A 55,611-nucleotide genomic window follows, 5' to 3' on the forward strand; every position below is an offset into this window, starting at 1 on the left:
ACAGTTGTCATCTAGTCATTTCTAAAAAAATGGGGAAACTCTAATAAGAGAATAGGTTGACAGACAACTGATATTCTGGTATTCTTTATTTAAAACTAATATTAAATTTCTTATCGCGAGAGACTGAGGGACTGGCCCTATGATGTCCAGCAACCTAAATTGTATTTTAAGGTGCTAATTCCAGCAGGTGATACCTGGAAGATAAGATATATTGTATCGTAAGTATATAAATCTTCTTATAGTGTATCTGTAAGAAGATTTTTGATCATGTAGGTGTCATCTTCTTTAAGCCTGAGAATATTTGATAAAAAATTGGAGGAATTGAAGATGGGTGTAGAAAATGTAGTTAATTATTTTTTAGACAGGGGGATGGAAAATCCAGTATTTAAGCTTCCTCACAGCGGTGCCACTGTGCAGCAGGCTGCAGAAACAATACATACGGATCCCAAGTATATAGCGAAGACTTTGGCATTTAAACTCAAGGATGAGGATATACTTGTTGTTATGAGAGGAGATCTCAGAGTTAGCAATAAAAAGTTCAAAAAATTTTTTAAAACAAAAGCCAAAATGCTGGAACGTGATAAAGTACTTGAAGTTACAGGACATCCTGTAGGTGGACTTTGCCCCTTTGGGTTAAAAAATCCCATAAAAGTTTATCTGGATAAATCCATAAAGGATTTTGAATATGTATACCCTGCAGCGGGTTCTAAGGAATTCGCCCTCAAAATAAAACCGGGTACAATCAGTAATCTGGTCAACGGGCAGTGGATAGATGTTTGTGAAGATTGATCCTGACTGCAGTTTGCAGTATATGATATAATTCTGGTAGATTTTCGGATAAGACCGAAAACCTACCGATTTTTTCTAACCGAGTATCCAAAATAGCCGAGAGGTTTTGAGTTCAGACTGTAATATTCTCCGTGACTGTAGCATATAAGATTTGCTTTTTCAAAATGTATTTTGTTATTGGAATCCAATAGATTTTTATCTACTTTTGTATTTAAAACCTCAAACAGAAAAAGATCGTGAGTCCCCAGAGGTGTGTTTGAGATTAATTTACATTCTAAAGCTATCGGAGATTTTTCAAGAGAAGGAGTTGAAATGGATACACCTCTATTGAGCTTTAATTTAAAATGTCTTAATTTGTTTTCCCTTTTTCCGGAGACCACACCACAGTAGTCCACAATCTTGACCATATTTTTTGTAGGGAGGTTTACGGCACATTCGCCGCTTTCCAGGATATACTTGTAGGAAAGCCTTTCAGGTCTTATCCCCATGGCAATAATTGGTTTTTTAGTACAGACAGTGCTGATCCACCCTACTGTAAATATATTTAATTTGTTAAGTTTATTTTTTGAAGTAACAAGAACCACAGGTGTTGGATTCAGCATTGCACTGCCTTTAAAATTTAATTTACCCATAATACAGTTCACTCCAATTGATTAACGATTGGATTTTTTATTTTTTGCCAGTTCTACAGAAACTCTTCTGCCTTGAAACTTCTTACCATTGGACTTTTTTAATATGACATTTCCAACTCTTTCAGGAACGCTTATAAATGTGAACTTGTTTAGTATGTCTATATCGCCTATTTCATAAGCTTCTATTGAAGAAGTCTGGGTTATGAATTTCAGTAATTTTCTTGGAGTTACGTTATCCATTCTTCCTATTGAAAAAAACAATCTCATATTTTCTTCTTCGGCATTTATGGAATTTTCCTTGTAATTAAAACTCAGTTCCTTGTCAAAAGTTATTTTTATAAGTGCGGCAGCTACATCTACAAGATTATAATCTTCATCTAATTCCATTGCTATGGGAACAAAATTTTTATAGTCGTTTTCTGATATAACTTCTTTTATTTTTTTCTCTATATTTTTGTACTTTGCTTCAAATATATCATCTACAGTAGGAATTTCCTTTCTCTTTATCTTGCTTTTAGTAAATTTTTCTATTTGCTTCAGCATCATGTACTCTTTAGGAGTTACAAGGGAGTAGGCAATTCCATCCTTGTTTGCCCTTCCGGTTCTTCCTATTCTGTGAACGTAGGATTCAGTATCCTGGGGTAGATCATAGTTTATAACATGGGATACATTTTCTACATCTATCCCCCTGGCGGCTACATCTGTGGCAACCAGAAAATCAAGAGAACCATCCTTGAATTTTCTCAATGTATTCAATCTCTGATTCTGTCCCATGTCCCCATGCATGCCTTCCACATTATAACCTCTCAGCTGGAGGTTTTCCACTAATTCATCCACACCACGTTTTGTCCTGCAAAATATGATGGCACTGGAAGGTTCATCTACATCTAAAATCCTGCACAGAGATTCAAACCTGTCTCTGTTTTTTATTTCATAGTAATATTGTTTTGTTTTTTCGACAGTCAATGTGTTTTTGGCTATCTGTATATACTTTATATTATTTTTCATGTACTTTGAAGCCAGTTTCCTTACCTGATTCGGTATAGTGGCAGAAAAGAACAGTGTCTGTCTGTCTGAATTGCAGGCTTTTATTATATCTTCTATGTCTTCAATGAATCCCATATCCAGCATTTCGTCAGCTTCATCTATTATTAAAAATTGTATATTACTTAAATCCAGGGTATTTCTATGCAGATGGTCCAATATTCTTCCAGGTGTTCCCACTACTACATTGATACCTCTTCTTAGGGATTTAATCTGTCTTTCTATGGGCTGACCGCCGTATATTGGAAGCAATGATATTTTTCTAAATCTGGCAATCCTAGATAATTCATCATTTACCTGAATGGCAAGCTCCCGGGTAGGTGTGATTATTATAGATGAAATGTTTTTCTCGTTACAGTTGATTTTGCTCAACATTGGTGCCCCGAAGGCCAAAGTTTTTCCGGTACCTGTCTGAGCCTGACCTATCACATCGTTCCCCTCCAGTATAACGGGAATTGATTCTGCCTGAATTTGGGAAGGTTCCTCAAATCCCATTTTATCTATGGCCTGGAGAATTTTGGGATGTAAACCTAAGTTGTTAAAACCGATATTTTTCATTAAGATTCCTCTTTCTTTTTTATATTACAAAACAAAACCTATCATATCATAGTATATGTATATTATCAAATTTTAATTTGATCAAATACTTTTTATTTGCCATGAGATAAACTATAATAGTATGTACTGATAAATTAAAGGAGAAGAATTTTATATGTTTGATGCTAAAGAGAGCATTCTGCCTAATGGTATAAAACTTGTTGCCATAAAAAAAGATACCCGGATGATGGCCCTGCATGCCGGTATTAAAATTGGCTCCGTATATGAAAATGTTGATGAAAAAGGGATATCACATTTTATTGAACATATGCTTTTTAAAGGTACAAAATCTAGAAATAACGAGAAATTGAATAGGGATTTGGAAGCTCTGGGGGGAGAGTATAATGCCTATACGGATACTGGTTCTACAGTGTATAGCATTACAGCATTATGGGTAGAATTAGAAAGGTCTTTAGATATTGTCTCCGATATGCTTATGAATTCAATATTTCCCGGAGATGAAATCGAAAGGGAAAGAGAAGTAATACTTTCCGAAATAAGAGCTGGTGAAGACGATGTGGAGGAGTACAGCTTCAGGAAAACAAATGAGTTGGCATTTAGAAGGGGACCTCTGAGATATGATATAGCAGGAAATAAAGATACAATAAATGAATTTAAAAGAGATGATCTTATTGCATTTTACAGCAGGTATTATGTACCCAATAACTGCTTTATTTCTGTAGTTTCTCCCTGTGAGTACGACAGAGTCTATAGTTTGGTCTTAAAATATTTTGGAGCATGGAGATATGAAAAATTTAGTAGAAATAAAGTGATAGTTGAGAAGAATATTCCCTGTAAAAAGGTTTCTTATAAAAGAGATATTGGACAGAATACTATAATATATTTGTTTACTTTTTATGGATTGAGTAAAAGAGAAGAACTGGCTCTCAGAATATTAGATCATAAATTTGGAGAAAGCGGTAATTCTATTCTATTTAGAAAGTTGAGGGAAGAAAAGGGACTTGCTTATGATGTGTACAGCGATTTGGATCTGTCGGATTATGTGAAAACTTTGTATATTTACACCTCTGTAAGGGAAGAGGGTGTGGAAAGTGCTGTCGATGTTATTGAAAAATGTATAGACAAAATAAAAAATAGGGAAATAGTTTTTGGCGGCAGCACAATTGCCCTGATGAAAAAAGTGCTTAAGACTTCAGTTGCATTTACTTTGGAAAATCCCGTTGAGATAGGAAATTATATACTTTGCCAGTCTATGAAGGGAGACAGCATATACAGATTTATAAATGACATAAAAGAAATTGAGAATATAGGAGAAGAGGATATACATGAAGTGGCTAAAACTGTTTTTAAAAATCCAACCATTCATATACTGAAGAAAAAGTCCTAGGGAAATTTAAAAGTGTATTCAGAAACTGCAGTTTCTGAATTATGAATTGTGAAATGAAGGAGTGTTCAAGGAGAAAATTATGGCTGAGCATGTGATAACCAAGGTTGAAATTCAGAAAAAGAATAGGGAGAGAGTAAATGTTTATATAGATGGACATTTTGCCTTTCCCTGTAATCTGGAACTTGTATATACTTTTGATATAACTAAGGGAAAAATTGTAGATGTGGAGTATTTAAAGGGGATAGTGGATGAAAATAACTATATGAAATGCAAAAATTCGGCTCTTACGATACTGGATAGGACTTACAAAACAGAAAAACAAATGAGGGACAAATTGGCTGAAAAGCAGTATGATGATGGTACTATCTCAAAAGTTATTGATTTTTTGAAAAAATATAAGTTTATAGATGACAGTAAATTTGTCGAACTGTACATAAAGGAGAAAATTGATTTTCAGGGCAGGAATAAAATCAAATATTCTCTGCTGAAAAAGGGAATAGGAGAAAATATCTTAAATGAAAAACTAAATTCAATTGACAGTCACTTTGAGGAAAAAGCTGCTTTGAATATGGCACAAAAGAAATATGCCTCTATTCTAAAAAGTGAGAATAGTGTAAAAAAGATATATAAGAAGTTAGGTGATTATCTGATAAGAAAAGGGTATGATTTTAGCATGGTCAAAAGCGTACTTGGAAAGGTATTAAAAGAATGCGGCAATTTCAGTGAAAAGGGAGAAAATACCTATTTTAAGAAAAATAATGATTTAGATGAACTGTACGCTGTTGCAAAAAAAAGATATGAAATAATAATAAAATCGGAGAAAGACAGAAATAAGGTATATAGAAGATTGGGAGCATATCTGATGCGCCGGGGATACCCCTGGGAGAATATAAAAAAAGTCCTGAATAAAATCATTTAGAATATATTACCCTTTGACTGAACTTGATAAATAATTTAAAATTTATTATATATGATATATAAAATTAGTTGAAGTTTGTTATTGAGTTTTAAAACTTTTTGCCGTTTAGAGGTGATTATAATTATGACTGCGAAAATAAATCCTATAACGTTGATGATAGGATTAATATTTTTATATCCCCTTGTAAAGGGGTTTTTATTTAAATTTTCATCCAATGCATTAAAGTTGGATATAAGTGACGTAAGTAAGAGCATTTCATTTATAATATCTTTGATAATGGGAACGTATCTTGGCAAAAAAGTGTTTATACAACATGATAGGGGAATATATAGAAAAATATATAATCTTATACCTATAGATTTTTCACAGTATCTTGAAAATAATAATTTTATAATATATGCGGTTATAATTCCACTGATTGTATTTATATGTTATAAAATCATAAAATTATTTTTGAATTTGATCAATTGTTTTACTTTTTATCCTGTACTTGACAGCATAGATAGGTTTCTGAGATCCAAAAGCAGCGTCTTTAAGAGAATACTTGGAATGGTGTTTCAATTTCCCAAGGCAATATGCTATGTGCTTTTAGCTGCATTCATATTGAATATAATGTCCATGTTTAACATAAATGCAAGATTGAATAAGTATATGGAGAGTTCGAAGCCCTATAATTATATTTGCAGGGAAGTAATAATACCTGTTACGAATTCGACTATTGCAAAACAACTTCCCAATATACTGGATAATTCATTTAAGGTGGTTATAAGAGAACCGGATTCAGGTGAAGTAAAAAATGCGGATAACTTAAACAGGGTAAAGAATACCGGGAATACCGTAGTATATTATAATGGGGTTACTTTGGATGAGGGGGTTAGATCAAATTCTGAAATTGACAGTTTTGCAAAAGCCCTTGCTTCAGAGGGAAGCAATACCACCGAAAGGGCAGAAATGCTCTACAATTGGATAGGAACTAATATAAATTATGATAATGAAAAAGCTAACAGGGTGTTGAACAATGATTTTAATGTAAAATCAGGTGCTATTCCTACATTTTATTCCAGAAAGGGAATTTGTTTTGATTATGCATGCCTGTATGTAGCTATGGCGAGAGCCAACAACATGAAAGTGAGATTGATAACCGGGGAGGGATTTAATGGAATAAGCTGGGTGAGCCATGCCTGGAACCAGGTCTATATTCCGGAGCAGAATAAATGGATAAATGTAGATACTACTTTCTATAAAGGCGGGAATTATTTTAACAGCAGAAGATTTCAATTTGATCATAAAAATGCCCAGGTTATAGGAGAGTGGTAGTAGATCAAGATAAATACCACTCTTGTTTAAAGCAGAGTGGCATTTATCTAATTCGATTTATCTATGTAATTTTTGAGTATGTTATTTATTGCTTTTTCACAATCTGAGTCTTTGTTGTCTAAACACCAGGCATTATTGAAATATATGAGAGCTTTTTTATTATCTTTTAGCATTGAATAGCAATATCCAAGATTAAAAAAATATTTACTTTCTCTCTTTAATTTAATTGCACAATTTAGCAGTTCAATTGCTTTTCCGTACTCTTTGAGTTTTATAAAACATACGGCTGAATTATACAGTGAAGATGATTCATTGTCTTTTGTTTTTATTGCTTTTTCGTACATATCAATAGCTCTTTTATAATTTTTTGAATTATAGTACTCATTGGCTTTTTGAAAATAACTCATTTTATTCCTCCCCAGATTATATGTTATTTTATGCTAAACTTTTATAATCCTCTAATAAATTTATATCCATTTTTGAAAAAAATATTCTGAAATATTTTATAACACCGGTTTTGACAAAAAATTAAAATGCCGGACCGGCATTTTAACTAGATTTTTTAATGGAACATCCTTTTCCTCAAATTTTTTTCTACTATTGATACTGCTTCATACATACCATAGGCTAAAATTGAAAGGATTATTATACTTAACATAACTGTATCAAGCTGGGATATCTGTCCCCCGTATATTATTAAGAATCCAAGACCTTCTTTTGCTACGAGAAATTCTCCCATTATCACTCCTACCCAGGAAAGCCCTACATTTATTTTCAGGGAGGATACCAGGGTGGGTATGGAAGCCGGTATTATAAGATAATTTAGAATTTGGGATTTTGAGGCTCCGAAAGTTTGAAGAAGTTTGATCTTATCTTTGTCTACTTCTTTAAAACCATTTAATATGGTTAATATAGTTACAATTACAGATATCAGAACTGTTACTAAAATAATAGCAGGCATTCCGTTTCCAACCCAAAATATTATTATTGGAGCCAGGGCAACTTTTGGAAGGGCGTTTAATACTACTATATAGGGATCCAGCACGTCTGAAATGAAATCAGACCACCAGAGGAGTACGGCAATAAGGGTGCCTATAATTGTGCTGAGTAAAAAACCCAGTACTGTTTCAATACAAGTGATTCCGATATGTTTAAATAAGTTTCCTTCAACATAAAGCTTTATCAGGTTTTTAAACATTCTAGAAGGAGTGCTGGTCAGAAAAGGGTCTATCCACCCCAGGTCTCCGGCAATTTCCCATAACATAAAAAAAGCTATCAAAATGGCAATCCTGCTTATTGTGACTTTTTTCTTCCGAGTATTTACATTCTTTAAATACATTTTACGTTCTTTTACATAATCCATGATTAATTGTTCAACTCCTTCCAGATACTGTTGAAGTAAATCCTGAATTTTGGATCCTCCCTGCATTTTAGCGGAGAATCATGACTTTCTTCGAAATCTATATTGTATATTTTTTTTAGCCTTGCAGGTCTTTTGGAAAGAACGATGATTCTGTTTGACATTGATATGGCTTCTGAAATATCATGAGTTACCATTATGGCAGTTTTGCCCTCTTTTTTTATTATCTTGAATATTTCATCACTTATATTCAATCGGGTTTGATAATCCAGTGATGAAAAAGGTTCATCCAGCAGAAGAAATTCCGGCTCCATGGCAAGTGTTCTTATTAAAGCTACTTTTTGCCTCATGCCTCCGGATAATTCCTCGGGATAATGGTGTATGAAGTCCCATAAACCGTAATTTTTCAACATGTCGGTTATCTTATTCTTGTATTTTTCTACGGATTTGTGCTGTATTTTAATACTGAGGAATACATTATCCCATACATTCAGCCACTCGAAAAGCTGATCTTTTTGAAACATGTACCCCATTTTAGCTGAAAAAGAAGTTAATTTTTCACCATCTACATATATTTCACCCTGAGATGGTTTTATGAGACCTGATATTATATTTAAAAGAGTGGTTTTGCCACATCCAGAAGGACCTACTATACTTAAAAATTCACCTTTCTCTACAGTGAAATTTATGTTTTCCAAGGCTTTTGTAGAACTTTTTGGTGAGTGATAATTCATATAGATGTTATTGACAACTAATTTATTCAAGGTATCATCTCCCAATAATCGTGTTTTAAGATGTTAAAAATTGTTCTATACGGGTTAAAATTTAAGCAAAATTAAGTTATAATCTATTATATGAACCAGTGCAAATTGGTGTTAAAGATATATGTTCATATGTTATAATATATTTACATACATTGTAATTGTAAATGATGTGTCATTTTAAAGTCTATAAAATTAGTCTAAATTTATTAATTTTAGAAGGTGATTGATCATGGAAAATTTATTTCACGTAGGTCTTGATATAGGTTCAACTACAGTAAAAATAGTAGTGTCAGATATAAAAGACAGTATAATCTACCAAAAATATCAAAGACATTTTTCAGATATAAAAAAGACAATAACCAAGATTATTAAGGGTGCCTATGTAAAGTTGAAAAATTCAAATATCACTGTAATGGTCACGGGCTCAGGAGGATTGTCAGTGTCCAAATGGCTCAACATACCTTTTATACAGGAGGTTGTGGCATGTACTAACACTATAGAAAGGTTTATCCCTGATACCGATGTTGCAATAGAATTGGGCGGTGAGGATGCTAAAATAACCTTTTTTGACGGTGGAATTGATCAGAGGATGAATGGAACTTGTGCAGGAGGTACGGGAGCATTCATAGATCAGATGGCTTCCCTGCTTCAAACTGATGCCAGGGGATTAAATGAACTTGCTAAAAATTATAGGGTGATTTACCCCATAGCTGCAAGGTGCGGTGTATTTGCCAAGACTGACATACAGCCGCTTTTAAACGAGGGAGCTAAAAAAGAAGATATTGCAGTGTCCGTATTTCAATCAGTAGTAAATCAAACTATAAGCGGGCTTGCGTGCGGAAGATCCATAAAGGGCAATGTAGCATTTTTGGGGGGACCCTTATATTTTTTATCTGAACTTAGAAAGAGATTTATAGAAACTTTGAAACTTACGGATGAGCAGGTGATCTTCCCTAGAAACTCCCAATTGTTTGTAGCACTTGGTGCTGCTATTTCATCTAAAAATGAAAAACCCATTTCCTTTAAGAATTTAGTGGATAGACTTCCGAATCTGGATAAATGTTCGGGCGGAGATATGCAGACCCTGAGACCTCTCTTTAAAGATGAAGATGAACTGAGGGAGTTTAAAGAGAGACACAGCAGAAATTCAGTGAAGAAAGGGAGCCTGGAGGGATTTGCAGGAAACTGTTATTTGGGAATTGATGTAGGTTCCACCACCACCAAAGCGGTTTTGATTGATGAGGAGGGGAACTTGCTGTATTCTTCTTACGGAAGCAATAGGGGCAACCCGTTAAAATCCACAGTCAATATATTAGAGGATCTATATAGGAAATTGCCTCAGAATGCCAATATAGTGAGTTCAACGGTTACAGGATATGGAGAGGGACTTGTAAAGGCAGCTTTATCCGTAGACATAGGGGAAGTTGAAACCATTGCCCACTATAAGGCAGCAAAATTTTTTCAGCCTGAAGTAGATTTTATATTGGATATAGGCGGACAGGATATGAAATGTCTTAAGGTGAAAGATGGAGTAATTGACAAGATAATGTTAAATGAAGCTTGTTCTTCTGGTTGCGGTTCTTTTATAGAAACTTTTGCTAATTCTCTGAACATGGATGTAAGAGATTTTGCTAAGGCCGCGGAAACTTCCAAAAGGCCTGTAGATTTAGGTTCTAGGTGTACTGTATTTATGAATTCAAGAGTTAAGCAGGCTCAGAAAGAAGGGGCATCTGTAGGGGATATTTCGGCAGGACTGTCCTATTCAGTCATAAAAAACGCCTTATTTAAGGTTATAAAAATAAGAGATCCTGAAAAATTGGGCAAGAAAATCATAGTTCAAGGCGGAACTTTTTATAATGATGCCATATTGAGAGCTTTTGAAATCATATCAGGAAGAAAAGTTATAAGACCGGATATAGCGGGACTTATGGGGGCATTTGGGGCTGCTATTATTTCCAAGGAAAGATCCAAGCCCAATCATAAAACGACATTGTTGAATTCAGAGGGGTTGGATAAATTTTCAACAGAAATTTCCATGAGAAGATGTGGAAAATGCGTAAATAACTGTCTGCTGACTGTGAATAAATTTTCAGATGGAAGGGAATTTATATCCGGGAACAGGTGTGAAAGAGGAGCAGGTTTGGAAAGCAAAAAACTGGATATACCCAATATTTACGATTATAAGTATAAGAGAGTATTTGACTACAAACCCCTTGAAAAGGAAAAAGCCTACAGGGGTCGGGTAGGTATACCTAGAGTCTTGAACATATATGAAAATTATCCTTTCTGGTTTACTTTTTTTACTCAGCTGGGATTTAGAGTGGAGCTGTCAGCTCGTTCTTCAAAACGCATTTATGAGTTGGGAATAGAAACTATACCCTCGGAATCCGCTTGCTATCCTGCTAAAATAGTTCATGGTCATATAATGAATTTGATACGGAGAGGGATAAATTTTATATTCTATCCTTGTATACCTCATGAACAAAAGGAACAAAAAGAAGCAAACAATAACTATAATTGTCCAATGGTGACTTCCTATCCTGAAGTTATTAAAAATAATATGGATATAATCAAAGAAAAACACATTAATTTCAAGGATCCATTTTTACCTTTGGATAATAGTGAAAGGCTTAAAAAAAGACTTGTTGAGGAACTTCAGGAATTTGACATACCTGACGAGGATATATTCAATGCTGTGGATAAAGCCTATGAGGAAGATAAGAAAATGAAGAGAGATATCAGATCCAAAGGTAAGGAAGTACTGGGATACCTTAAAAAGACCGGCAGAAAGGGAATAGTGCTGGCGGGGAGACCTTATCATATTGATCCTGAAATAAATCACGGAATACCTAATATAATCACTTCCTACGGCATGGCGGTACTTACAGAGGATTCAGTGGCCAGTCTGGGTGTAGTAGAAAGGCCCCTTCGTGTATTGGATCAATGGGTATATCATTCCAGGCTGTATGCAGCAGCAAGTTTTGTAACTACCCAGGATAATTTGGAACTTGTACAGTTGAATTCTTTTGGATGCGGTTTGGACGCAGTTACTACAGATCAGACTCAGGAGATACTTAATAAGTACGGGAAGATATATACAGTGCTGAAAATTGATGAAGGAAGTAATCTTGGGGCGATTAGGATAAGAATACGTTCTTTGAAAGCGGCTATAAGAGAACGTGAAAAGGCGGGATTCAAGGCACATAGAATTGAAAACAGCTATAAGAGAGTGCCATTTACTAAAGATATGAGGAAAAATCATACCATATTATGTCCGCAAATGTCACCCATACATTTTCAATTTTTACAGGAGGCATTTAGAAAATCGGGTTATAATTTGGAAGTGCTTCCTTCCGTGGACAGGAAGGCTGTCGATGAGGGACTCAAATATGTAAACAACGATGCATGTTATCCTTCTATAATGGTTGTAGGACAGCTGATAGAAGCATTGAAATCCGGGAAATATGATTTAAATAACACTTCCATAATAATGTCTCAGACGGGTGGAGGATGCAGGGCAAGCAATTATATAGGATTTATACGAAAGGCTTTGAGAGAGGCTGGAATGGAAAATATACCAGTGATATCCTTCAATGTAGTTGGACTGGAAAAAAACCCCGGATTCAAGATTACTGCAAAGCTTGTAAACAAATCCATAATGGGGCTTCTATACGGAGATTTGCTTATGAAGGTGCTGTATAGAGTCAGACCTTATGAAAAGATACCGGGATCTGCAAATTTACTTTATAGAAACTGGGTTAAAAAATGTATGAAAAATGTAGCTAACGGCAATCACGGGGAATTCAAAAAAAATATATACAGCATAGTGAATGACTTTGATAATTTGGAAGTCACCGGTGTGAAAAAACCAAGAGTGGGAGTAGTGGGAGAAATACTAGTTAAATTTCACCCAACTGCTAACAATAGAATCGTAGATACATTGGAAAAAGAAGGAACTGAAGCGGTAGTACCTGATCTGACGGGATTTTTGTTGTATTCCACCTATAATGTCAAGTTCAGATACAGATATCTTTCTGACAGCCATTTAAGTGCAATTTTAAATGAAGGGGCAATAAAATTTATTGAACACTGCAGGCGACATATAGTAAAGGCTCTTGAAGACAGCAGGAGATTCTCGCCGCCATCTCGTATTGAACAATTGGCACATGATGCTTCCAAAGTGCTGTCCATCGGGAACCAAACAGGGGAAGGCTGGCTGCTGACAGCTGAAATGATAGAACTCATAAAAAGCGGAGTCAAAAATATTGTATGTATGCAGCCTTTTGCATGTCTTCCCAACCATGTAACAGGTAAGGGAATGATAAAGGAATTGAAAAGAATCTATCCTGGAAGCAATATTGCAACTATAGATTATGATCCTGGTGCCAGTGAGGTAAATCAGCTGAATAGATTAAAATTAATGTTATCGGCGGCATTTAAGTCAATGAACAGTGAAACTGCAGCAGAAAGTCAAAAGAAGAAGCTGGTTCCCAAAGCAGTGCTTGTAGGAGATGGAGATAAATAAAGAGCTCAAAATATTTTAACACAATTTTAATAAGAGTCATATTATGAATAGATATTAGAATTGCTTTTGGAGGATATGTAGTGAGAAAAAAATTCGGACTCTATTCTATTGTGTTGTGTTTTGTATTTGCAGTTACTATTTTTACGGCTTGCGGGAGCAATAAAAAAAATGCTGGTTCTGTAGCCAATGTAAGATTGAATGAAGTGGCAAGATCTGTTTTTTATGCACCTATGTACGTTGCAATAAACAAGGATATGTTTAAACAGCAGGGCATAAATATAGAACTTACTACAGGCCAGGGGGCGGATAAAACCATGCAGCAGGTATTGAGCGGCAGCTGTGACATAGGCTTTTGCGGCCCGGAACAGACAATCTATATATATAATCAAAAAAGAAAAGATTTTCCTGTGTTATTTGCCCAGCTGACTGCCACAGACGGTTCTTTTCTAGTAGGTAGAAATGAAGAAAAGAATTTCAAGTGGAAATCTGTAAAAGGAAAGACCATAATTGGTGGAAGACCAGGAGGGGTTCCAGAAATGGCTCTGGAATATGTACTTAAAAAGAATAATATACAACCTGGAAAAGATGTAAATTTAATAACTAATTTGGCCTACACGGCGACAGCTGGTGCATTTAAAGCAGGTACAGGAAACTATGTAGCTCTTTTTGAACCAACTGCCAGTATGCTGGAAAAAGATAAAGACGGTTATATTCAGGCCTCTGTAGGTGAATCTGCAGGTGTATTGCCTTATACCTGTTATTTTGCCACCAAATCATATATTTCAAAAAATCCTGAATTGATACAGAAATTTACAAATGCTATCTATAAAGGTCAGATATGGGTTCAAAGACATAGTGATGAAGAAGTGGCCGAAGCCATAAAGTCTTTCTTCCCGGGGACCGATGAAAATGTGCTGAAATCCGTTATAAAAAACTACAGGAGCATAAAAGCCTATGCTGGCACTCCAGTTATAAAGGAACAGGATTTAAACAGACTTATGGATGTAATACAGTCATATAAATCAAGTTTAATACCTGAAAGGCCTCCTTTTGACAAAATAGTGAATAATTCTTTTTCTGAAAAAGCCATTAAATAGATGGTGGTTATAGAGCTTGCCTATCTCTTGCTGTGAAGAGGAGGCCAGCTCTGAAATAGTTAGCTGTTTGATTTCAAGTATTTTTGTGTCCACGGGCAGATAGATATGCATTTTCCAATCCATCCTATTCCTGACCTTGTTGCTACAGTTTTATGGGGAAAAATTGTTTTTAAAGTTGTCTTATCTGTTTGAATGTTTTCTTTGATTTTTGGCAACGCATTGAATCCATGCTGTCTTATTATCTTTGCTGCATATCTATCGAGATCATCCAGAAGTTCATTCACTCTTGTGTATTCAGCATAATAATCCTTTGTAGGTCCATTTTTTATTTTGGCAATTATATGTGGATTCAGTGATACCGCAATTGAAATTCCATATCTATAGTTTTCCCTCTGATACTCCGGAATGTCTTTTAAATCTGCAAAGCCAACAATTGAAGCACCTTTTTCAATAAGGTGTTTTTTGAGTCCCGTGTTTAGATAATTCATTTTATATACTACCTTTCATATATATTATATAAGTAGAATATAATAAAGTTTGCGGGAAATCAATCTTGTTAAAAAATTTCTTGACAGCGGGAGAATTAACGTTATAATAAAAAGTATATTGAATTAGTTTATTAGCTGTGAAGAAAAGAGTAAGGATGGCATTGTATAAAGAGAGAGGAACTTATTGGCTGAGAAGTCCTTCATAAGTGGTGTCCCGAAGGTAGTTTCGGAGCTTCTTTACTGAAATATAAAGTAGGTAAAGACGGTTTTCATGCCGTTATTTTTTTGAGAGCCTGTGGTTTCAGGAAAAAAGGTGGTAACGCGGATCTTCGTCCTTTAATGGATGAGGATTTTTTTATATATAAGATTATTTTGAATTTATCATAGGAGGAGATTTAATGTCGAAGAAGAGAGATATAGCAACTACTTATAATCCAAAGACATTTGAAGAAAAACTTTATAATAATTGGCAGAAAAAGGGATATTTTACACCCAAAGCGGAAGGAAATAGGAAAACCTATTCCATGGTGATACCGCCTCCAAATATTACTGGAAAATTACATCTAGGCCATGCTTTAGATGATACAATTCAAGATGTAATAATAAGAACTAAAAGAATGCAGGGTTATAATACGCTGTGGGTGCCGGGAGAAGATCATGCCAGCATAGCTACTGAAGTAAAAGTAGAAAAAGAGCTTTTAAAAAAGGGAATTTTGAAAAAGAAAATAGGACGTGAGGAATTTTTAAAGAGGACCTGGGACTGGAGTGATGAATACAGGGAGAGAATAAGGAATCAGGTAAAAAAAATTGGATGTTCTGTAGATTTTACAAGAGAAAGATTTACTATGGATGCAGGGCTTAATAAAGCTGTGAAAAAGTTCTTTGTAAAATTGTACAATGATGGTCTTATATATCAGGGTAATAGAATAATAAATTGGTGTCCGAAATGTCAGACTGCCATATCTGATGCGGAAATTGAGTACAGTGAACAACAGGGACATTTGTGGTATGTAAGATATAAGATAGTTGGCAGAGACAAATATTTGGAAATAGCCACTACAAGACCTGAGACGATGTTTGGTGATACGGCTATTGCGGTTAATCCCAAGGATGAAAGATATAAGGATCTAGTCGGCGGGACTGCCATACTTCCCATTATGAACAGGGAAATACCAATAGTTGCAGATGATTATGTTGATATGGAATTTGGTACAGGAGCAGTTAAAATAACACCTGCCCATGATCCAAATGATTACAATGTGGGCAAAAGACACAATTTGCCTGAAATTGTAATTATGAATGAAGATGGGACCATAAAACTTCCAGGAACTAAGTATGATGGAATGGATAGATATGAGGCCCGAAAAGTAGTGGTAGAGGACTTGAAAAAACAGGGGTTCCTAGTAAAAATAGAGAAACTTGTACATAATGTAGGATGTCATGACAGGTGTGGAACTACTGTGGAACCAATGCTTTCCAAACAATGGTTTGTGAAGATGAAGTCACTGGCTAAACCAGCTATTGATGCAGTTAAAAACAAGAAAATAAAATTTATACCGGAAAGATTTGAAAAAATCTACTTTAACTGGATGGAAAATATTCGTGACTGGTGTATTTCGAGGCAGTTGTGGTGGGGCCATAGGATTCCTGTATGGTACTGCAGAGACTGCGGTCAGGTTATAGTAAGTGATACGACTCCTGCAAAATGCAGCAAATGTGGTTCGACTAATCTGGAGCAGGATAAAGATGTACTGGATACCTGGTTCAGCTCTGCACTGTGGCCTTTTTCAACTTTGGGGTGGCCGGATCATACAGAGGACTTGAAATATTTTTATCCTAACAATACATTGGTTACGGGGTATGACATAATATTTTTCTGGGTAGCTCGGATGATATTTTCAGGCATATACTGCATGAAAGATATTCCTTTTGAAAATGTACTTATACATGGTATTGTAAGAGATTCTCAAGGGAGAAAAATGTCGAAATCTCTTGGAAATGGTGTTGACCCCATAGAAGTAATAGATCAATATGGGGCAGATGCGCTGAGGTTTACACTAATTAGCGGAAATGCACCGGGAAATGATACTAGATATTACCCCGAGAAGGTAGAGGCTTCTAGAAATTTTGCTAATAAAATATGGAATGCCTCCAGATTTGTACTTATGAATTTAGATGAAGATATAATGAAAAAGTATAAAGATTGCAGGGATTATACTGTTGCCGACAGGTGGATATTATCCAGGGTAAATACACTGGTTAAAGAAGTTACGTATAATATAGAAAAGTTTGAAATCGGAATAGCCGCCCAGAAGATATATGATTTTATCTGGGGTGAATTTTGTGACTGGTATATAGAACTGGTTAAGCCTGTTATGTATGGCGATGATGAAAAATCCAAGGGTGTAGTCTTTAATGTATTAAATGAGGTACTTTCGGTAAGCTTGCAGCTGCTTCATCCAATAATGCCTTTTATAACGGAGGAGATATATACCCATCTCTATACGGAATATGAGTCCATAACCATATCAAAATGGCCTGAATATGATGACAGACTAAGTGACTTGAAGGCGGAAAAGGATATGGAATATATCATAGAAGCTATTAAGGCTGTCAGAAATATAAGGGCCGAAATGAATGTTCCATTTTCAAAGAAAGCTCAAATAATTATATTGCCTACCGAGAAAGATGCATTGAAATCTTTGAAAAACGGAGAGGAATACTTTAAAAAATTAGCTTCGGCAAGTAAATTGAAGTTTTTGGCAGATAAGGATGATGTACCAGAGAATGTAGTATCGGCAGTTACTAAGGGGGCAGAATTGTTTATGCCGCTTTCGGAACTTGTGGATAAAGACAGGGAAATTGAAAGGCTGAATAAAAAGAAAGAAAAACTGGAAGACGGGATAAAGAGATCGGAGAGCAAACTTTTAAATGATAAATTTGTTTCTAAAGCTCCTGAAGATGTGGTTAACAAGGAAAGGGAAAAAGCTCGTAAGTACAGGGAAATGCTTGATACTGTGCTGGAGAGAATAAAAAGCTTAAAATAAAGAACACGGGGATGTGCTGCTTATGAATTATGAAGAAACATTGAATTATATAGAAAGTATAGCTAGGTTTGGAAGCAATCTGGGACTTGACAGAACTGAAAAAATGCTGGAAATATTGGGAAACCCGCATAAGAGGATAAAGGCCGTACATGTGGCGGGTACCAACGGGAAAGGTTCCATTGCGGCTATGATAAGTAAGATCTTGATGGAAGACGGCCTTAAAGTGGGAATGTATACTTCCCCCTATCTGGAGGTATTTGAAGAGAGAATACAGATTAATGGAGTCAATATACCAAGAGATGATTTAAGCAGAGTAGTTACAAAAGTATCTGAGGTCGTAAAAAAAGTTATTGAAATGGGATACGATAATCCTACTGAATTTGAGATAATCACATGTGCTATGTTTTATTATTTTGCTGAGCAGAATGTTGATATAGCCGTTGTTGAAGTTGGATTAGGTGGAAGGCTGGATTCCACGAATGTAATGCCGCCTTTTTCTGAAAAGCAAGGTGGAGGAGTCATGCTTAGCATAATTTCGTCTATAAGTTATGATCACATGAAGATATTGGGCAATACACTGGGGAAAATAGCCTACGAAAAAGCTGGAATAATCAAACCCGGCATTCCTGTAATAATGTATCCTGAAAAAGAAGAAGCCGGTGAAGTTATAGAGCAGGTGTGCAGACAGAGGGGGAGCCAGCTCATAAAGGTTCCGGAGAATTCGGTAAGGCGTGTTGGAGAAGATAAAATTAATAACTGCAGCGAAAAATATACGCAGCATATAAATTTAAATACACAGAGGAACAGTTATGATATTGAACTGTCTCTTTTGGGCAAACATCAGCTTTTAAATTGTGCCGTGTCTGTTTTTGCCGTAGAACAATTATCCAGGTATGGAATTGAAATAAATAAATCCATAATATCAAAAGCACTTAAAAAGGTAAAGTGGATGGGAAGGCTCGAAGTAATGGCAAAAAATCCACTTGTGGTCATAGACGGGGCTCACAACAGAGAGGGTATTTCCATGCTTAAGGACAACATGGAAAGCTATTTTAGCTATAACCGCATAGTACTTGTATTGGGTATACTGGCTGATAAAGAAGTGGATATTATGGTAAGGACAATAGTGCCGCTGGCATGGAGAGTTATAGCTGTTACTCCCAATAATTCCAGAGCGGAGGATTCAAAAAAGTTGAAATCTGTGGTGGAAAAATATAATCTAAATTGTGAAGCCTTTGAGGATTATGAAAGTGCCTACAGTAGGGCTCTTTCATATTGCAAAAAAGATGATTTGCTTTTGGTGTCAGGATCGCTTTATATGATAGGCGGTATGAGAAAAATAATAAGGGAGTACAGTGTTAAAATGCGCCTGTAAAGAGGCGCATTTTATTTTTTATTTAAAACCAATTTTTTAAGGGCTGTTGCAAATTGATCAGGGCATGAAGTACCTTTCCCGCTGCAGGAAATTCCCTGCAGTTTCTTTACGGCTTCTTTTACATCCATTCCATTTACAAGCCTGGATACGGCCTGGAGGTTTCCATCACATCCACCTGTAAAATTCACATTTGAAATTTTATTCCCAACTATATCAAAAGTTATTTTACTTGAGCAAACTCCCTTAGGAGTATAAGTGTACATTTTATCACCTGATTCCCTTATGGATAATATATTGAACAGAATAATTATATAACATGAACATTGTATAATGCAATGAAATAAATTTTCAATTGCTATTACCTATTTTAGCGGATATTCATATTATATTTGTAAGGGGGTGATAGTGTTGGATTATATTTATGTGTGCAGCACTTCTTCTGATCTTGTATCAAAAATTAATTTAAACTATTTTCGTGAAGAAAAGAGAATATATCTTAAATCCAATGATATAGTCTATAATGTAGGCCCTCATGGAATATATGTCAATGACAATAAACTTATAACTGCAAACAAATATAACAATACCATATCTATAATTGACATAAAAAAGGAAATACAGGAAGAAAGCTATTATGTAGGGGCATGCTGCAATGACGTTGTGGTTTATGGAAATAATGCGTATATAATATGCGGTGATTTGAACAGTCTGTTGGTGTTTGATCTCAAAGAAAAGCAGGTAGTTGAAGAAATACCCTGCGGAAGTCTCCCCTGCAGCATATGCCTGAACAAAGAGAGAAAACTATTGCTTATATCTAATATGGAAGATGATAGTATAACCTTGATAAATTGTATAAACAACGAATGTATTAAAAACATAAGGGTGGGTTCTTATCCTACCAAAGCAGTGTTTACTTTAGATGGACAGCATGTATTGGTGTGTGAAAGTAATATAGGCTCTGAATTTAGGGGAAGTGTGGCTATTTTATCTTTAAAAAATTATAAGGTAATAAATAGAATTATTGTCGGAAATTCGCCTATAGATATCTATTGCAGCAGTGGACACTGTTTTGTATCTAACTTTGGAGACGGAACAGTAAGTATTTTAGATATAAACAACTACAGAGAAGAGAAAAAAATAATTGTGGGTGGAATGCCTAGAAACATAATAAAATACAAGGGGAACCTATATATAGGAGACAACTACAATAATCTGTTGATAAAGGTTAATATAAAAAATAATGATAAAAAATATATACCCATAGGCGGAGAACCTACAGGTATGGTTTTGAGCTAATTTTAATTGTTCATAAGCAGCTCGACAATATTGTAGTATAGATCCAAATAATCTTTTTTCCATTTTTTGCATAAACTTTTGGCTTTTTTATTGGAATCCACATTTAATTTTATATTTATCAATGTAGAATTGTTTTCAAGTATTTTTAAATTCACAATGAAATTATTCTTGCGTTCCATGGTGTAATCGGCATTTATGGAAAGATCCTTTTTTATAGTTTTAATTTTTGTATCCAGATATTTGTCTATTATATCTATTTTATTTTTTGAAATTCTATTTCCAAATAAAAGTAACACTTTAAGGCCTTTTTTAGTGATTATAAGTTTATGGTTGTTTGAGCACGAAGCTCTTTTAATAAAATTTGAAGATAAGAGTTCATTTAAGTACTGCTGGAGAATAAAATAATTTATAAAGCCATTTTCCAGTATAATCTGGGTTATTTCATTATTGGAAATAGGAAATTTAATTTTTTTAAATATATAAAGCAGTAAAAGTTTATTTTCTGCTAGTTCCAAAGTGTCTTCAAACATTTAAAATCCTCTCCGTTGAATTAAAAATACACCTATATTATAACATAAATGTTTGTACTTATATTTTGAAATTACTTTATATAAGTAAATTTTTTAATTTATGTAATATTTATCAATATAGGATACTATAAAATTATAAAAGCAAATATTTTGGAGGAGAAGAATTGGAAAAAAGACTTATAAAAAAAATATTTATGGTATCCGTATTGCTGCTTATAGCTATTGGAATATCTTTATTTACTAATTACGGGTATAAGGGTGCCTTTACGGTATTGAACAGGAAACTGCCCATATATTCTGTTGATACGAAAGAGAAAAAACTGGCTATAACTTTTGATGTAAGCTTAGGTGAAAATGATTATACTGAAAAAATATTGGATTTGCTGGATAAATATAACGTTAAAGCCACTTTCTTTGTAGTTGGCGATTGGGTCGACAGAAATCCCGATAAGTTGAAGGAGCTATGCAGGAGAGGGCATGAAATAGGGAACCACTCTAACAGGCATCCTGACATGACTAAAATATCCAGAGAAAAAATTATTGAAGATATAAATATAAATGAAGCTAAGATAAGGAGTATAACGGGGTCAGGTACTAAACTGTTCAGGTGTCCGGGTGGGGCTTATGATGACAATGTAATAAATACTGTGGAAAAATCGGGATATTATTGTATTCAGTGGAATGTGGACAGCGTGGATTGGAAGGAACAGGGAGCGGATATTGAATACAGAAGAATAATTAAGAATATTAAACCTGGTTCCATATTGTTGTTTCACAATAGTGCCAAATACACTCCGGAGAATTTGCCCAGTATAATAAAGAATTTGCAGAGCAGAGGATATAAGTTTGTCAAGGTAGGTGATCTTATTCATAAAGATAATTACAGATTAAATTATGAGGGTAAACAGATGGCAAATTAAATATTTATATTATAGCAATTATTGAAAAATAGGATAAATATGTATTATAATGGCAGTAAAGATTTTTTGTAAGCGAGAACTGGTATAAAAAAGTTATATCCTGTTTAAAATAATTTTAGATTATATATTTTTGGGGAGGTAATATTTTTATGAAGTCCATAAAGATCGCAGGAGGCAATGATAATTTTAAGAATTATTTGATAAATTTATTAGAGCTGGCTGATTTGCATTACGATGTATACGCCAATAAAAATAATACTGAAATAACAAAATATATAGTACTGAATTCTGTGGATGAGAAACAGGATGTTTCAAATGGACACTATTGTTTTATAAATATGGATTTAATAAAGAATGTAAGTAATAATTTGAACATAGAGGATTATATTATAACCTATGGACTGGGAAATAAAAATACAGTTACCATATCGAGCTTAGACTATAACAGCGGTTTTGTATATTGCCTTCAAAGAGATATTGTGCAAAATGGACATAGTATAATTGAATCTCAGGAAATTCCAGTAGATATGGTATTGAGGGATATAGATGAATTGTATGCCGCTATGATAGTTATAACACTGGGTTTGATGGATGACAAATATACCAAGAAGATGCTGCCTGGAAATAGAGAATTTAAAATTTTTAGCCGTATATTAAATAATTAAAAGTATATTTTTATCTCTACATGAATAGTTATATGTTAATGATATATTTAAAACTAAGGGAAAGAGGGGTTTATGATGGACAATTTAATGTTAAATAATAAAATTTATCTTGAAGGTAAAGTAGTGTCCGAATTGAAGTTTAGTCATGAAATGTATGGTGAAGGTTTTTATAATTTTAATATTGAAGTCCCAAGATTAAGTGAAAGCAAGGATGTGTTGTTTATTACAATCTCAGAAAGACTTATAGGTGGAATGGATATCAGACCTGGAATAGAAGTGGTAGTGGAGGGACAACTGAGATCCTATAATAAATTTGTAGACGGTGCAAATAGGCTTATATTGACTGTATTTGTGAGAAATATAAGTTTGTGCAGAGAAAAAAGTAAAAATCCAAATCAGATTTTCCTCGATGGTTTCATATGCAAGGAACCAATATATAGGACAACTCCTTTTGGAAGAGAAATATCCGATATGCTGTTGGCTGTAAATAGGGCCTATAATAAATCCGACTACATACCCACCATTGCCTGGGGAAGAAATTCCAGATTTTGCAAGTCATTAAAAGTCGGCGACAATATAAGAATTTGGGGGAGATTACAAAGCAGAGAGTATCAAAAGAAAATATCCGATACGGAAGTTGTGAAAAAGGTAGCCTATGAAGTGTCCATTTCCAAAATGGAGAAAGTAAATAAAGATAATGACGATGAAAAATCCAAAGGAAAAGTTATGGAAGAAGGTGAAAAAAATTTAAAAGATATAAAAGATAAACGTATATCTTAAATTATAAAGTCAAAAGTTAAAAGTAAGTTTTAAAACTTTTAACTTTTGACTTCTGAAAAATTATTTTCTTAAATCCTTTAAAATTTTAGTTTTACCTTTAGTAATACTATCCACTTTTTTTACTATTTTTGCAGGAGCTCCTGCAGCCACTACTCCAGCAGGTATATCCCTTATTACTACCGAGCCTGCTGCAATAACTGAGCCGTCTCCTATTTTTACACCTTCTAGTATAACTGAATTTGCACCTATCAGTACATTATTACCTATTTCACAAGGAGATTTGCTGGGAGGTTCCAGCACACCGGCTACAACTGCTCCGGCACCCAGATGAACGTTTTTGCCCAACTTGCCTCTGGCTCCAACTACTGCATTCATGTCAACCATGCTTCCTTCTCCTATTTCAGCTCCTATATTTATAACCGCCCCCATCATTATAACTGCATTTTTACTTATTTTTACCCTGTCCCGTATTATTGCTCCAGGTTCAATTCTTGCATCTATGTTCAGTAAATCCATGAGAGGAATAGCCGAGTTTCTTCTATCCTGTTCTATTCTGAAATGTTTAATTTTATCCTTGTTTTCTGTTAGAAAGTTTAAAACTCTATCACTTTCACCAAAAATAATGTGGAAATCACCATTACCGTATATTTCCAGGGAATCTGAACTGCACTTTGATATATCTCCTTGCATATATAATTTTACCGGTGTAGATTTTTTGGCTTCCTTTATGTATTTTGCTATTTGATACGGATCTGTAAGATCATATTTTACTTCCATAATTAGATCGTCCTTTCTCTTTTGATATTTTTAAGTATTTCACCTATTTGTTCATGGGTGAACAAATAGATTTTATTACAGAAATTGCATCTGATTTCCTCAGTTTTACCTTCTTTATAAATTTCTTCTAGATCTTTGCAACCTATGCTCAGGAGGGCTTTTTCAACTCTTTCTCTTGAACAGTCACATCTGTAAGAAGGATATAATTCATCCAATATTTTTAAATCCATGTCATCAAATATGCTGTCCAGTACTTCATATATACTTTTTTCTGTATCTATCAGCGTAGATATGGGTGTCATTTTTTTCAATCTGTCCGTGAGTAAGTCTGCTAAACTTTTATCTGCTTCTGGCATCATTTGAACTATAAGTCCGCCTGCAGATTTTATACTGGAATCCGTATCTACCAGAACTCCAAGTGCAACAGCAGAAGGGGTTTGCTCGGAAACTGTGAAATAATAAGCCAGATCATCGCCTATCTCTCCGGTTTGTATTGGGACCTGACTGGAGTAGGGTTCCTTTAGCCTCAGATCCCTTGTGACAGTTAAATTTCCATTTGTGCCCACAATACCTCCCACATCCAATTTTCCACTGCTGTTGGGTGCCAAATTGGCTTTTGGATTTCCAATATATCCTTTCACATGGCTGTCCGGATAGGAAATTACCAGTATTCCCCTTGCATTTCCACCTCCGGATATTCTTAAAGTTAGACTTTCACTTTTGGATTTTAACATTGATCCCATAAGACTTCCAGCAGTGAGCATTCTTCCAAAAGCTGCAGCTGCAGTTGGATGACAGCCGTGGATTTTAACAGCTCTGTTCACCAATTTTGTGGTGGAACAAGCTATTATTCTGATGTTGTTGTTTTTTGCTGTAGCTCTTACCAATTTATCTTCCATAATTTAATTCATCTCCCCTGTGTTAACTTATTGGCAGACTGTCCTGTTTTCCTACTATATACGTTATTCTTTCAGAAATATCAGTTATATTTTTATCCTGATAATTATCCAGCTTTTTTAGAATTTTCAGCCCGCAGCTTTTTAAGATGTGTTCTATGGTACTGCACTTGTAGGCTCTTTCCCTGTGGTACTCGTCAAAGCGTCTATATATGTCTCTGTCCTTATATTTTATGAAAAATGTAAGAGACATGTCCACAATTTCATTTTCCAAATAATTTTCCCATATATAAGTTATACCTTCCTTGTCATATGTATAAGTGTTATTACCCAGTATGCTGATGAGTTTATAATAGGAATTTATGTCAAATATAAATATCCCGTTGGAATTTAGATGGTTAGATATTCCTTTAAAATAATTCTGGAGATCTTCTTCTTTTAATAGATAATTTGTAGAGTCAAGACAGCAGGTTATTAAATCAAACCGTCGATTTAAATTTAAATTACACATATTTTCACATATCAAATTGATCTTTAATTTTTTGTCCCTTAATTTTTTATCTGCTTCGGAAAGCATGTCACTGGACAAATCAACAGCCCAGCTGTTTTGAAAATGGGGTGCTATCTTTTCTGTCATATTTCCTGTTCCACAGGCTAAATCCAAGTAATCTTGAAATTTTATGTGGAAGGTACTGCTTAAATCTAATATTTTTTGAGACCAAATTTTATAACTTATATCTTCATTTATCAATTTATCATATATATATGCAAATTTTTCATAACAATTCATTTGAATTCTGTTATAATAAAATCAATTATAACAGTTATTTTCTCCTCTTTTCAGTTTTTTTTATATTTATAATGACAAAAACAAAAAAATTTATACGTCCCAGTTTATAGAATGTATTTTCTGGCTTAATTACCTTTGGTTGTTTCACTGTCTAGAAGAATTTCATTTTTTGGTATATTGAGTTCTTTTTTTCTTTTAGTCATCATACCTCCAATTCTTCCGGTCTCTTCTGCTGTCAGGCTGCTCCATCCATAGCGATCCACTTTCTCTTTTAATCCCAGTTCTTCCGCTATTTCATATTTCAGTTTTTCCCTCAGCTTTTCTATTTCCGTAAGTTCCCTGTTTGCCTTCAATTTTGCTTTTATTATTTTTTTTAACGGTGTTTTTGCCATTAGTACCACCCTCCCACTTTTACTATAAATTATTTTTACCTCAAAAGCGAGATTTATACATAAATGATTTATATAACAATTATAATATATATTTAAAATATTATATATACTTATGAGCATATTTTTATAATGCAAATCAAAAAACTGGTGGAGGAAATATTGACCGTCCATTAGTTTATTGCTACAATTATGAATCAAGTGATTCTTAGGTTCAGGTACTGAACCTTAGAAGAACTTATCCAGGCGGGCAGCAAAGTGCTTATCTCCCACTTTGAGAAGCTGGGAGTATTAGCAGTGGCAGCGTTAGGATAAATTTAGTCATCATGATGGGTGAGAATCTAAAAGAGGAAATGCGAGGTGAAAAGGACCTGATTACCAGATGGCAAACGGGAAGATATTATTGGGGGAGTATTTAACCTAAATTAATTGAATCCTGTAAAGCCGCCGTTTTGTTAGTCGATGAAATGAAAATATTAGGCACGTGAGATTTTTCTAATATTTAGGAATCAGGTTTGTAAAAATTAGGATCATGAATGTATATGATTATGTTGTGAAAAAGGCAAGGAAGGCGAATGCAGCAGCAAGAGTAATGTCAGGTAAAGATACTGCAGAAAAGAATAAGGCATTACTTTCTATGGCAAGGGAGATTAGAAAAAACAAGTATGATATTTTGAAGGCCAATGAGCTGGACCTGGAGAATGCAAAAAAATTGGGGAAAAGCAGTGCCTTCATCGATAGGTTGTCTCTAAATGAAAAAAGAATAGATTCTATGGCAGAGGGTCTTGAAAAAGTGGCTTCCCTTCCAGATCCCATAGGTGAAGGCGTAAAAATGTGGAAAAGACCTAATGATCTGCGTATTGAAAAAGTGAGAGTACCTCTGGGGACGATAGGAATAATATATGAGGCCAGGCCCAATGTGACGGTTGATGCTTCGGCGTTATGCCTTAAAAGTGGCAATTCGGTCGTCCTGAGGGGAGGGAAAGAGGCTATTTGTTCTAATTTGGCCATATATAATATCATATATAAGGCAGCTGTTAATTCTGGCCTTCCGGAGGGAGCTGTGGAATTTATTGATATTACTGAAAGAGAAGCAGTGGAAGTTTTAATGAAACTCAATGGATATATAGATGTTCTAATACCGCGGGGAGGTAGGGGGCTTATAAGTTCTGTTGTAAAAAATTCTACCGTACCTGTAATTGAGACAGGATCTGGAAACTGTCACATATATGTGGATGCCGATGCGGATTTAGATATGGCGGAAAAAATAGTTGTAAATGCCAAGACTCAAAGGCCTGCTGTTTGTAATGCAATGGAGACATTGCTTGTTCATAAGGATGCAGCTGGAGAATTTCTGCCCCGGTTAGGCAGCACCCTGCACAAATTAAATGTTGAAATAAGGGGGTGCAGCAGGACGCAAAAACTGATCCCGGATGTGAAATTGGCCACTGAAAGAGATTACAGCAAGGAATTTCTGGATTTGATCTTGGCTGTAAAGGTAGTTGATTCTATGGATGAAGCCATAGATCACATTTATAAATATGGAACAGGGCATTCTGAAGCTATAATAACCAATAACTATGCTTCTTCTCAGAAATTTCTGAGGGAAATTGATGCGGCCGTTGTATATGTAAATGCCTCTACGAGATTTACAGACGGAGGGGAATTTGGATTCGGTTCGGAGATAGGAATAAGCACCCAAAAGCTTCACGCCAGGGGACCTATGGGCCTAAATGAATTGACAACTACCAAATATATGGTATATGGAAATGGCCAGATACGGGAATAGATATTTTATCTTCATATGATATTGACTTATTTTTTTTATAGCAGTATATTAAAAGTTAAGTATATTAAGTTGTTTTTGGTTCAAAAATTTGAACTTTATTTGGGGCATATAAAAGCAAGTAATTATTATGCTTGCTTTTAAAATAATTTTTAAGTTTTAAATTTTGAAGGGGGCTTTTTAATGTCAAAATCGTACGTGTTTTGTGATGGAAAAATTGTGGATGAAAATGAGGTAACGATAAGTATAAGATCGAAGGCATTTAACTACGGGCTAGGATGTTTTGAAGGTATAAGGGCTTATTGGAATGAAGACGAAAAACAACTTTATGGATTCAGGTTAAAGGACCATTATACTAGATTACTTCAATCCGCAAAGACTTTAAATTTAAATATTCCTTATAGTGTAGATGAATTGAGTAAATTTACAGTTGAACTGCTGAAGAAAAATCAGTTCAAGCAGACTACTTACATAAGGCCTGTTGTATTTGATGGAGGGACGGATATAAATCCTACTCTTTCCAATGCAGAACCCAAGCTTATCATATATTGTCAACCAATGGGCAAGTTTGCTGGCAAGAATGAATTAAGTGTCTGCATATCATCATGGAGGAGACTGGAAGATACTATGCTTCCTCCCCGAACTAAGCCGACTGCAGCCTATCTAAATTCTGCACTGGCATCTTTAGAAGCAAAGCAAGCAGGGTATGATGAGGCTATGTTCCTGACTGCAGATGGACATGTTTGTGAGGGACCAGGTGAAAATATTTTTATCTTTAAAAAAGGACAGCTTATTACACCTCCGCCATCTGACAATATACTGGAAGGTATAACCAGAGATCTTGTTATGAGACTTGGCAGGGAGGAACTTGGAATTGAAGTTGTAGAGAGAAGTATTGCGAGAACCGAGCTCTATGCATCGGATGAAATATTTTTCAGCGGAACTGCTATGGAAGTTACTCCGATAGTAAAAGTGGACAACAGGATTATAGGAACGGGAAAACAGGGAGAACTGTGTAAGAAAATTAAAGAACTCTTTTTTGGACTTACTACCGGTAAAAATCCTAAATATTCAGAGTATTGTACACCGGTTTATCGATAGTTCTGCCGTAAACTGAAAATAGGAAGATTAATGGCAATTTATTGTGGGGTTCATGATAAATTGCCATTAATTTTATTCTAATATTTTAAGTGCTAAATTGATTTATGTTATAATACGAATTGAATGTTTGTAGGGAAGTGGAAAAAATGGAGACTACTCATAAAATTTCATCACTTGAGTATAAGGTGATTAAGAAAGATAAGAAAGGTATAAGCATAAGTATAGATGAGAAGGGCGAGATAATTGTAAGGGCTCCTATGAATATGGATTATGGTTCCATAGAGAGGATAATTGAAAATAAAATTGACTGGATATATAAAAGTAAAAATATAATAGAGGATAAAATTGAATATTTGAAATCCATGGGTATTTTACAAGGACAGAATATGTTGTGGTTGGGAAAACTTCTTAAAGTGGAAAAACTTCCTTCGAATATAAAAGGGTGTCATGTGGAGATCCTAGATGATAGGATTGCAGTTTATGGGAATGAAGAATTATTAAGGGATCATGAAGCTGTAAGCAGGAGCATTCGAAAATTTTATAGAGAAAAATCAAAGATAATTTTTAATAAAAGAGTGGGGCTTTATAGTAAAAAAATAAATTTGTATCCCAACAAGATAAATATAAGGTGTCAAAAAACAAGGTGGGGAAGCTGTTCTTCAAACAGGAACCTAAGTTTTAATTATAAACTTTTAATGGCACCTATTGATGTGATAGATTATATAGTTGTGCATGAACTCTGTCATCTGGCATATATGAATCATTCTAAAGAATACTGGAGTCTTGTTGGATCTATAATTCCCCAATATTTGGAGAGAAGAAATTGGCTTAAAAATAGTGGATACTTACTTAGGTTTCCATAGGATTCCAGGTATATAATGTAGACAATAGAAAAGATATAAAGTAAAATAATAAGTAAAGTAATTTTGAGAGGATAACTAATATGGAGTTTTATTCGCTGTTTCTGGTTGCATTGGCACTTTCTCTGGATGCTTTTGGAGTTTCTCTTTGTATAGGATTGAATAAATCAATAGGTAGGAAAAATAAAATTCAATTTATGAGTTCATTTGGATTTTTTCAATTTTTTTTTGCAATATCCGGTGCATATATAGGGTTCCTATTTAATAAATATGTTGCTTTTGTACCAAAAGTTGTAGGAGGAGCATTGGTGCTGGCAATCGGGGTATTAATGCTTAGAGATGGTTTGAAGAATAAAAACGAATGCCTGTTTGTCAAACCGGGAATGGTTACGATAGTTGGAATTTCAGTGAGCATTGATGCTTTTATAATTGGATTTACTGTTTTAAATGACATGGAAAGCAGTGTGAATTTGTTGTACAGTACTTTATTCATAGGTGCAGTTACATTTTTGATGTCTTTATTTGCCTTCTTGATTTCAAAATATCTTCGTAAAATACATATTGTGAGCAAGTATGCGGATTATATAGGTGGTATAATACTTATTGTATTCGGCATTGAAATGATATTTTTTTAAGAAAAATTTGGGGTGAATTCATGGATATAGAAAAATGCTTAAGAAAATATAATATAAAAGTGACAAGGGCAAGATTGAATATCTTGGATATATTATCCAAAAGTGAAGATGCAATAAATGCGGAGGGTATATTTGAAATATGCAGACAAAAAAATGTAAATGTGGATTTATCTACGGTCTACAGGTCCCTAGAGCTATTTCAAATCAAAAAAATTGTGAGAAAGATTGACCTGGGACAGGGAGAGTATAGATATTCAATAATAAGAAAAAAACACAAGCACATACTGCAGTGTAAAATATGCCATAAACAGATAGAAATAGATTGTCCTATGCAGCAGGTGGAAGAGATAATAAAAAGTAAAACAGGTTTTGTATTTGAAGAAGAAAATCTTGATTTTAAAATAAATGGTATATGTAAAGATTGCAGGAAAAAATTAAAGAAAAAGATGGATTAAAAGCTTTTTTGCTGAAGGGTTACTTGAGCGGGGTACACTTTTTTTATTTTCCACGTGCCGCTGTTGTTTTTCTCCAGAAACACGGTGTATCCTATTTTTCTGTGGGGGGATTCGCTTGATATTCCCTCAACTTTAATGAATGCAGCTGTACCGTTGGAAAATGATATAGTTGGATTTTCCATTCCGTATATCTTATATTTATTGAAGATTCCCGTAGTAAAATAATGTGTAACTGCGTAATTGATATCTCTGCATCTAATTGACATGTATACATTTTCTGTTATTGTAAGGATTATAAAGATTATTATAATTACAGATAGAAATTTTTTCATATTTGCCTCCATATAATGGAAAATTACTTTCAATATTATAATATCCGAAATTTATTCATAAGTAAATACCAGTTTTATATTTATTATGATAAAATTTCTTTAATGGACCTAAGAATCACTTGATTGGGGTGAAATAATGATGAGATTAGAATTTATAAATAAAGTCAGAGAAAAAGATATACTAGGGAAAAGCATATTGACCAATGATGGACAAGTTTTGTTGAGGGCAGGAGTCGAGTTGAATGGCAATTATATAAAAAAGTTAAAAGAACTGGGTGTATTATACATATATGTAGAAGACGAGAGATTGGAAGATGTGGAGGTTGAAGATGAAAAATTGGCTCAATTGAAACAATTTACTATAAAGAGTATGTCAAATATACTTGCGAATATACATGACTTCAATGGGAAAAAATTAAAAGATTCCCTGTCAGATGTAGAAGATATGATAAATTACATAATTGAGCTTGGAGATGTCAATAAAAGCCTTTATGATATACAAACCTATGACAATTATACTTTTATTCATTCTATAGATGTATGTATTATGGCTTCTTTTTTAGGTATTTCTGCAGGATATAATAAATGGGATTTGAAAGAAATCGGAGTGGGAGCGGCACTGCATGATGTAGGAAAGACCAAGGTTCCGGTTTCTATATTGAACAAAAAAGATAAATTGACAGGGGATGAATTTCGTGAGATTAAAAAACATCCTATCTATGGCTCAGAACTTCTTAAAAAAAATTTTGCCATCTCGGATAATGTAATAAAAGTAGTGGAACAACATCATGAAAGAGTGGATGGAAAAGGATATCCCTATGGACTTAACAGCAATCAGATAACAAAATTTGCAAAATTGGTCTGTATATGTGATGTATATGATGCTGTAAGCAATGATAGATGTTATAGAAAAAAATTCAGGCCAAATGATGCATATGAGCTCATACTTTCAGGGAGTGGAAGCAGTTTTGATCGGAAGTTGGTATGCTATTTTAAAAATACTTTTGCCATATATCCTCTGGGATGCTGCATTAAACTGTCGAATAAAATTGAAGGTTATGTTGTAAGGCAAAATAGGGGGTTTCCGGACAGACCGGTGATAAGGGTGCTGTATGATATAAAAACCAGGGAACCTATACCTTTTTTTGAAATAAATTTGCTTAAAAGGACGGATTTGGTTATAGAGTCAATAGTTGAATGAGTGAGTTGTATATAATAATTTATAAAGTGTATAATAAATTCTGAGAGTATCTAAATTATTTACTGTTGATTTTTAGGAGATAAACATGAATTCATATATAAAAAACTTGATCAATAAACTCTATAAATTGTATAATTTCAATATCTTGGAAATAAATCAACAAGCTGGAGTCTGCAGCAGCTGGGCAGTGTATGGCAGAGATGACGGTTCTTTGAATATAATGTTCTTTTCCGATGTAAAAGATTATAGAAATATAATAGTGGATAATATATTTTGTGATTTTAAAAAATTATTTCCCGACGAGAATATAAGATTAGTCCAAGTAGTTCTGGATAAAAACGCCGGCATGCTGGAAAATAAAAATAATCCACAGCCAGATTATAAAATTTATCCACAATGTGAATTGATCTTGATAAATCCTGTTTTAAACAGGGTATTGGGCTGTACAAATGCTGTGAAGAATCTGGCCGTTCAAGTGAACAGGGCAATGCAGTACATTGAGACTGCCAGTTCCCATAGTCATAATATAAATAAAAATATAAATAACTTTATTGTTACTTACGTTATTATAGCTTTAAATATAATTGTCTACATTATAACGGCATACTTTTCTCAAAATATATTTGACAGCAATTTAAATGTACTTGTATTTATGGGAGCTAAAGTCAATTCCCTTATAAGCAGCGGCCAATATTATAGATTGTTTACATGTATGTTCCTGCATGCGGGAATAGTACATCTGGGTGTAAACATGTATTCACTTTACATAATGGGTATTTTTATCGAGAAGGTATATGGCAAGGTAAAATATATAATTATATATTTTATATCCGGTATTGCCTCCTCTATTGTCAGCTATATGTTCTCACCTTCTATTTCGGTAGGAGCATCCGGTGCAATATTTGGGCTTCTAGGTGCTTCGCTTGTATTTGCCCTTAAGATGAAAAGACAGGTGGGAAGAGGTTTTATGATGAATATAATGTCTGTGATTGTACTAAACCTGATAATAGGATTTTCCATTGCGAATGTGGATAATTTTGGACATTTGGGAGGACTTATAGGAGGTATTTTGACAACCTGGTTTATGGATAAAATGGTCAAATAATTATTTGGGTTGAGGTGGATTTCTCCACCTCATGAATTACTCTATTTATATACTGTTAAATTCAAATCATCCAGGTCCTGTGAAAACAATGTTTCTTTTTCCAAAAGCAAATCTGTTATTTTTTTAAGACAGTGTCTGTTTTCAATTATTATATTCTTTACTTCTCCATATATTGAATCAATTAAATTTTTACATTCCTGAATTATTTTATCCTGATTTATATTCAGGTCATACAACTCCTGCATGTTTAATAGGCCCAGCGTTTTTCCCATGCCGTATTGGGTTATCATGTTGAAGGCTATATCCGTGCTGCGCTGAAGGTCATTGCGTGCTCCTGTAGTTACGTAGTCATGTCCGAATACCACTTCTTCAGCAGCTCGTCCTCCTAAGAGTACCATTATACGTCTTTCCAGATAATCTTTATTCTCATAGAGTTTGTCTTCTGGGATGCTTAGTGTGTATCCACCTGCACCTTTAGTGCTGGGAATAATTGTTATCTTTGATATTTTCTCATTGGGCAGTATTTTCATGGACACCAATGCATGTCCTACTTCATGGTATGCAGTTATTCTTTTATCTATATCTTTTATATAATCCCTGTTCTTCTTTTCGTATCCTGCCAGTACTATGGAAAAAGCTTTGTCCATGTGTGAATTTTCGATTTTTCTGCTGTTTTCCTTACAGGCAATTATAGCTGCCTCATTTATCAGGTTTTCAATTTTTGCTCCTGAAAAATAAGCAGTTTTTTGAGCCCATTCATGGATATCTATATTGCCAGCTGGTTTATTTTTTAAATGAAGTTCTATAATTTTCTCCCTTGAAGAAATATCCGGAAGAGTTATTTCTATGTGTCTGTCAAACCTTCCTGGTCTTAGAAGGGCAGGATCAAGCATGTCTAGTCTATTGGTTGCAGCTATAACCACAATTCCCTCTTTTTCATTAAATCCGGACATTTCTGTAAGAAGGGCATTTAAAGTCTGGTCCCTCTCCTCGGAACCGCCGGAGCTATTTGAAGCACTTCGCTTTTTACCAATGGCATCTATTTCATCTATGAATATTACAGCTTTCCCACAGGTGTTATTTCGGGCTTTTTTAAACAATTGTCTTATGCGGCTGGCTCCGACACCTACATATACCTGTATGAAATCAGAACCTGAAACTGCATAAAAAGGTACATTGGCTTCACCTGCCACAGCTTTTGCAAGAAGGGTTTTACCTGTTCCCGGCTGACCGTAAAGCATAATGCCTTTTGGCATTCGTGCGCCGTAGGAAGCATATTTTTCCGGGTTTTTCAAAAAATCAACTACATCCTTGACACTTTCCTTTGCCTCCTCGTTGCCGGCTATATTTTTAAAGCTGTAATTGGAACCCTCAACAGCGGATGTATCAAGAGAATCCAGGGACAACATCCTTTTGGAAACTTTTCTGGAAGATTTGAGAGACATAATTATAATGTATACTGCAGAAATAGTCATTAAAGCAATGGGATATGCCTCCCTGCTGCTTACGGGATAATTTTCGTCCACATTTATTCCATTTTGCAGAAAAGTTTTTTTGATGTCAGGCGTCCTGGGATTATCTGTTTCATAAGTCATGCCATTTTTTAATTGCACTCTTATTTTAGGAGAATCTGTCAGATAAATTGTAGAAATATTTTTGGATGATAGATCTTTTTCAAATAGGATGTAGGATCTATAACCTATTGAGCTATTGTGATAATTCATAAATATCAGTGAACTCAAGGAAATTACAAATATTAAAATTGGTATTATGATCGACTTGTTTTTTATTTTTTTCATTAAATTTTCACCTTCCTGAGATAATAAGTATTCTAGTGATAAAAATTATCTGTGATGAGATTATTTTACATATAATTAGACATAAATTTAACATAAATTTAATCTATTAAAAAGCGTTTAAATAAGCGCTAATTATAATATTATAATGATAGTATAATATTTTTGACTGTTAGTCTAATGAAAATCATAAATATTTCTAATGTAATTTATGGAAAGAGTCCGAATTACTGAGATAACAGGGGTAAACCCCTCCCTGAATTAAATAATTTTTAATGTAAAGATAAATTTTAAGAAAAAAATGGATAAATGATTGAGAGCATTTCTTGACATGATTGTTAAAAATGATACAATGTAAATTGTAGAATGTCAAATGAAAAGATATCTCATTTAAGGAATATTTTTATTAGCAGCTAGAGTAACATATAGTTTATTTATTAATGTAATTTAGGGGGAATTGAAGATGAAGAGATTTACAATACCAAGAGATATTTACTTTGGCAAAAATTCTTTGGAGCATTTGAAGAATTTGGAAGGCAGCAAAGCTGTAATTGTCATAGGTGGAGGCTCTATGAAGAGATTTGGGTTTCTGGATAAGATTGAATCCTATTTGAAAGATGCTGACATCGAGTTTAAACTTATTGAAGGAGTGAAGCCTGATCCATCTGTCGAATCCGTTATGAAAGGTGCCCAAATTATGAGAGAATATGGACCTGATTGGATAATAGCAGTAGGCGGAGGCTCGGCTATTGATGCGGCAAAAGCCATGTGGGTATTTTATGAATATCCCGATTTTACTTTTGAAAAAGCAGTTGTTCCATTTGGAATACCTAAATTGAGACAAAAAGCAAAGTTCATAGCTATACCTTCTACCAGCGGTACAGCTACTGAAGTAACTTCCTTTGCTGTAATAACTGACTATAAGACTCAGATAAAATATCCTATGGCGGATTTTAATCTAACTCCTGATATAGCAATAATAGATCCAACACTGGCAGAAACCATGCCTAAAAAGCTTGTAGCATATACAGGTATGGATGCCTTAACTCATGCTATAGAGGCCTATGTGGCAAATCTTCACTCGGATTTCTCGGATCCACTGGCGTTACATTCCATAGACATGACTCATAAATATTTGTTGAAATCCTACAAGGGAAATATGGAAGCTAGAGATCATATGCATATAGCCCAGTGTCTTGCAGGAATGGCATTTTCAAATGCACTTTTGGGAATAACCCATAGTATGGCCCATAAAACTGGTGCTGTATTTCACATACCCCATGGCTGTGCGAATGCCATATTCCTACCTTACGTAATAGACTTTAATAAAGGTGCTTGTCCTGAAAGATATGCAGAAATAGCAAGATTTATCAAACTTCCCGGAAATACTGAAGATGAGCTTATAGATTCACTGACCGATATGATTAGATCCATGGATAGGAGTATGAATATTCCTCTTACATTGAAGGATTATGGAGTAAGTGAAAGTGACTTTAAAAATAATTTGAATAGGATATCTCATAATGCCATGGAAGATGCTTGTACTGGAGCTAATCCCGCTAAGATAACTGAAGAAGAAATGAAAAAATTGTTCCAGTATATATATGAAGGTAAAAAAGTTGATTTCTAAATTAAATATCATTGCCGTAGGCTGCTGCAAATTTCACTTATTTTTGCAGCAGCTTGTTTTTTGTTTTAAGTATAGACTAACTGTGTGTAAATTGATATGATGTATATAAATTAGTTAAACTAGGAGTGTACAAATGATTGAAGTTGTAGGATATTTTTTGGCAGTGATAGTAATAATTTGCATGCTTTTCATTGTATCGACTTTAAGGGACAATGCCAAAATTAAAAGGAGAATAGAAAGACAATGGGGCAAAAAATCAGATAAAAAGTATAGTAAAGGAGAAATCAATGATATATCAAAATATTTTAGAAATATAAGTGAACATGAAAAGAAAAAGTTTTTTATCGACGATACCACATGGAGTGATCTTGATATGGATGAAATATTTAAGAATTTGGATACTACTTACAGTACTCCGGGGGCGGAATACCTTTATGCCATGTTGAGAGAACCCATATATAATGACGGAGAACTTAAATATAGAAATGAAATTATAGAGTATTTTATGAGAAATCCTGAGAAGAGGAAAGTTGTACAGTATATACTTGGCAAACTTGGAATAAGAAGAGGAGTTTCGGTAACCGATTATTTTTATAATGTAAATCACTGTGAACACAAATATTCATTATTGAATGTTTATAGGATTTTAAGAATTTTGCCTGTGATTTCAATTGCATCTATGGTTGTAGATTTATATGCAGGGGTATTTTTATTAATTACAAGCTGCTTTATAAACATTGCTGTTCATTATTTTTTTAAAAATAAACTGGATTATAGGCTCAGAGATTTTGCATATATAATCAATATAGTGAGATGTGCTAATTCAATATTGAAAATTCAACTGGAAGATCTGGGACAATGCATTTGCAGATTGAAAAATGCTGCTGCTTCTGTTAGAAAAGTCAAAAAATTTTATTTTAACTTGTTCAATAACGGTACGGATATGTCAATGTTAATAGAGTATAAGAATATATTGTTTCTAACTGATTTAATAAACTATGAAAAGATGGGTTCCATGCTTGAACATAAGGATGAAGAATTTAAATCCATATATTCGATAGTTGGAAAGATAGACAGCTGCATAGCTATTGCCTCATATAGGGTTATGATAAAAAACTATACTGTTCCAAAACTACATATGTACAGCGACAAGAAAAATCGTAACATTATAATTAGGGATTTGGTTCATCCACTTATAGAAGGTGCAGTACCAAACTCTTTGGAGATCATGGGATCAATTTTGATTACAGGCTCCAATGCTTCGGGGAAATCCACTTTTTTAAAAGCGCTGGCCTTGAATATTATATTTGCACAAACTATATATACATGTACTGCCAGCTATTTTGAAGGTTATTATGTAAAAATATATACCTCCATGGCTCTAAGAGATAATGTATTGGCTGGGGAAAGTTATTATATAGCGGAAATTAGATCCCTTAAACGGATCATGGACAATGCTGGCGGAAATATGCCCGCTGTGTGTTTTATCGATGAAATACTCAGAGGAACTAATACAGTAGAAAGGATAGCAGCTTCTTCACAGATACTTAAATATCTTACACTTGACAACTGTATATGTATAGCTGCCACTCATGATATAGAACTTACATACATACTTGAAAATTATTTTAAGAATTATCATTTTCAGGAAAACATCGCAGATGATGAAATATCTTTCAATTACAAAATTTACCGAGGGAGATCTACAACTCAGAATGCAATAAAGCTTTTAAGGATTCTGGGATATGGAGATAATATTGTAAATGAAGCTGAAGGAAAAGCGGCATTGTTTCTTAAAAATGGACTGTGGGGAATTGAAAAATAGCTGATTTATAATATATAATACATAATATAACAGGAGGGAAGGAGAATATATATGAAAGTGTCTGCAGCAAAGGTTATCCTGACTGAAGAGGATATACTCAGTATAGCCCAGGATTACCTTAAAATAGATGGATTACAGATAGAAAACATAGATATACGGGAAATTATTACCATAGACGGTATTTATAAGAAAAAAATAAGTACTGGTTTTGAGGTTAAATTGGGATTGGGAAATATCAAAAACAACATTATAAATTTAAAGATATTTGATTTAAAAATTTATAAATTGAAGATACTGAACGGCATTAAGAACATAGCGGTAAAAAAGATACTGGAAAATTTCAAATCTTATGGAATAAATGTGGATGGTGATAATATAAACATTGATTTGAATTTAGCTGTGAAACTTATTCCTTATTTTAATCTCAAATTAACTAGAATTGAAACACTACCCAGTGCACTCGAAATAGAGGCTGAAAATATAAAATACGAGAAGGAAAAGAAATTCCCCCATATAGATAAAAAGAAAAATTCGTTGATTTTAGGGAAATATCATAAATTCAGAGAAAAAATTTTACATAAAGTACCATCTAAATATGAGAAAATTGTAGAATATGGAATGCTTGTTCCAGATATAGTAGTGTTTTTAGGAAGATTGCTTAAAGATAAAAGGGTTAATTTAAAAATTAAGATTATGCTGGCGGGACTGATAGCTTATTTGGCCAGTCCTATAGACGTGCTGCCTGATTTTATACCATTTATAGGCAAAATAGATGATATTTCCATAGTGTTTTTTGCACTCAATGTTATATTGGATGAAATACCCAAGGAAATCATAATTGACGATTGGCAGGGAAAAGAGAATATAGTCGTAATTACAAAAGAAGCAGTAGATTATATTACGGCAATATTGGGAGGCAAAAATATATCTAAAATTTTGGATCAAATTAGGAACATATTTAAATTTCACCAAAGCAATTGTGAAAATTAGCCTGTTTAAAAAGATTAAATTTGCATATCCTATATATATAATTTAAATTAAATGTTTGATGTAAGTTGAGAAAGGAGTAAGGTATCAATGCGTGGGAAATTTATAGCTGGTGCAATAATCGGTGCAGCAGTGGGAATGATGGTAATGCCGGAATTGAGGATGTCAAACAGAAGAAAGATGAAAAGAGCTTCCAGACGTCTTAAGGATACTGCAGATGACATGATGGATTGGATGAAGTAATAGTTATAATTTAACATAGAATAAATTTTGATGTGCATTTTATCATAATATTTTGAATATGATGGTGAAATGTGCATTTTGTTTTATTTTAAATTATGGTATTTTTTAAAAAAATTTTATCCTATTATAAAAATATGGTATAATAAGATAAAAGCTTAGTAAAAATTTTAATTTGGTTAAAATTTATGTTCTTATTTAGGGCAAAGGAAGAGTGAATCATGGAAATACTTTCTTTAGGAGAGAAAATAAAAAAGAGAAGGAAAGAATTGAATATGACTTTGAAGGATTTGGCAGGAGACAGAATTACACCTGGACAAATAAGTCTTGTAGAATCTGGAAAGTCGAATCCAAGTATGGATTTGTTGGAATATTTGGCTTCGGAATTGAAAACTTCTGTTGAATATCTAATGGAGTCTGAGGAAACCCAGGCAGAAAAGATTTGTACTTATTTTGAAAATATAACTGAATCCTGTATAATAAGTGAAAATTTAATTCAAGCAGAACAGTATATTGAAAAAGCCCTGTATTTTGCGGATAAATATGGTTTGGAATATAAAAAAGCAAAAAACCTCTATTTAAAAGGTGTAGTACACATGACTAAAGGTGACTATCTGGTTTCACAGCAATTTTTTTTGTCGGCCAATGGAATATTTATTAAAAATAATAATTATGAGCAGATTATAAAGACTTTTATCAATTTGGGGAAGATAACAATGGAATTAAAATCCTACCACTCTTCTTGCAGCTATTTTCAACAGGCTGAAAATGTATATAATGAAAATAAAATAGAAAATGATTTTTTAGTAGGAGAGATATATTATTGTATAGCATGTGCGAATTTCAAACTGGAAAATATGAAAAAGGCTATAAACTATTCCTATTTGGCCAAGGAAAAATTTAATCAATTAGATAATAAAAAGGAATATGCCAATACACTTTTTTTACTGGCTGAAGAGTATAGCAAGAAAGAAGATATGGATAATGCTATAAAATATTCTAAGAATGCATTGGAAGTGTATAAAAAATTAAATGACTCTATGAATATTGCTAAAATTGAAAATAATTTGGGAAAATTATTTTATCAGTTCGATAATATTGAAGAATCTTTTATCCATTTGAATAAAGCAAAAGAGTTGAGAATAAAACTAAAAGACAGCGACGTTATAACGACCTTGATAGATATATGTGAAAATTATATAAAGCTAAAGGATGTTAAAAATTCCAAAAAAGTTCTTGAGGAAATAATGGACAGAGTGGATGAGGGAAATGATAAGACTTTGGTGTATTATTATTTATTGAAGTTTAGAATAGATATGCTGGAATCCAATAAAAAAGAAGCGGAAAATACATTGATCATGGCACTGAATTTTGCCAATAATATGGATTATACTGCAGAAGCTGCCAGAATATCAATATTACTGGGTAAATTTTATATAGAAAATAATTTAAATGAACAAGCTGCTAAATATTTGAATGAAGGTGTTGAAGATTTTAAAAAAATAGGTTTGTTAAGGGATTCTTAAATAGAACAGGTGAGAATTATGGAAATACTTTCTACTGGGCAAAAAATTAAAAGAGCCAGGATATACAAGGGGTATACCCTAAAAAAATTGTGTGGCGACAAGATTTCTGTTTCAAAAATGAGCTGCATAGAAAATGATAAAATAAAACCGGAACAGTGGGTTTTAAAATTTGTGTCGAATAAACTTGAAATTGATGTTGAATATTTAAAGCAGGATGTTAAAAGCCAGATAATTAAAAATATAAAAGACATATCTAAAGGTTCCCCGGGAGAAAATTATGAAAAATTGCTTCAATATAATTTGAAATTTGCGGAGGATTACTCTTATGTAGACTTATGTTTTACCATAATGCATATGCTTTTTAATTATTATTTAGATAAAAAACAGTTTGGAAAGTTGCAATTTATAATTTCAAATTATTATGATTATTTGCAGAAATGTTTTTCCGATAGAGGAAGTTCGATTTATTATATGGATATTGCCAGATATTTTTATGTCTACGGAGAATTTTCTCAAGCTTTGAATTATTATGACAAGGTGATTCAAATTTGTCAGGAAAAGGGATATGGCGAGTGCCTCTTAAAAGCTATGTATTATGAAGCTAACTGTTATATCAAAATGCAGTATTATGATAAAGCATATGAATTGGCAGCGAAAATTATGGATTTGATGGATTCAGATTCAATGCAGGAAGATATAGAAAATGTACGGATCTATCATATGCTTGCCATACTTTCGTTGAAAATGGACATAACCAAATTTGGCAGGTATGAAAAAAAAGTATATGAACTTTATGGAGACGATTTAAAAGGCAAATCTGAAGCAATGGTTGATTATGCCCGAATATTATTTAATTTAGGTAAGAAGGGCAGTGCACTGGATTGTGTAGAAAAATCACTGGAGATATATCCAAGAGACAATGTAAGGGAATTGGACCATTTTATGCTTGTAAATGTAAATATACTGATGAAGAATAAAATTTTAAAGAAGGCACATACTCTATGCAATAAGGCTTTGGATTGTGCTATAAATTTAAATGATATAACTTTTATAGAGAAAGCATATTATTACAAAGCTCTGATATTATTGAAAGAAGGAGATTTTGCAAAGGGAGAGATGTGTATGAATCTTTCTTTAGACAATCTTCTTAAGTTTGGAAGCAGCAGAAGGATATATGAAAGATATATGGAAATGGGGAAGATGTATTACAAGTTAAACAATGTGAGAGAATCAATTAAATATTTTACTTTTGCCATAAATTTAAAAGAAAAATATGCATTGAGATGATTTATGCACCTGCAAAGTGGTATATTGATTTTGTGGGTAATTTTTGTATAATAAATTAATATATAATAATATTAAAGTAGAATAAACTGGAGAGGAGGATAAGTGTAAACACTTATTTAAGTTTTACACTAAATATTTATTATGGATATAAATAAGCTTACAGTAAAGGCACAGCAATCGATAAATGAGGCACAGCTTATAGCAGTGAGATATAATCATCAGCAGATAGATGTAATTCATTTGTTTTCAGCATTGGTATTTGAAAAAGATGGTTTGATTCCGAACATATTCGGGAAAATGTCTGTAGACGTGAAATCACTTGTGGATAATACGAAGAATGTCCTTGATAAAATGCCAAAAGTGCTTGGAGAAAGTGCACAAAGTAGTTCCCTCTATGCTACGAGGGGATTTGAAGATGTTTTTGTAAGGGCAGAGAGCACGGCTAGGAAATTCAAGGATTCATATGTAAGTGTAGAACATCTGATGATTGGCATTATGGAAGTTCATTCCCGGGATGTGGATATGATACTGCAAAAATTTAATATAACAAAAAGCAGATTTTTGGAAGCACTGTCTCAGGTCAGGGGCAATCAAAGAGTTGATAGTCAGGATCCAGAAGGTACTTATGATGCTTTGACCAAATATGGAAGAAATCTGACTGAAGAAGCTAAAAAGAACAAGCTTGATCCTGTAATAGGCAGAGATGATGAGATCAGGAGAGTAATTAGAATTATTTCAAGAAGAACTAAAAATAATCCTGTGCTCATAGGAGAGCCGGGAGTGGGGAAAACTGCCATAGTGGAAGGACTGGCGGAGAGGATCATAAGAGGAGATATACCTGAAGGACTGAAAAACAAGGTAATATTTTCCCTGGATATGGGTTCCTTAATTGCCGGGGCTAAATTTAGAGGTGAGTTTGAGGAAAGGTTAAAAGCTGTTTTAAAAGAAGTGGAAAAGAGTGAAGGAAAAATAATACTCTTCATAGATGAAATTCACAATATAGTTGGGGCCGGAAAGACGGAAGGATCTATGGATGCGGGAAATATTATAAAGCCAATGCTTGCAAGGGGAGAACTTCACTGTATAGGAGCCACTACTTTTGATGAATATAGAAAATATATAGAAAAGGACAAAGCACTTGAGAGAAGATTCCAGCCGGTGGTTATAGATGAACCCAGTGTTGAAGATTCCATTTCTATATTGAGAGGCCTTAAAGAAAAATTTGAAATATACCACGGCATAAGAATTCATGATTCTGCCATAGTGGCAGCGGCAAAGCTTTCCAGCAGATATATAACTGACAGATATCTTCCGGATAAAGCCATAGATTTGATCGACGAGGCATGTGCTATGATAAGGACGGAGATTGACAGCGTACCTACTGAAATGGATGATGTCAGAAGAAAATTATTTCAGTTGAAAATTGAAAAGAAAGCGCTGTCCAAGGAAAAAGATAAAGCTTCTGTAGAAAGACTCAGGACAGTGGAAAAAGAACTAAATGATTTGAAGGATAAAGACAATGAACTTACAGCCAAATATGAAAAGGAAAAGTCAAATATAACCGGTGTCAGGGATTTGAAGAAACAGCTGGATGAAGCAAGGGGTCAGATTGAAAAGGCAAAGAGAGAATATGATTTGAATAGAGTTGCGGAATTGAAATATGGAACTATACCTAAATTGGAGAGAAAAATAGAGAAAGAAGAAAATACAATAAAGGAAAACAATGAGACTGCCATGTTGAAGGAAGAAGTTACGGAACAGGAAATATCTCAGATCGTATCTAAATGGACGGGAATTCCGGTGTCTAGATTAGTGGAGGGAGAAAGGCAAAAACTTATTAACCTGGAAGATGAACTTTCAAAAAGAGTCATAGGACAAAAGGAAGCTGTCAAGGCTGTTTCTGATGCTGTTATAAGGGCAAGATCGGGAATGAAGGATCCAAAGAGGCCCATAGGTTCATTTATATTTTTAGGTCCTACAGGAGTGGGAAAGACTGAACTAGCCAAAACTCTTGCCAGAGCTTTATTTGATAGTGAGGATAATATGATTAGAATAGACATGTCGGAGTATATGGAAAAGTATTCCGTTTCCAGACTTATAGGAGCTCCTCCGGGATATGTTGGCTATGAGGAGGGAGGTCAGCTTACAGAGGCAGTCAGGAGAAAGCCTTATAGTGTAATATTGTTTGATGAAATAGAGAAGGCACACAGCGACGTCTTTAATATATTTCTACAGATACTTGACGATGGAAGACTTACGGATAATCAAGGCAAGGTAGTTGATTTTAAAAATTGCATTATAATCATGACCTCCAATATAGGGAGCAGCTATTTGCTTGAGAACAAGAGTTCTGCGGGAATAGACGAAGATATAAAAAATAAAGTGATGAATGACATGAAATTGAAGTTTAAACCAGAATTCTTAAACAGGCTTGACGATATTATAATGTTCAAACCATTGAACACCGTGGAGATTAAATCCATAATAGATATATTTTTGAAGGATATAGAAAACAGGTTAAAGGATAAGAATATCTATATAGAAATAACCGATAGAGCTAAAGACGTTATAGCAAGAGAAGGGTATGATCCGGTTTATGGAGCCAGACCTTTAAAGAGATATATGGAAAATGTGCTTGAAACATCTATTGCCAAGAAGATAATTAAAGGTGACATTTATGAAGGCTGTAAAATAAGAGTAGACTACGATAATGATAAATTTGAGATAGAGAGAATATAGAGAACCACTAAAATTGAATATCTAAATTAGGTGTTATTTAAGAATAAGTAAAAGGAAAAGTCAAATACTGCAGTCCACGCTACTGTATGGAGGATGAAACTTTATTATGTCACTGGATATATAAATCTGGGAAGACCAAGGAGTAAGATGAATCTGAGCCAGGAAGCCTGCCTAATATATATATGTTGATTCCTTCGGGGAAAGGAAGAGATGTTATGCTTTAAATTCATTAAATTGAGTTTTATAGCAGTATATATTTGGGGGGAGGGTATGTTTTTTGAAAAAAGATAATGTATTTATTACTGGGTATGCAAAACTTCCGAAGGGGATAACAGCAGCCGAAATTTACAATGAAATTGTCATAGGGATCATTGTGAACAGGTATTCTGGTGAAATACAGGACATGGAATGCTCTTTTGTGACTGATACTGCGAAAAAATATGCTAAAGAATTATTGATAGGGAAGAATTTGAATAATATCAAGGAAATTGTATCGGATATAGAAGATAATTATTTTGGAATGGCAAAAAAATCTTTTATAGCGGTATTGATAAATTGCCACGAAAGGTATAAAATAATATTGAGTAAAAGATGTAAATAAAAAATAAAAATAAAAAAGCCATTTTATTACGATATAAGGGTAAGACCTTTATATGAAAGTAATGAAAGTAACGGCGTGAGTATATTCTTCAATGTACTTGGGCCGTTTTTTGTTTTTCTATTATACATATCCAGATCAAAAAGGAAGGGAGGACATAGAGTATAAATTAAAAAATTTAATAAATAATATAATTATGTTAATTATTTAATAGAGAAGGGGATAGTATGATTACGGATAGGATAAAAAATAAAGAGCTTCTAAAACGTATAGGTACACCTAATGATGCTGCTGAACTTATCAAGGACGGTATGACTGTCGGGACCAGCGGTTTTACGTTTTCAGGTTATCCTAAGTCGGTACCTATGGCACTGGCAAAGAGGATAAAAAATGGCGAGAAAATTAAAATCAATTTGTACACAGGTGCCTCTGTAGGTGATGAGCTGGATGGAGAACTAGCCAGAGTTGGGGCAATCAAAAAAAGGTTTCCATATCAGACGCACAAGGATGTAAGAAATGCTATCAATGCAGGTAAAATAGATTATGTAGACGCCCACCTCAGCATGTCACCTCAAATGGTAGACTATGGATTTATGGGTAAAATCGACGTGGCCATAGTTGAAGCCGTAGGTATAACTGAAGAAGGTTATATAATACCAACTACATCTGTGGGAAATTCACCTACATACGTTAAAGATGCAGATATTGTGATTGTGGAGATAAATGAAACTCAGCCAACTTCGCTTATAGGGACACATGATATATATATCCCTGAGAAACCGCCTTATAGACAGCCCATACCTATAACTCACGTGGCAGACCGAATAGGTACGGATTATATAGAAGTCGATCCCGATAAGATAAAATGTATAGTTTTCAGTGATATAAAAGATAATATTAGAAAAGTGGCACCAATAAGTGAAACAAGCAGAAAAATGGCTGGAAATTTAATAGATTTTCTTGAAAATGAAGTTAAGCAGGGAAGACTTCCCGAAAATTTGCTGCCGCTCCAGTCAGGAGTTGGCTCTGTTGCAAATGCAGTACTTGCAGGGTTGAAAGAATCCAGATTTAATAATTTGGAGATATATACTGAAGTTGCACAGGATTCAGTGTTCAATTTGATGGATGAAGGCAAGATTTCAGTGGCTTCTGCTACATCTGTTTCTTTCTCTGAAGAGGGACAGAAAAAATTTTATGACAAAATCGATGAGTACAGAAAGAAACTCATATTGAGACCTGAAGAGATAAGCAATAATCCTGAAGTAATCAGAAGACTCGGGGTAATAGCTATGAATACGGCCATAGAAGCTGACATATATGGCAATGTAAATTCAAGTCAGATAATGGGTTCCAGAATGATGAACGGAATAGGCGGTTCAGGAGATTTTACGAGGAGTTCCTATATATCCATATTCACGACGGAATCAGTTGCTAAAAATGGTGAAATATCCTCTATAGTTCCAATGGTACCTCATTGTGATCATTCGGAACATGATGTAGATGTAATAGTTACAGAACAGGGTGTAGCCGATTTAAGAGGGTTGTCTCCAAAAGAAAAGGCTAGAGTCATAATAGAAAATTGCAGCCATCCTTATTACAGACCATTTCTTAAAGATTATTTTAAAAGAGCATGTCAAGGCAAGAATATTCATACACCAGTTTTGCTCAAGGAAGCGTTATCCTGGCATGAAAGATTCCAGGAAACTGGCAGCATGAAATTTAAAACTGATAAATCAAGTCCAGAAGAATAAAGAAAAGGGGTTAGAAAATGTTTAAGGAAGAAAAAGTTAATGAAGTAAAAGCCAAGAAAAAAGAGTGGGAAGAGGGAACTCTTAAAAAAACAGTTACTAGATTCCCAGAGAGAAAGAAATCCTTTAAAACCACATCGGGTATAGAAGTTAAAAGACTTTATACACCTGAAGATGTACAGAATTTAGACTATAATGAAAAACTTTCATTTCCAGGAGAATACCCTTATACAAGAGGTGTTCAGCCTACTATGTACAGAGGTAAGCTCTGGACAATGAGGCAGTATGCAGGTTTTGCTACTGCAGAGGAATCAAACAAGAGATATAAATATCTTTTGTCGCAGGGCCAGACAGGACTTAGTGTAGCTTTTGATCTGCCTACGCAAATAGGTTATGATTCCGATCACGAACTTGCAGAAGGTGAAGTTGGAAAAGTTGGAGTTGCCATAGATTCTCTTAAAGATATGGAAACACTTTTTAATGGAATACCACTGGATAAAGTAAGTACTTCCATGACAATAAATGCTCCGGCTTCAATATTGCTTGCTATGTATATAGCTGTAGCAGAAAAGCAGGGAGTAGCTCCTGAAAAATTAAGGGGCACTATTCAGAATGATATTTTGAAAGAGTATGTGGCAAGAGGAACGTATATATTCCCGGTTCAACCATCTATGGGACTTATCACACATATATTTGAATACTGCTCGAAGAATCTTCCAAAATGGAATACAATATCCATTTCAGGGTATCACATAAGGGAAGCAGGTTCCACTGCCGTACAGGAAGTTGCATTTACGATTGCAGATGGAATTGCTTACGTGGAAGCGGCCATAAAAGCAGGTCTTGACGTTGATAAATTTGCCCCTAGGCTGTCATTCTTCTTTAATGCAAACAATGGGTTATTCCAGGAAATTGCTAAATTCAGGGCAGCAAGAAGAATATGGGCAAAGATCATGAAAGAGAGATTTCATGCTAAGAATCCTAAATCGTTAAAATTGAGGTTCCATACACAGACAGGAGGATGCACTCTTACAGCACAGCAGCCTGATAATAATATAGTAAGAGTTACTCTGCAGGCGCTTTCAGCTGTACTTGGAGGTACACAATCCCTTCACACAAATTCAAAAGATGAAGCACTGGCACTTCCTACCCAGGATTCAGTAAGAGTTGCACTTAGAACACAGCAGATCATAGCTTATGAAAGTGAAGTACCAGATACCATAGATCCTCTGGCAGGTTCCTATTATGTAGAAGCTCTGACGGATGAGACAGAGAAAAAGGCAATGGAATATATAAATAAGATAGATGAGCTGGGCGGAGCAGCAAAGGCAATTGAAAAAGGGTATGTACAAAAAGAAATAGAAGACAGCTCCTATGAATATCAGAAACAAGTAGAATCTGGAGAACAGGTTGTTGTCGGAATGAATAAATTCCAGATAAAAGAGGAACCACCAAAGGGACTTCTGAAAGTTGATCCTTCTGTAGGTGAAAAACAAAAGGAAAAATTGAAACAGTTAAAGGCTGAAAGAGATTCAAAAGCTGTAGGCGAAAAACTTACTTCACTTGAAAATGCAGCTAAAAAAGGAGATAACCTGATGCCTTTCATAATTGATGCTGTAAAACAATATGCTACCTTGGGTGAAATATGTGATGTCCTTAGGGGAGTATTTGGAGAATATAAATAAATTAAGAAGTAAGGGGAGATTTTAGATATGGATAGACCAATAAGAGTTTTAGTGGCAAAACCTGGATTAGACGGACATGACAGGGGAGCTAAAGTAATAGCAAGGGCACTTAGAGATGCCGGAATGGAAGTTATATATACAGGACTTAGACAGACACCAAATCAGATTGCAGAAGCAGCAGTACAGGAAGACGTGGACTGTGTTGCAATGAGTATATTATCAGGAGCACATAATACGCTTTTTCCTAAAGTGGTAAAATTGCTCAAGGAAAAAGGAGCAGGCGATGTCCTTGTCATAGGAGGCGGAGTTATACCTGAAGAGGATATACCAGGATTGGAGAAAGCAGGAGTAAAAGCTATCTTTACACCGGGAACAAAGACCTCTGACACAGTCGACTATATTAGAAAAAATGTCAAGCTGAACTAAGTTAAAGGGTGAGTATGATGGATATTGAAGATATTAAAAGAGGTGTTGTGAGCGGTCAAAAAAGAGCCGCTGCAAAATTAATAACCATGATGGAAAATGAAGACAGCAGATCTCTTGAACTTATGAAAGATCTATACCATCTGACTGGAAGGGCCAAAGTAATAGGAATAACTGGCCCTCCAGGAGCTGGTAAAAGTACAGTGACAGATCAGATAGCAAAACTCATCAGAAAACAGGGCAAAAAGGTGGGGATCATAGCGGTTGATCCTACGAGCCCTTTTTCACATGGAGCAATACTTGGAGATAGGGTCAGAATGAATGATCTCAATACCGATTCGGGGGTATTTATAAGAAGCATGGGTACGAGAGGAGCCCTCGGAGGACTTTCTGATGCAGTATATGGAACTGTAAATATCCTGGATATTTTTGGCATGGACTATATATTTATTGAAACTGTGGGTGTAGGGCAGTCTGAAGTGGATATAGTTAAAGTAGCTGATGTTGTAGTTATGATAATGGTTCCAGGTCTTGGCGATGATATACAGACAATGAAAGCAGGAATAATGGAAATAGGAGATATATTTGCAGTCAACAAGTCGGATAAGGAAGGTGCCCAGCGTACAGCGGCAGAGATAGAGGCCATGTTGAGCTTCAGCGACAAAGGAGGGAAACTACCTCCCGTACTGAACATAACTGCAAAGGACAATACTGGAATTGACAAATTGCTTTCAGCTATAGATGAATGCTATGACAGTATGGTGTCGGAGGGAACATTGGAAGAGAGAAAGAAATCCAAGTTGAAGGAAAAAATAATTTTTATATTGAAAAACAATCTGGTAAAATCTGCCTTAAAACTGGATTATAAAACGGGTATGTTGAAAAAACTTGTGGAGGATGTGTTTAATAAAAAGATTGATCCTTACACTGCATCCGATACATTATATAAAAATTTTAAAATGGGAGATGAAAAATAACATGAGTATTGATTTGAAAAAGATAGATCATGTTGGAATTGCTGTAAAGAGCATCAAGGAGTCATTGAAATTTTATGAGGGTGTCTTGGGACTTAAATGCACAGGGACTGAGGAAGTAAAATCTCAGAAAGTAATAACAGCTTTTGTACCTATTGGAGAGAGTGAGTTTGAGCTTCTAGAACCTACAAGCGACGACAGCCCCATAGCAAAATTCATTGCAAAAAAGAGAGAGGGAATACAGCATATTGCAGTTAGAGTGGATGATGTTGCGGCAGCATTGGAAGAACTTAAAAAACAGGGTATGAGGCTCATAGATGAAAAACCAAGACCTGGTGCGGGCGGTGCACAGATTGCTTTTGTACATCCAAAGACCACACATGGCGTGCTGCTGGAACTCTGCCAGAAATAATAATTTTGTTTATTAAGGAGAGAGGAATATGAGCAAGATTGACAAACTTATAGAGGACAAGAAGAAAATTGAAAAGGGTGGAGGTCAGGCTAGAATCGACAAACAGCACAAAAAGGGAAAGATGTTTGCCAGAGAGAGAATAGACTACCTTCTGGATAAGGGAAGTTTTGTTGAAATTGGAGTATTTGTAAGCCATAGATGCACCAATTTTGGCATGGAAAAAGTTGAGATACCAGATGAAGGTGTAGTAACCGGATATGGAACAATTAATGGAAGGCTTGTCTATGTATATGCCCAGGATTTTACCTCAACAGGTGGAGCTCTTGGAGAAATGCATGCTAAAAAAATGTGCAACGTAATGGATTTAGCTATGAAGGCAGGAGCACCTGTAATTGGTATAAATGATTCTGGTGGAGCTAGAATCCAAGAAGGTGTAGATGCCCTTTCGGGTTATGGAAATATATTCTACAGGAATACAAAGGCATCCGGAGTGATACCTCAGATTTCTATGATAATGGGACCTTGTGCAGGAGGTGCAGTTTATTCGCCGGCACTTACAGATTTCATATTCATGGTGGATAAAACAAGTCAGATGTTTATAACAGGGCCTAAAGTTTTAAAAACAGTTACAGGAGAGGACGTAACTGTAGAGGATTTAGGCGGGGCAGCAGCTCACAACACGAAATCGGGAGTTGCACATTTTGAAGCTGCAGATGAAAAGACTTCATTTGATCAGGTGAAGAAATTATTGTCCTATTTACCATCAAACAATATGGAAAATCCACCGGAAGTTCAAGTAAATGATGATGTAAACAGGGCAATTCCTGAACTTGACACTATAATCCCTGACAATCCAAATAAGCCTTATGATATGAAAGATATAATAAACAAGGTAATAGATAAGGACAGTTTCTTTGAAGTGCAGGAAAGATATGCCCAGAACATTATAATAGGTTTTGGAAGGATGAACGGAAGGAGTATAGGCATAATAGCCAATCAGCCTAAGATGCTTGCAGGGTGCCTTGATATAAATGCTTCAGATAAGGCTGCGAGATTTATAAGGACCTGTGATGCCTTCAATATTCCAATTTTGAATATAGTGGATGTACCGGGATTTTTACCTGGCAAGAATCAGGAACATGGAGGAATAATAAGACATGGAGCTAAAATGCTGTATGCATATTCTGAAGCTACCGTTCCAAAAGTAACTATGATTGTAAGAAAAGCTTACGGAGGTTCTTATTTGGCAATGTGCAGTAAGGATCTGGGAGCAGATATAGTATATGCTTGGCCATCAGCAGAAATAGCTGTAATGGGACCTGATGGGGCGGCAAATATTGTATTTAAGAAACAGATTAGGGCCGCATCTGATCCGGAATCCGAAAGACGTACCAGGGTAAAAGAATATAAAGACGATTTTGCTAATCCGTATATGGCAGCAAAGAGGGGATATGTGGACGATGTAATAGTACCATCAGAGTCCAGACAAAGATTGGCAGCGGCTTTTGAGATGTTAAAGGATAAAAGGGAGAGCTGCCCTCCAAAGAAACACGGCAATATACCTGTATAAAAAAAGGGTATAAGAGGAGGTTTTTTATGTCTGATTTATTGATTTTAATAGTTGCAGTTATTTTAATGCTATTGTTGTTTAAGTTTACGCCCCCTCATTACAAGCCGTCGAAGGACAACAATACGGAAGTTAGTAATGCAACTAGCGTGAAGAAACAAAATGTAGCAAATGAAAATGTAAGTGGTGAAGAAGAGGGAGAACTGATAGCTGTTATAACGGCTGCAGTGGCGGCAGCTATGGGAACTTCCACTTCCCACGTATTTATAAGAAATGTAAAAAGAGTAGTACCGGTTGTTTCACCATGGACTACTGCAGGACGTCGAGAGCAGATGAAACCACTAAATCGTAACAAGAAGACGTGGAGAATAAATGAAGGCATTAATTTGTAAGGAGAATGAATTATGAGAAAGTTTAATATTACTGTAAATGGAAAATCATACGAAGTTGAAGTAGATGAAGTAATGGAAACTTCAACAACAGCGGCGTCTGAACCAAAAGCAAAAGCAGCGCCGGCACCTAAACCAAAAGTAGCACCAGCACCTAAGAAGGCTGAACCTGTAAAGAAACAAGCTCCAGCAGCAAGTGGCGGAGGAGAAACAGTTGCAAGTCCTATGCCCGGGACAGTGCTGGACATAAAGATAAAAGAAGGAGATACAGTTAAAAAAGATGATGTCCTCTTTATATTGGAAGCCATGAAAATGCAAAATGAAATAAGAGCTTCAAAAGGTGGAACTGTGGCAAAGATATCAGTTACTAAAGGGGCTTCGGTAAATACAGGAGACACTCTAGCAGTATTAAAATAGCACCGGTTATTTACAAAACAACATACACAGTCTTATGATAGTTTGAATTTGAAATAGGGAGGTAAAAAAATGATATCAGATTCTGTTTCAGGTGCAGTTATTATCTCCATAGTTGATATGATACTGCTGCTTTTTTTCCTATATGTTATAGGTTTGATTTTGAAATTACTCCCATTAGTTAATAAATTTCACTTAAAATCTCATGGGAGGGAAAAACATGATAATACTTAATGCCCTGCATTCGATGCTTGAAGCTACATCATTAATACATCTGACAGCAGGAAACGTATTTCTTATTATAATAGGTATGGTTATGATTTACCTGGCAATAGTTAAAAAATACGAGCCTTTTTTACTGTTGCCAATAGGTTTTGCGTGCATAGTGGCAAATATACCTGGAAATCAGCTTATGAAACCTAATGGACTTTTTAGTATATTCTATTTGGGAGTTTCTAAAGTGATTTATCCACCGCTTATATTTCTTGGTGTGGGTGCCATGACAGATTTTGGACCGATGATTGCAAATCCCGGAATCATGATACTTGGTGCCTTTGCCCATGTGGGAATATTTATAGCACTTATAGGTGCCAAAATACTTCACTTTACATTGGCTGAAGCAGGTGCCATAGGGATAATAGGTGGAGCAGACGGTCCTATGGCCATATATGTTACACAGACATTGGCTCCCCATTTGATGGCACAGATTTCTGTGGCGGCTTATTCTTACATGGCTCTTATGCCGCTTATACAGCCTCCAATTATGAAATGGCTTACCACTCATGATGAAAGAAATATAATGATGAAACAGGTAAGGGTAGTGACAAAGAGAGAAAAAATATGTTTCTCTATACTGATAACGACGATAATTGATTTGCTGCTTCCACCTATAGCACCACTTGTAACAATGCTGATGTTTGGTAATCTTCTTAAGGAATCGGGAGTTGTAGATAGACTTGCTAAAACTGCCGGTGGTGCATTTATGGATGTAATCACTATATTACTTGCGTTGTCAATAGGTTCAACTATGTCAGCAAATACTTTCCTTACAGTAAAGACGCTTGAAATCATAGTACTTGGACTTGTGGCTTTCATGACAGGTACAGCAGGAGGTATCTGGGGAGGAAAGATTTTATGCAGGTTATCTCATGGAAGGATAAATCCGCTTATTGGATCGGCAGGTATAGCTTCGGTTCCAATTGCAGCCAGGGTTTCACACAGCGTAGCACTTCAGGAAAACAAATACAATTTCCTTGTAATGCATGCTATGGGACCTAATTTGGCAGGTGTGTTTGGAACTGCAATAGCAGGAGGTATACTCATAACTTTAATTCCTCATTAAACTAATTGGATTCCGTGCTGCACATAGCATAATATCTAGAGATGTAGTGCGGATTCAATTTCTATATTTTTATGCATTGACAAGTAGACAAGGGTTATAGAAAAATTTTTAGGTTAAACTGAGTTAAAACGTTAACACCAATATATATTTTGGGAGGGATTAGGAAAGTGAAAAAGGGATATATATTTATTATTTTAACTGCCATTTTA

General features: G+C 34.7%; 51 protein-coding genes, 2 riboswitches and 1 other annotated feature. Of the genes, 37 read left to right on the forward strand and 14 right to left on the reverse strand.

Annotation, left to right across the window (positions count from 1 at the left end; all coding sequences use genetic code 11):
- The first annotated feature begins 107 nt into the window (after positions 1 to 107).
- Positions 108 to 208: riboswitch (SAM riboswitch) on the forward strand.
- 119 nt (positions 209 to 327) lie between these two features.
- Entirely contained in the window at positions 328 to 789 is a 462-nt protein-coding gene (locus AB8S09_RS12220) for a YbaK/EbsC family protein (protein WP_294184910.1), read from the forward strand.
- A 62-nt stretch (positions 790 to 851) separates the two neighbouring features.
- On the opposite strand, the gene AB8S09_RS12225 is transcribed toward AB8S09_RS12220, so the two are convergent.
- Both AB8S09_RS12225 and AB8S09_RS12230 read right to left on the reverse strand, forming a co-directional pair.
- Positions 852 to 1,421, reverse strand: a complete 570-nt coding sequence (locus tag AB8S09_RS12225) for a flavin reductase family protein (protein ID WP_294184912.1) — start codon at positions 1,419 to 1,421, stop codon at positions 852 to 854.
- Positions 1,422 to 1,442: 21 nt separating this feature from the next.
- Positions 1,443 to 3,023, reverse strand: coding sequence for a DEAD/DEAH box helicase (locus AB8S09_RS12230; protein WP_294184915.1), 1,581 nt, complete (start codon positions 3,021 to 3,023; stop codon positions 1,443 to 1,445).
- A 154-nt stretch (positions 3,024 to 3,177) separates the two neighbouring features.
- Between AB8S09_RS12230 and AB8S09_RS12235 the strand changes: the two genes are divergently transcribed.
- The 3 genes from AB8S09_RS12235 (at position 3,178) to AB8S09_RS12245 (ending at position 6,646) form a co-directional block, all read left to right on the forward strand.
- Entirely contained in the window at positions 3,178 to 4,410 is a 1,233-nt protein-coding gene (locus tag AB8S09_RS12235; protein ID WP_294184917.1) for a M16 family metallopeptidase, read from the forward strand.
- 79 nt (positions 4,411 to 4,489) lie between these two features.
- Positions 4,490 to 5,329, forward strand: coding sequence for a recombination regulator RecX (recX, locus tag AB8S09_RS12240; RefSeq protein WP_369869243.1), 840 nt, complete (start codon positions 4,490 to 4,492; stop codon positions 5,327 to 5,329).
- Between the two features lie 123 nt (positions 5,330 to 5,452).
- Entirely contained in the window at positions 5,453 to 6,646 is a 1,194-nt protein-coding gene (locus AB8S09_RS12245; protein ID WP_294184921.1) for a transglutaminase-like domain-containing protein, read from the forward strand.
- A gap of 47 nt (positions 6,647 to 6,693) precedes the next feature.
- Here AB8S09_RS12245 and AB8S09_RS12250 read toward each other — a convergent pair whose 3' ends face one another.
- The 3 genes from AB8S09_RS12250 to AB8S09_RS12260 form a co-directional block, all read right to left on the reverse strand.
- Positions 6,694 to 7,053, reverse strand: coding sequence for a tetratricopeptide repeat protein (locus AB8S09_RS12250; protein ID WP_294184923.1), 360 nt, complete (start codon positions 7,051 to 7,053; stop codon positions 6,694 to 6,696).
- A gap of 155 nt (positions 7,054 to 7,208) precedes the next feature.
- Positions 7,209 to 8,012 carry an ABC transporter permease gene (locus AB8S09_RS12255; RefSeq protein WP_294184930.1) on the reverse strand — a complete coding sequence of 268 codons (804 nt, stop codon included), beginning with the start codon at positions 8,010 to 8,012 and terminating at the stop codon, positions 7,209 to 7,211.
- Positions 8,012 to 8,770, reverse strand: a complete 759-nt coding sequence (locus AB8S09_RS12260; protein WP_294184924.1) for an ABC transporter ATP-binding protein — start codon at positions 8,768 to 8,770, stop codon at positions 8,012 to 8,014. Before AB8S09_RS12260 ends, AB8S09_RS12255 begins: the two co-directional genes overlap by 1 nt.
- Positions 8,771 to 8,999: 229 nt before the next feature.
- On the opposite strand from AB8S09_RS12260, the gene AB8S09_RS12265 reads away from it, so the two are divergent.
- Together AB8S09_RS12265 and AB8S09_RS12270 are read left to right on the forward strand one after the other, a co-directional pair.
- Positions 9,000 to 13,295: a 2-hydroxyacyl-CoA dehydratase gene (locus AB8S09_RS12265; RefSeq protein WP_294184926.1), complete on the forward strand. Its 4,296-nt coding sequence runs from the start codon at positions 9,000 to 9,002 to the stop codon at positions 13,293 to 13,295.
- Positions 13,296 to 13,375: 80 nt separating this feature from the next.
- Positions 13,376 to 14,392: an ABC transporter substrate-binding protein gene (locus tag AB8S09_RS12270; RefSeq protein WP_294184927.1), complete on the forward strand. Its 1,017-nt coding sequence runs from the start codon at positions 13,376 to 13,378 to the stop codon at positions 14,390 to 14,392.
- A gap of 59 nt (positions 14,393 to 14,451) precedes the next feature.
- Here AB8S09_RS12270 and AB8S09_RS12275 read toward each other — a convergent pair whose 3' ends face one another.
- Positions 14,452 to 14,880, reverse strand: coding sequence for a hypothetical protein (locus tag AB8S09_RS12275; protein ID WP_369869244.1), 429 nt, complete (start codon positions 14,878 to 14,880; stop codon positions 14,452 to 14,454).
- A gap of 128 nt (positions 14,881 to 15,008) precedes the next feature.
- Positions 15,009 to 15,220, forward strand: a binding site (T-box leader).
- Positions 15,221 to 15,278: 58 nt separating this feature from the next.
- On the opposite strand from AB8S09_RS12275, the gene AB8S09_RS12280 reads away from it, so the two are divergent.
- Positions 15,279 to 17,927 (forward strand): valine--tRNA ligase, encoded by a 2,649-nt coding sequence (locus tag AB8S09_RS12280; RefSeq protein WP_294184254.1) that lies wholly within the window; start codon positions 15,279 to 15,281, stop codon positions 17,925 to 17,927.
- A 22-nt stretch (positions 17,928 to 17,949) separates the two neighbouring features.
- The gene (locus AB8S09_RS12285; RefSeq protein ID WP_294184256.1) at positions 17,950 to 19,302 is read left to right on the forward strand and encodes a bifunctional folylpolyglutamate synthase/dihydrofolate synthase; all 1,353 of its coding nucleotides are present in this window, start codon (positions 17,950 to 17,952) and stop codon (positions 19,300 to 19,302) included.
- An 11-nt stretch (positions 19,303 to 19,313) separates the two neighbouring features.
- On the opposite strand, the gene AB8S09_RS12290 is transcribed toward AB8S09_RS12285, so the two are convergent.
- Complete coding sequence (locus tag AB8S09_RS12290; RefSeq protein ID WP_294184258.1) at positions 19,314 to 19,565, reverse strand: TIGR03905 family TSCPD domain-containing protein; 252 nt, start codon at positions 19,563 to 19,565, stop codon at positions 19,314 to 19,316.
- 145 nt (positions 19,566 to 19,710) lie between these two features.
- Between AB8S09_RS12290 and AB8S09_RS12295 the strand changes: the two genes are divergently transcribed.
- Positions 19,711 to 20,598, forward strand: a complete 888-nt coding sequence (locus AB8S09_RS12295; RefSeq protein WP_369869245.1) for a YncE family protein — start codon at positions 19,711 to 19,713, stop codon at positions 20,596 to 20,598.
- Between the two features lie 2 nt (positions 20,599 to 20,600).
- On the opposite strand, the gene AB8S09_RS12300 is transcribed toward AB8S09_RS12295, so the two are convergent.
- Entirely contained in the window at positions 20,601 to 21,128 is a 528-nt protein-coding gene (locus AB8S09_RS12300; RefSeq protein ID WP_294184262.1) for a DUF4364 family protein, read from the reverse strand.
- 164 nt (positions 21,129 to 21,292) lie between these two features.
- On the opposite strand from AB8S09_RS12300, the gene pdaB reads away from it, so the two are divergent.
- The 3 genes from pdaB to AB8S09_RS12315 all read left to right on the forward strand — a co-directional run bounded on the left by pdaB (position 21,293) and on the right by AB8S09_RS12315 (position 23,493).
- On the forward strand, positions 21,293 to 22,048 hold the full coding sequence (pdaB, locus tag AB8S09_RS12305; protein ID WP_369869246.1) for a polysaccharide deacetylase family sporulation protein PdaB: 756 nt from the start codon (positions 21,293 to 21,295) through the stop codon (positions 22,046 to 22,048).
- Positions 22,049 to 22,197: 149 nt separating this feature from the next.
- On the forward strand, positions 22,198 to 22,713 hold the full coding sequence (locus tag AB8S09_RS12310) for a hypothetical protein (protein ID WP_294184264.1): 516 nt from the start codon (positions 22,198 to 22,200) through the stop codon (positions 22,711 to 22,713).
- A gap of 75 nt (positions 22,714 to 22,788) precedes the next feature.
- Positions 22,789 to 23,493 (forward strand): single-stranded DNA-binding protein, encoded by a 705-nt coding sequence (locus tag AB8S09_RS12315; RefSeq protein WP_294184327.1) that lies wholly within the window; start codon positions 22,789 to 22,791, stop codon positions 23,491 to 23,493.
- A gap of 60 nt (positions 23,494 to 23,553) precedes the next feature.
- Here AB8S09_RS12315 and dapD read toward each other — a convergent pair whose 3' ends face one another.
- From dapD to AB8S09_RS12335, 4 genes are all read right to left on the reverse strand, one after another.
- On the reverse strand, positions 23,554 to 24,270 hold the full coding sequence (gene dapD, locus AB8S09_RS12320; protein WP_369869247.1) for a 2,3,4,5-tetrahydropyridine-2,6-dicarboxylate N-acetyltransferase: 717 nt from the start codon (positions 24,268 to 24,270) through the stop codon (positions 23,554 to 23,556).
- A 2-nt stretch (positions 24,271 to 24,272) separates the two neighbouring features.
- The gene (gene hslO / locus AB8S09_RS12325; RefSeq protein WP_294184268.1) at positions 24,273 to 25,169 is read right to left on the reverse strand and encodes an Hsp33 family molecular chaperone HslO; all 897 of its coding nucleotides are present in this window, start codon (positions 25,167 to 25,169) and stop codon (positions 24,273 to 24,275) included.
- Positions 25,170 to 25,191: 22 nt separating this feature from the next.
- The gene (locus AB8S09_RS12330) at positions 25,192 to 25,956 is read right to left on the reverse strand and encodes a class I SAM-dependent DNA methyltransferase (protein ID WP_294184269.1); all 765 of its coding nucleotides are present in this window, start codon (positions 25,954 to 25,956) and stop codon (positions 25,192 to 25,194) included.
- Between the two features lie 125 nt (positions 25,957 to 26,081).
- Positions 26,082 to 26,348 (reverse strand): alpha/beta-type small acid-soluble spore protein, encoded by a 267-nt coding sequence (locus tag AB8S09_RS12335; protein WP_369869248.1) that lies wholly within the window; start codon positions 26,346 to 26,348, stop codon positions 26,082 to 26,084.
- Positions 26,349 to 26,877: 529 nt separating this feature from the next.
- Between AB8S09_RS12335 and AB8S09_RS12340 the strand changes: the two genes are divergently transcribed.
- From AB8S09_RS12340 to AB8S09_RS12360, 5 genes are all read left to right on the forward strand, one after another.
- Positions 26,878 to 28,134, forward strand: a complete 1,257-nt coding sequence (locus tag AB8S09_RS12340) for a glutamate-5-semialdehyde dehydrogenase (protein WP_294184271.1) — start codon at positions 26,878 to 26,880, stop codon at positions 28,132 to 28,134.
- A 180-nt stretch (positions 28,135 to 28,314) separates the two neighbouring features.
- A complete protein-coding gene (locus tag AB8S09_RS12345) occupies positions 28,315 to 29,232 on the forward strand; it encodes a branched-chain amino acid transaminase (protein ID WP_294184273.1) in 918 nt (305 codons plus the stop codon).
- A 146-nt stretch (positions 29,233 to 29,378) separates the two neighbouring features.
- A complete protein-coding gene (locus AB8S09_RS12350; protein WP_294184275.1) occupies positions 29,379 to 30,095 on the forward strand; it encodes a M48 family metallopeptidase in 717 nt (238 codons plus the stop codon).
- Positions 30,096 to 30,175: 80 nt separating this feature from the next.
- Complete coding sequence (locus AB8S09_RS12355; RefSeq protein WP_369869249.1) at positions 30,176 to 30,727, forward strand: manganese efflux pump MntP; 552 nt, start codon at positions 30,176 to 30,178, stop codon at positions 30,725 to 30,727.
- Positions 30,728 to 30,747: 20 nt separating this feature from the next.
- A complete protein-coding gene (locus AB8S09_RS12360) occupies positions 30,748 to 31,182 on the forward strand; it encodes a Fur family transcriptional regulator (RefSeq protein ID WP_294184279.1) in 435 nt (144 codons plus the stop codon).
- On the opposite strand, the gene AB8S09_RS12365 is transcribed toward AB8S09_RS12360, so the two are convergent.
- Entirely contained in the window at positions 31,179 to 31,514 is a 336-nt protein-coding gene (locus AB8S09_RS12365; RefSeq protein ID WP_294184281.1) for a hypothetical protein, read from the reverse strand. The genes AB8S09_RS12360 and AB8S09_RS12365 overlap by 4 nt on opposite strands.
- 139 nt (positions 31,515 to 31,653) lie before the next feature.
- Between AB8S09_RS12365 and AB8S09_RS12370 the strand changes: the two genes are divergently transcribed.
- Together AB8S09_RS12370 and AB8S09_RS12375 are read left to right on the forward strand one after the other, a co-directional pair.
- Positions 31,654 to 32,715, forward strand: a complete 1,062-nt coding sequence (locus tag AB8S09_RS12370) for an HD-GYP domain-containing protein (protein ID WP_294184329.1) — start codon at positions 31,654 to 31,656, stop codon at positions 32,713 to 32,715.
- A gap of 85 nt (positions 32,716 to 32,800) precedes the next feature.
- On the forward strand, positions 32,801 to 33,820 hold the full coding sequence (locus AB8S09_RS12375) for a rhomboid family intramembrane serine protease (RefSeq protein WP_369869250.1): 1,020 nt from the start codon (positions 32,801 to 32,803) through the stop codon (positions 33,818 to 33,820).
- Positions 33,821 to 33,861: 41 nt separating this feature from the next.
- Here the strand turns inward: AB8S09_RS12375 and AB8S09_RS12380 are convergent, their stop codons facing one another.
- On the reverse strand, positions 33,862 to 35,619 hold the full coding sequence (locus tag AB8S09_RS12380; protein ID WP_369869251.1) for an ATP-dependent metallopeptidase FtsH/Yme1/Tma family protein: 1,758 nt from the start codon (positions 35,617 to 35,619) through the stop codon (positions 33,862 to 33,864).
- A 460-nt stretch (positions 35,620 to 36,079) separates the two neighbouring features.
- Between AB8S09_RS12380 and AB8S09_RS12385 the strand changes: the two genes are divergently transcribed.
- From AB8S09_RS12385 to AB8S09_RS12470, 18 genes are all read left to right on the forward strand, one after another.
- Complete coding sequence (locus tag AB8S09_RS12385) at positions 36,080 to 37,246, forward strand: iron-containing alcohol dehydrogenase (RefSeq protein ID WP_369869252.1); 1,167 nt, start codon at positions 36,080 to 36,082, stop codon at positions 37,244 to 37,246.
- Positions 37,247 to 37,379: 133 nt separating this feature from the next.
- The gene (locus AB8S09_RS12390) at positions 37,380 to 39,071 is read left to right on the forward strand and encodes a MutS-related protein (RefSeq protein WP_369869253.1); all 1,692 of its coding nucleotides are present in this window, start codon (positions 37,380 to 37,382) and stop codon (positions 39,069 to 39,071) included.
- A gap of 51 nt (positions 39,072 to 39,122) precedes the next feature.
- A complete protein-coding gene (locus tag AB8S09_RS12395) occupies positions 39,123 to 40,061 on the forward strand; it encodes a YkvA family protein (RefSeq protein ID WP_369869254.1) in 939 nt (312 codons plus the stop codon).
- Positions 40,062 to 40,148: 87 nt separating this feature from the next.
- The gene (locus AB8S09_RS12400) at positions 40,149 to 40,301 is read left to right on the forward strand and encodes a YtxH domain-containing protein (protein WP_294184292.1); all 153 of its coding nucleotides are present in this window, start codon (positions 40,149 to 40,151) and stop codon (positions 40,299 to 40,301) included.
- A gap of 218 nt (positions 40,302 to 40,519) precedes the next feature.
- Positions 40,520 to 41,824 (forward strand): tetratricopeptide repeat protein, encoded by a 1,305-nt coding sequence (locus AB8S09_RS12405; protein WP_369869255.1) that lies wholly within the window; start codon positions 40,520 to 40,522, stop codon positions 41,822 to 41,824.
- Between the two features lie 18 nt (positions 41,825 to 41,842).
- Positions 41,843 to 43,111: a helix-turn-helix domain-containing protein gene (locus AB8S09_RS12410; RefSeq protein ID WP_294184296.1), complete on the forward strand. Its 1,269-nt coding sequence runs from the start codon at positions 41,843 to 41,845 to the stop codon at positions 43,109 to 43,111.
- A 141-nt stretch (positions 43,112 to 43,252) separates the two neighbouring features.
- Positions 43,253 to 45,850, forward strand: coding sequence for an ATP-dependent chaperone ClpB (gene clpB, locus AB8S09_RS12415; RefSeq protein WP_369869256.1), 2,598 nt, complete (start codon positions 43,253 to 43,255; stop codon positions 45,848 to 45,850).
- 11 nt (positions 45,851 to 45,861) lie between these two features.
- A riboswitch (cobalamin riboswitch) is annotated at positions 45,862 to 46,039 on the forward strand.
- Positions 46,040 to 46,127: 88 nt separating this feature from the next.
- Positions 46,128 to 46,451 carry a DUF3870 domain-containing protein gene (locus AB8S09_RS12420; protein ID WP_294184299.1) on the forward strand — a complete coding sequence of 108 codons (324 nt, stop codon included), beginning with the start codon at positions 46,128 to 46,130 and terminating at the stop codon, positions 46,449 to 46,451.
- 224 nt (positions 46,452 to 46,675) lie between these two features.
- The gene (gene scpC, locus AB8S09_RS12425) at positions 46,676 to 48,199 is read left to right on the forward strand and encodes a succinyl-CoA:acetate CoA-transferase ScpC (RefSeq protein ID WP_369869257.1); all 1,524 of its coding nucleotides are present in this window, start codon (positions 46,676 to 46,678) and stop codon (positions 48,197 to 48,199) included.
- Positions 48,200 to 48,216: 17 nt separating this feature from the next.
- Positions 48,217 to 49,881 carry an acyl-CoA mutase large subunit family protein gene (locus AB8S09_RS12430; protein ID WP_294184303.1) on the forward strand — a complete coding sequence of 555 codons (1,665 nt, stop codon included), beginning with the start codon at positions 48,217 to 48,219 and terminating at the stop codon, positions 49,879 to 49,881.
- Positions 49,882 to 49,908: 27 nt separating this feature from the next.
- Positions 49,909 to 50,307, forward strand: a complete 399-nt coding sequence (locus AB8S09_RS12435; protein ID WP_294184305.1) for a cobalamin B12-binding domain-containing protein — start codon at positions 49,909 to 49,911, stop codon at positions 50,305 to 50,307.
- A 14-nt stretch (positions 50,308 to 50,321) separates the two neighbouring features.
- Positions 50,322 to 51,281, forward strand: coding sequence for a methylmalonyl Co-A mutase-associated GTPase MeaB (gene meaB, locus AB8S09_RS12440; RefSeq protein WP_294184307.1), 960 nt, complete (start codon positions 50,322 to 50,324; stop codon positions 51,279 to 51,281).
- A gap of 1 nt (position 51,282) precedes the next feature.
- Positions 51,283 to 51,690 carry a methylmalonyl-CoA epimerase gene (gene mce / locus AB8S09_RS12445; RefSeq protein WP_294184310.1) on the forward strand — a complete coding sequence of 136 codons (408 nt, stop codon included), beginning with the start codon at positions 51,283 to 51,285 and terminating at the stop codon, positions 51,688 to 51,690.
- A gap of 28 nt (positions 51,691 to 51,718) precedes the next feature.
- Positions 51,719 to 53,260: an acyl-CoA carboxylase subunit beta gene (locus AB8S09_RS12450; protein WP_294184312.1), complete on the forward strand. Its 1,542-nt coding sequence runs from the start codon at positions 51,719 to 51,721 to the stop codon at positions 53,258 to 53,260.
- A 26-nt stretch (positions 53,261 to 53,286) separates the two neighbouring features.
- The gene (locus AB8S09_RS12455; protein ID WP_294184318.1) at positions 53,287 to 53,649 is read left to right on the forward strand and encodes an OadG family transporter subunit; all 363 of its coding nucleotides are present in this window, start codon (positions 53,287 to 53,289) and stop codon (positions 53,647 to 53,649) included.
- 12 nt (positions 53,650 to 53,661) lie between these two features.
- Positions 53,662 to 54,063, forward strand: a complete 402-nt coding sequence (locus AB8S09_RS12460) for a biotin/lipoyl-containing protein (protein ID WP_294184320.1) — start codon at positions 53,662 to 53,664, stop codon at positions 54,061 to 54,063.
- Between the two features lie 69 nt (positions 54,064 to 54,132).
- Positions 54,133 to 54,294, forward strand: a complete 162-nt coding sequence (locus AB8S09_RS12465; protein ID WP_294184321.1) for a hypothetical protein — start codon at positions 54,133 to 54,135, stop codon at positions 54,292 to 54,294.
- Complete coding sequence (locus tag AB8S09_RS12470; RefSeq protein WP_294184323.1) at positions 54,281 to 55,402, forward strand: sodium ion-translocating decarboxylase subunit beta; 1,122 nt, start codon at positions 54,281 to 54,283, stop codon at positions 55,400 to 55,402. Before AB8S09_RS12465 ends, AB8S09_RS12470 begins: the two co-directional genes overlap by 14 nt.
- Positions 55,403 to 55,611: the final 209 nt, after the last annotated feature.

The sequence above is a fragment of the Clostridium lapidicellarium genome, from assembly GCF_041224415.1.
Classification (GTDB): Bacteria; Bacillota; Clostridia; order Clostridiales; family Clostridiaceae; genus Clostridium_B; species Clostridium_B lapidicellarium.

Coding starts and splice junctions, on each gene's coding strand:
- AB8S09_RS12450 (WP_294184312.1), top strand. CDS start 51,719: ATGAGCAAGATTGACAAACTTATAGAGGACAAGAAGAAAATTGAAAAG.
- AB8S09_RS12410 (WP_294184296.1), top strand. CDS start 41,843: ATGGAAATACTTTCTACTGGGCAAAAAATTAAAAGAGCCAGGATATAC.
- AB8S09_RS12220 (WP_294184910.1), top strand. CDS start 328: ATGGGTGTAGAAAATGTAGTTAATTATTTTTTAGACAGGGGGATGGAA.
- AB8S09_RS12390 (WP_369869253.1), top strand. CDS start 37,380: ATGATTGAAGTTGTAGGATATTTTTTGGCAGTGATAGTAATAATTTGC.
- AB8S09_RS12330 (WP_294184269.1), bottom strand. CDS start 25,956: ATGAATTGTTATGAAAAATTTGCATATATATATGATAAATTGATAAAT.
- AB8S09_RS12400 (WP_294184292.1), top strand. CDS start 40,149: ATGCGTGGGAAATTTATAGCTGGTGCAATAATCGGTGCAGCAGTGGGA.
- AB8S09_RS12250 (WP_294184923.1), bottom strand. CDS start 7,053: ATGAGTTATTTTCAAAAAGCCAATGAGTACTATAATTCAAAAAATTAT.
- AB8S09_RS12370 (WP_294184329.1), top strand. CDS start 31,654: ATGAGATTAGAATTTATAAATAAAGTCAGAGAAAAAGATATACTAGGG.
- AB8S09_RS12345 (WP_294184273.1), top strand. CDS start 28,315: ATGTCAAAATCGTACGTGTTTTGTGATGGAAAAATTGTGGATGAAAAT.
- AB8S09_RS12460 (WP_294184320.1), top strand. CDS start 53,662: ATGAGAAAGTTTAATATTACTGTAAATGGAAAATCATACGAAGTTGAA.
- clpB (WP_369869256.1), top strand. CDS start 43,253: ATGGATATAAATAAGCTTACAGTAAAGGCACAGCAATCGATAAATGAG.
- AB8S09_RS12340 (WP_294184271.1), top strand. CDS start 26,878: ATGAATGTATATGATTATGTTGTGAAAAAGGCAAGGAAGGCGAATGCA.
- AB8S09_RS12235 (WP_294184917.1), top strand. CDS start 3,178: ATGTTTGATGCTAAAGAGAGCATTCTGCCTAATGGTATAAAACTTGTT.
- AB8S09_RS12455 (WP_294184318.1), top strand. CDS start 53,287: ATGTCTGATTTATTGATTTTAATAGTTGCAGTTATTTTAATGCTATTG.
- AB8S09_RS12275 (WP_369869244.1), bottom strand. CDS start 14,880: ATGAATTATCTAAACACGGGACTCAAAAAACACCTTATTGAAAAAGGT.
- AB8S09_RS12385 (WP_369869252.1), top strand. CDS start 36,080: ATGAAGAGATTTACAATACCAAGAGATATTTACTTTGGCAAAAATTCT.
- AB8S09_RS12335 (WP_369869248.1), bottom strand. CDS start 26,348: ATGGCAAAAACACCGTTAAAAAAAATAATAAAAGCAAAATTGAAGGCA.
- AB8S09_RS12315 (WP_294184327.1), top strand. CDS start 22,789: ATGGACAATTTAATGTTAAATAATAAAATTTATCTTGAAGGTAAAGTA.
- AB8S09_RS12465 (WP_294184321.1), top strand. CDS start 54,133: ATGATATCAGATTCTGTTTCAGGTGCAGTTATTATCTCCATAGTTGAT.
- dapD (WP_369869247.1), bottom strand. CDS start 24,270: ATGGAAGTAAAATATGATCTTACAGATCCGTATCAAATAGCAAAATAC.
- AB8S09_RS12350 (WP_294184275.1), top strand. CDS start 29,379: ATGGAGACTACTCATAAAATTTCATCACTTGAGTATAAGGTGATTAAG.
- AB8S09_RS12470 (WP_294184323.1), top strand. CDS start 54,281: ATGATAATACTTAATGCCCTGCATTCGATGCTTGAAGCTACATCATTA.
- AB8S09_RS12395 (WP_369869254.1), top strand. CDS start 39,123: ATGAAAGTGTCTGCAGCAAAGGTTATCCTGACTGAAGAGGATATACTC.
- AB8S09_RS12430 (WP_294184303.1), top strand. CDS start 48,217: ATGTTTAAGGAAGAAAAAGTTAATGAAGTAAAAGCCAAGAAAAAAGAG.
- mce (WP_294184310.1), top strand. CDS start 51,283: ATGAGTATTGATTTGAAAAAGATAGATCATGTTGGAATTGCTGTAAAG.
- AB8S09_RS12245 (WP_294184921.1), top strand. CDS start 5,453: ATGACTGCGAAAATAAATCCTATAACGTTGATGATAGGATTAATATTT.
- AB8S09_RS12290 (WP_294184258.1), bottom strand. CDS start 19,565: ATGTACACTTATACTCCTAAGGGAGTTTGCTCAAGTAAAATAACTTTT.
- AB8S09_RS12300 (WP_294184262.1), bottom strand. CDS start 21,128: ATGTTTGAAGACACTTTGGAACTAGCAGAAAATAAACTTTTACTGCTT.
- scpC (WP_369869257.1), top strand. CDS start 46,676: ATGATTACGGATAGGATAAAAAATAAAGAGCTTCTAAAACGTATAGGT.
- AB8S09_RS12405 (WP_369869255.1), top strand. CDS start 40,520: ATGGAAATACTTTCTTTAGGAGAGAAAATAAAAAAGAGAAGGAAAGAA.
- AB8S09_RS12310 (WP_294184264.1), top strand. CDS start 22,198: ATGAAGTCCATAAAGATCGCAGGAGGCAATGATAATTTTAAGAATTAT.
- AB8S09_RS12380 (WP_369869251.1), bottom strand. CDS start 35,619: ATGAAAAAAATAAAAAACAAGTCGATCATAATACCAATTTTAATATTT.
- hslO (WP_294184268.1), bottom strand. CDS start 25,169: ATGGAAGATAAATTGGTAAGAGCTACAGCAAAAAACAACAACATCAGA.
- AB8S09_RS12265 (WP_294184926.1), top strand. CDS start 9,000: ATGGAAAATTTATTTCACGTAGGTCTTGATATAGGTTCAACTACAGTA.
- AB8S09_RS12365 (WP_294184281.1), bottom strand. CDS start 31,514: ATGAAAAAATTTCTATCTGTAATTATAATAATCTTTATAATCCTTACA.
- AB8S09_RS12225 (WP_294184912.1), bottom strand. CDS start 1,421: ATGGGTAAATTAAATTTTAAAGGCAGTGCAATGCTGAATCCAACACCT.
- recX (WP_369869243.1), top strand. CDS start 4,490: ATGGCTGAGCATGTGATAACCAAGGTTGAAATTCAGAAAAAGAATAGG.
- AB8S09_RS12360 (WP_294184279.1), top strand. CDS start 30,748: ATGGATATAGAAAAATGCTTAAGAAAATATAATATAAAAGTGACAAGG.
- AB8S09_RS12375 (WP_369869250.1), top strand. CDS start 32,801: ATGAATTCATATATAAAAAACTTGATCAATAAACTCTATAAATTGTAT.
- AB8S09_RS12355 (WP_369869249.1), top strand. CDS start 30,176: ATGGAGTTTTATTCGCTGTTTCTGGTTGCATTGGCACTTTCTCTGGAT.
- AB8S09_RS12285 (WP_294184256.1), top strand. CDS start 17,950: ATGAATTATGAAGAAACATTGAATTATATAGAAAGTATAGCTAGGTTT.
- AB8S09_RS12230 (WP_294184915.1), bottom strand. CDS start 3,023: ATGAAAAATATCGGTTTTAACAACTTAGGTTTACATCCCAAAATTCTC.
- AB8S09_RS12280 (WP_294184254.1), top strand. CDS start 15,279: ATGTCGAAGAAGAGAGATATAGCAACTACTTATAATCCAAAGACATTT.
- AB8S09_RS12435 (WP_294184305.1), top strand. CDS start 49,909: ATGGATAGACCAATAAGAGTTTTAGTGGCAAAACCTGGATTAGACGGA.
- meaB (WP_294184307.1), top strand. CDS start 50,322: ATGATGGATATTGAAGATATTAAAAGAGGTGTTGTGAGCGGTCAAAAA.